The 57,671-nt window shown below is 60.8% G+C and carries 55 protein-coding genes and 1 pseudogene (2 of these 56 cut by a window edge); 48 read left to right on the top strand and 8 right to left on the bottom strand.

Translation table 11 applies throughout. The features are described from left to right. From N1937_RS01690 to fliP, 11 genes are all read left to right on the top strand, one after another. Positions 1–397, top strand: the 3' portion of a protein-coding gene (locus tag N1937_RS01690) for a hypothetical protein (RefSeq protein ID WP_017967026.1). It extends 146 nt beyond the left edge of the window; only the last 397 of its 543 coding nucleotides appear in the window; the start codon falls outside the window, past its left edge; its stop codon occupies positions 395–397. Between the two features lie 167 nt (positions 398–564). Beyond that, positions 565–957: a flagellar basal body rod protein FlgB gene (gene flgB / locus N1937_RS01695; protein ID WP_064249920.1), complete on the top strand. Its 393-nt coding sequence runs from the start codon at positions 565–567 to the stop codon at positions 955–957. A gap of 5 nt (positions 958–962) precedes the next feature. Next, complete coding sequence (gene flgC / locus N1937_RS01700) at positions 963–1,379, top strand: flagellar basal body rod protein FlgC (protein WP_017967028.1); 417 nt, start codon at positions 963–965, stop codon at positions 1,377–1,379. A gap of 3 nt (positions 1,380–1,382) precedes the next feature. After that, the gene (locus N1937_RS01705; RefSeq protein ID WP_170256283.1) at positions 1,383–1,724 is read left to right on the top strand and encodes a flagellar hook-basal body complex protein FliE; all 342 of its coding nucleotides are present in this window, start codon (positions 1,383–1,385) and stop codon (positions 1,722–1,724) included. 19 nt (positions 1,725–1,743) lie between these two features. Next, positions 1,744–2,532, top strand: coding sequence for a flagellar basal-body rod protein FlgG (gene flgG, locus N1937_RS01710; protein ID WP_064249918.1), 789 nt, complete (start codon positions 1,744–1,746; stop codon positions 2,530–2,532). A 15-nt stretch (positions 2,533–2,547) separates the two neighbouring features. Next, positions 2,548–3,030 carry a flagellar basal body P-ring formation chaperone FlgA gene (gene flgA / locus N1937_RS01715; protein WP_162117824.1) on the top strand — a complete coding sequence of 161 codons (483 nt, stop codon included), beginning with the start codon at positions 2,548–2,550 and terminating at the stop codon, positions 3,028–3,030. Beyond that, positions 3,027–4,148, top strand: a complete 1,122-nt coding sequence (locus N1937_RS01720) for a flagellar basal body P-ring protein FlgI (RefSeq protein ID WP_162117823.1) — start codon at positions 3,027–3,029, stop codon at positions 4,146–4,148. The genes flgA and N1937_RS01720 overlap by 4 nt, the downstream gene beginning before the upstream one ends. After that, positions 4,145–4,687: a MotE family protein gene (locus N1937_RS01725; protein WP_162117822.1), complete on the top strand. Its 543-nt coding sequence runs from the start codon at positions 4,145–4,147 to the stop codon at positions 4,685–4,687. The genes N1937_RS01720 and N1937_RS01725 overlap by 4 nt, the downstream gene beginning before the upstream one ends. Further along, entirely contained in the window at positions 4,684–5,400 is a 717-nt protein-coding gene (gene flgH, locus N1937_RS01730) for a flagellar basal body L-ring protein FlgH (protein ID WP_003556536.1), read from the top strand. Before N1937_RS01725 ends, flgH begins: the two co-directional genes overlap by 4 nt. A 12-nt stretch (positions 5,401–5,412) precedes the next feature. Continuing rightward, the gene (locus N1937_RS01735; RefSeq protein ID WP_017967034.1) at positions 5,413–5,919 is read left to right on the top strand and encodes a flagellar basal body-associated FliL family protein; all 507 of its coding nucleotides are present in this window, start codon (positions 5,413–5,415) and stop codon (positions 5,917–5,919) included. Next, on the top strand, positions 5,916–6,650 hold the full coding sequence (gene fliP, locus N1937_RS01740; protein WP_260057292.1) for a flagellar type III secretion system pore protein FliP: 735 nt from the start codon (positions 5,916–5,918) through the stop codon (positions 6,648–6,650). The genes N1937_RS01735 and fliP overlap by 4 nt, the downstream gene beginning before the upstream one ends. Before the next feature lie 144 nt (positions 6,651–6,794). On the opposite strand, the gene N1937_RS01745 is transcribed toward fliP, so the two are convergent. Further along, positions 6,795–8,711: an O-linked N-acetylglucosamine transferase, SPINDLY family protein gene (locus tag N1937_RS01745; RefSeq protein ID WP_260057293.1), complete on the bottom strand. Its 1,917-nt coding sequence runs from the start codon at positions 8,709–8,711 to the stop codon at positions 6,795–6,797. Positions 8,712–9,155: 444 nt separating this feature from the next. Between N1937_RS01745 and N1937_RS01750 the strand changes: the two genes are divergently transcribed. The 26 genes from N1937_RS01750 to folD all read left to right on the top strand — a co-directional run bounded on the left by N1937_RS01750 (position 9,156) and on the right by folD (position 34,813). Next, entirely contained in the window at positions 9,156–10,061 is a 906-nt protein-coding gene (locus tag N1937_RS01750; RefSeq protein WP_017967037.1) for a flagellin N-terminal helical domain-containing protein, read from the top strand. Between the two features lie 282 nt (positions 10,062–10,343). Beyond that, on the top strand, positions 10,344–11,252 hold the full coding sequence (locus tag N1937_RS01755; protein WP_064249910.1) for a flagellin N-terminal helical domain-containing protein: 909 nt from the start codon (positions 10,344–10,346) through the stop codon (positions 11,250–11,252). Positions 11,253–11,499: 247 nt separating this feature from the next. Next, a complete protein-coding gene (locus N1937_RS01760; RefSeq protein WP_017967039.1) occupies positions 11,500–12,411 on the top strand; it encodes a flagellin N-terminal helical domain-containing protein in 912 nt (303 codons plus the stop codon). A gap of 300 nt (positions 12,412–12,711) precedes the next feature. After that, positions 12,712–13,674: a flagellin N-terminal helical domain-containing protein gene (locus N1937_RS01765; RefSeq protein ID WP_162117820.1), complete on the top strand. Its 963-nt coding sequence runs from the start codon at positions 12,712–12,714 to the stop codon at positions 13,672–13,674. Between the two features lie 202 nt (positions 13,675–13,876). After that, positions 13,877–14,506, top strand: coding sequence for a hypothetical protein (locus N1937_RS01770; RefSeq protein WP_170256280.1), 630 nt, complete (start codon positions 13,877–13,879; stop codon positions 14,504–14,506). After that, positions 14,503–15,831, top strand: a complete 1,329-nt coding sequence (locus N1937_RS01775; RefSeq protein WP_222294972.1) for a MotB family protein — start codon at positions 14,503–14,505, stop codon at positions 15,829–15,831. Before N1937_RS01770 ends, N1937_RS01775 begins: the two co-directional genes overlap by 4 nt. A gap of 4 nt (positions 15,832–15,835) precedes the next feature. Then, on the top strand, positions 15,836–17,131 hold the full coding sequence (gene motC / locus N1937_RS01780; protein WP_222280809.1) for a chemotaxis protein MotC: 1,296 nt from the start codon (positions 15,836–15,838) through the stop codon (positions 17,129–17,131). Beyond that, positions 17,128–18,561, top strand: coding sequence for a flagellar hook-length control protein FliK (fliK, locus tag N1937_RS01785; RefSeq protein WP_260057294.1), 1,434 nt, complete (start codon positions 17,128–17,130; stop codon positions 18,559–18,561). The genes motC and fliK overlap by 4 nt, the downstream gene beginning before the upstream one ends. After that, positions 18,509–19,066 carry a lytic transglycosylase domain-containing protein gene (locus tag N1937_RS01790; RefSeq protein WP_260059041.1) on the top strand — a complete coding sequence of 186 codons (558 nt, stop codon included), beginning with the start codon at positions 18,509–18,511 and terminating at the stop codon, positions 19,064–19,066. The genes fliK and N1937_RS01790 overlap by 53 nt, the downstream gene beginning before the upstream one ends. A 280-nt stretch (positions 19,067–19,346) precedes the next feature. Beyond that, on the top strand, positions 19,347–20,018 hold the full coding sequence (gene rem, locus N1937_RS01795) for a transcriptional activator Rem (RefSeq protein ID WP_162117814.1): 672 nt from the start codon (positions 19,347–19,349) through the stop codon (positions 20,016–20,018). A gap of 126 nt (positions 20,019–20,144) precedes the next feature. Then, the gene (locus N1937_RS01800) at positions 20,145–21,452 is read left to right on the top strand and encodes a flagellar hook protein FlgE (protein ID WP_017967047.1); all 1,308 of its coding nucleotides are present in this window, start codon (positions 20,145–20,147) and stop codon (positions 21,450–21,452) included. Positions 21,453–21,471: 19 nt separating this feature from the next. Continuing rightward, entirely contained in the window at positions 21,472–22,959 is a 1,488-nt protein-coding gene (gene flgK, locus N1937_RS01805) for a flagellar hook-associated protein FlgK (RefSeq protein ID WP_260057295.1), read from the top strand. A gap of 3 nt (positions 22,960–22,962) precedes the next feature. Then, positions 22,963–24,009, top strand: coding sequence for a flagellar hook-associated family protein (locus N1937_RS01810; RefSeq protein WP_017967049.1), 1,047 nt, complete (start codon positions 22,963–22,965; stop codon positions 24,007–24,009). A gap of 34 nt (positions 24,010–24,043) precedes the next feature. Continuing rightward, the gene (gene flaF / locus N1937_RS01815) at positions 24,044–24,391 is read left to right on the top strand and encodes a flagellar biosynthesis regulator FlaF (protein ID WP_027666404.1); all 348 of its coding nucleotides are present in this window, start codon (positions 24,044–24,046) and stop codon (positions 24,389–24,391) included. Continuing rightward, complete coding sequence (flbT, locus tag N1937_RS01820) at positions 24,388–24,837, top strand: flagellar biosynthesis repressor FlbT (protein WP_003556571.1); 450 nt, start codon at positions 24,388–24,390, stop codon at positions 24,835–24,837. The genes flaF and flbT overlap by 4 nt, the downstream gene beginning before the upstream one ends. Then, positions 24,828–25,256 (top strand): flagellar hook assembly protein FlgD, encoded by a 429-nt coding sequence (gene flgD, locus N1937_RS01825; protein ID WP_170262892.1) that lies wholly within the window; start codon positions 24,828–24,830, stop codon positions 25,254–25,256. Before flbT ends, flgD begins: the two co-directional genes overlap by 10 nt. 99 nt (positions 25,257–25,355) lie before the next feature. After that, positions 25,356–25,622 (top strand): flagellar biosynthesis protein FliQ, encoded by a 267-nt coding sequence (fliQ, locus tag N1937_RS01830; protein WP_017967052.1) that lies wholly within the window; start codon positions 25,356–25,358, stop codon positions 25,620–25,622. Between the two features lie 234 nt (positions 25,623–25,856). After that, entirely contained in the window at positions 25,857–27,944 is a 2,088-nt protein-coding gene (gene flhA, locus N1937_RS01835; protein WP_017967053.1) for a flagellar biosynthesis protein FlhA, read from the top strand. Then, positions 27,941–28,693, top strand: coding sequence for a flagellar biosynthetic protein FliR (locus N1937_RS01840; RefSeq protein ID WP_162117811.1), 753 nt, complete (start codon positions 27,941–27,943; stop codon positions 28,691–28,693). Before flhA ends, N1937_RS01840 begins: the two co-directional genes overlap by 4 nt. 4 nt (positions 28,694–28,697) lie before the next feature. After that, positions 28,698–29,111 carry a hypothetical protein gene (locus N1937_RS01845; protein ID WP_017967055.1) on the top strand — a complete coding sequence of 138 codons (414 nt, stop codon included), beginning with the start codon at positions 28,698–28,700 and terminating at the stop codon, positions 29,109–29,111. A 32-nt stretch (positions 29,112–29,143) separates the two neighbouring features. Beyond that, complete coding sequence (locus N1937_RS01850; RefSeq protein ID WP_017967056.1) at positions 29,144–29,707, top strand: rod-binding protein; 564 nt, start codon at positions 29,144–29,146, stop codon at positions 29,705–29,707. A 124-nt stretch (positions 29,708–29,831) separates the two neighbouring features. Then, a complete protein-coding gene (locus N1937_RS01855; protein ID WP_003556590.1) occupies positions 29,832–30,197 on the top strand; it encodes a hypothetical protein in 366 nt (121 codons plus the stop codon). Further along, on the top strand, positions 30,197–30,736 hold the full coding sequence (locus N1937_RS01860; RefSeq protein WP_260057296.1) for a hypothetical protein: 540 nt from the start codon (positions 30,197–30,199) through the stop codon (positions 30,734–30,736). The genes N1937_RS01855 and N1937_RS01860 overlap by 1 nt, the downstream gene beginning before the upstream one ends. A 291-nt stretch (positions 30,737–31,027) precedes the next feature. Beyond that, a complete protein-coding gene (locus tag N1937_RS01865) occupies positions 31,028–31,867 on the top strand; it encodes a WecB/TagA/CpsF family glycosyltransferase (RefSeq protein WP_170256272.1) in 840 nt (279 codons plus the stop codon). 156 nt (positions 31,868–32,023) lie between these two features. Continuing rightward, positions 32,024–33,793, top strand: a complete 1,770-nt coding sequence (locus tag N1937_RS01870; protein WP_260057297.1) for a succinoglycan biosynthesis protein exop — start codon at positions 32,024–32,026, stop codon at positions 33,791–33,793. 120 nt (positions 33,794–33,913) lie between these two features. Next, on the top strand, positions 33,914–34,813 hold the full coding sequence (gene folD, locus N1937_RS01875; protein ID WP_260057298.1) for a bifunctional methylenetetrahydrofolate dehydrogenase/methenyltetrahydrofolate cyclohydrolase FolD: 900 nt from the start codon (positions 33,914–33,916) through the stop codon (positions 34,811–34,813). A 113-nt stretch (positions 34,814–34,926) separates the two neighbouring features. Here folD and N1937_RS01880 read toward each other — a convergent pair whose 3' ends face one another. Further along, on the bottom strand, positions 34,927–35,952 hold the full coding sequence (locus N1937_RS01880) for a LacI family DNA-binding transcriptional regulator (protein ID WP_017967062.1): 1,026 nt from the start codon (positions 35,950–35,952) through the stop codon (positions 34,927–34,929). Positions 35,953–36,245: 293 nt separating this feature from the next. Here N1937_RS01880 and N1937_RS01885 point away from each other — a divergent pair, with 293 nt between their 5' ends. From N1937_RS01885 to N1937_RS01910, 6 genes are all read left to right on the top strand, one after another. Continuing rightward, the gene (locus tag N1937_RS01885) at positions 36,246–37,607 is read left to right on the top strand and encodes an ABC transporter substrate-binding protein (RefSeq protein WP_017967063.1); all 1,362 of its coding nucleotides are present in this window, start codon (positions 36,246–36,248) and stop codon (positions 37,605–37,607) included. A gap of 186 nt (positions 37,608–37,793) precedes the next feature. Next, positions 37,794–38,807, top strand: a complete 1,014-nt coding sequence (locus N1937_RS01890) for a carbohydrate ABC transporter permease (protein WP_170262885.1) — start codon at positions 37,794–37,796, stop codon at positions 38,805–38,807. A gap of 1 nt (position 38,808) precedes the next feature. Next, entirely contained in the window at positions 38,809–39,972 is a 1,164-nt protein-coding gene (locus tag N1937_RS01895; protein WP_260057299.1) for a carbohydrate ABC transporter permease, read from the top strand. Positions 39,973–40,006: 34 nt separating this feature from the next. Further along, positions 40,007–41,659 carry a beta-galactosidase BglA gene (bglA, locus tag N1937_RS01900; RefSeq protein WP_170276753.1) on the top strand — a complete coding sequence of 551 codons (1,653 nt, stop codon included), beginning with the start codon at positions 40,007–40,009 and terminating at the stop codon, positions 41,657–41,659. 12 nt (positions 41,660–41,671) lie between these two features. Further along, on the top strand, positions 41,672–42,760 hold the full coding sequence (locus tag N1937_RS01905; protein ID WP_222386364.1) for an ABC transporter ATP-binding protein: 1,089 nt from the start codon (positions 41,672–41,674) through the stop codon (positions 42,758–42,760). Between the two features lie 176 nt (positions 42,761–42,936). After that, on the top strand, positions 42,937–43,290 hold the full coding sequence (locus N1937_RS01910; RefSeq protein ID WP_018445791.1) for a hypothetical protein: 354 nt from the start codon (positions 42,937–42,939) through the stop codon (positions 43,288–43,290). Between the two features lie 101 nt (positions 43,291–43,391). On the opposite strand, the gene edd is transcribed toward N1937_RS01910, so the two are convergent. The 5 genes from edd to N1937_RS01935 form a co-directional block, all read right to left on the bottom strand. Beyond that, a complete protein-coding gene (edd, locus tag N1937_RS01915) occupies positions 43,392–45,215 on the bottom strand; it encodes a phosphogluconate dehydratase (protein ID WP_260057300.1) in 1,824 nt (607 codons plus the stop codon). Positions 45,216–45,292: 77 nt separating this feature from the next. Further along, positions 45,293–45,991, bottom strand: a complete 699-nt coding sequence (gene pgl / locus N1937_RS01920; protein WP_260057301.1) for a 6-phosphogluconolactonase — start codon at positions 45,989–45,991, stop codon at positions 45,293–45,295. Positions 45,992–46,001: 10 nt separating this feature from the next. Next, positions 46,002–47,477, bottom strand: a complete 1,476-nt coding sequence (gene zwf, locus N1937_RS01925) for a glucose-6-phosphate dehydrogenase (RefSeq protein WP_260057302.1) — start codon at positions 47,475–47,477, stop codon at positions 46,002–46,004. Positions 47,478–47,611: 134 nt separating this feature from the next. Then, on the bottom strand, positions 47,612–48,910 hold the full coding sequence (locus tag N1937_RS01930; RefSeq protein WP_260057303.1) for an NAD(P)/FAD-dependent oxidoreductase: 1,299 nt from the start codon (positions 48,908–48,910) through the stop codon (positions 47,612–47,614). A 9-nt stretch (positions 48,911–48,919) separates the two neighbouring features. After that, positions 48,920–50,356, bottom strand: a complete 1,437-nt coding sequence (locus N1937_RS01935) for a glutamine synthetase family protein (protein ID WP_260057304.1) — start codon at positions 50,354–50,356, stop codon at positions 48,920–48,922. Between the two features lie 88 nt (positions 50,357–50,444). Between N1937_RS01935 and N1937_RS01940 the strand changes: the two genes are divergently transcribed. The 4 genes and pseudogenes from N1937_RS01940 to N1937_RS01955 all read left to right on the top strand — a co-directional run bounded on the left by N1937_RS01940 (position 50,445) and on the right by N1937_RS01955 (position 56,969). After that, a complete protein-coding gene (locus N1937_RS01940; RefSeq protein WP_260057305.1) occupies positions 50,445–51,665 on the top strand; it encodes an NAD(P)/FAD-dependent oxidoreductase in 1,221 nt (406 codons plus the stop codon). Between the two features lie 214 nt (positions 51,666–51,879). Further along, complete coding sequence (locus N1937_RS01945) at positions 51,880–52,023, top strand: hypothetical protein (RefSeq protein ID WP_018486423.1); 144 nt, start codon at positions 51,880–51,882, stop codon at positions 52,021–52,023. 311 nt (positions 52,024–52,334) lie between these two features. Beyond that, positions 52,335–54,866, top strand: coding sequence for a methyl-accepting chemotaxis protein (locus tag N1937_RS01950; RefSeq protein ID WP_260057306.1), 2,532 nt, complete (start codon positions 52,335–52,337; stop codon positions 54,864–54,866). A gap of 256 nt (positions 54,867–55,122) precedes the next feature. Continuing rightward, positions 55,123–56,969, top strand: a pseudogene (locus N1937_RS01955) (methyl-accepting chemotaxis protein). Here the strand turns inward: N1937_RS01955 and N1937_RS01960 are convergent. After that, the gene (locus tag N1937_RS01960) at positions 56,942–57,178 is read right to left on the bottom strand and encodes a hypothetical protein (protein WP_260057307.1); all 237 of its coding nucleotides are present in this window, start codon (positions 57,176–57,178) and stop codon (positions 56,942–56,944) included. The pseudogene N1937_RS01955 and the gene N1937_RS01960 overlap by 28 nt on opposite strands. 90 nt (positions 57,179–57,268) lie before the next feature. On the opposite strand from N1937_RS01960, the gene N1937_RS01965 reads away from it, so the two are divergent. Further along, on the top strand, positions 57,269–57,671 hold the 5' end (the start) of the coding sequence (locus tag N1937_RS01965) for a LysR family transcriptional regulator (protein WP_222294953.1). 467 nt of this gene lie beyond the right edge of the window; only the first 403 of its 870 coding nucleotides appear in the window; it begins with the start codon at positions 57,269–57,271; its stop codon lies beyond the right edge, outside the window.

Below are 57,671 nucleotides of genomic sequence, written 5' to 3' on the forward strand. Positions count from 1 at the left end.
GTTCGGCATCAATGTTGCCACCAGCAGCAATTCGCGCGAACTGCCGGATTGGCCGGCCCGCAATGTCTTTAGCGTCTCGCCGCTTGCCATGGTCAACAAGAACGAGGGGGACAAGAAGGCCCCGCCGATCGATCCGCTGACGACCGCAACGGTGTCCGATCTCGGCAAGGAGCGCGATGGCGGCCCCATATTGGAGGATCAGCCCTTCCCCGGGAAGTCTTCTTTTCGCCTGCTGCACGTCTCCAACGGCCGGGCGCTGATCGAGGATCCCTCCGGCATGTATGTGGTGCGCATCGGCTCGATCCTGCCCGATGAAAGCCGCCTTGCGACACTCGAGCAGCGCGATGGCAAATGGGTGATCGTCACCTCAAAGGGTGAGACCTACCAGAACAACTGAGCCTGGCCGCAAAATCCAGGCAACAGGGGCTCCGCCGCGAACCGGCCGGAGCCCCTGTTCTTTCGATGGCGGCGGCGTTCGCAGAAAAGCCTCTCGAAGCCTGAATTCCCGTAAGTCCCACGCAAGATTACCGCACTAGGTTCGGGACAGTAAAAACGGAGAGTTTCATGCAACCAATCCAACTTTTCGACTTGGCTTCGCGACAGGCGGAATGGCTGACGATCCGTCAGCAGGTTGTTGCCGGCAACATCGCGAATGCCAATACCCCGAAGTTCCACGCCAAGGACGTCACGCCCTTTGACGCGGTGCTCGACAAGTCCGACATCGCAATGGCGCGCACCAATCCGGCGCATCTCAGCGGTAACGATTTCAGCAACAGCGGCGATATCGACGTCAAGGAGGCCGCACTCGACCAGGAAATCGGCGTCCAGGAATCCGGCAATACGGTCGGTTTGGCCGAGGAGCTTTCCAAGTCGGGCGATATCAAGCGCCAGTACGATCTGAACACCTCGCTGGTCAGTTCCTTCAATCGCATGATGTTGATGACCGTCAGGAAGTAAAAGTCATGGATCCGCTTTCAGCAGCAATGAAAATCGCCGGTTCCGGGCTCGAGGCCCAGTCGACGCGGTTACGCATCGTCTCGGAAAACATCGCCAACGCCCGCTCGACCGGCGACACACCCGGCGCGGAGCCCTATCGGCGCAAGACGATCACCTTCGGCCAGCAGATGGATCGCACCAGCGGCGTCGAGACGGTCGGCGTCAAGAAGGTCGGCGTCGACGAAGGCGATTTCAGCACCGAATTCGATCCCAGCAATCCGGCTGCGGACAAGAAGGGCGTCGTCAAGCTGCCGAACGTCAACATCCTGGTCGAGATGGCCGACATGCGCGAAGCCAATCGCTCGTATGACGCCAATTTGCAGACCATCAAACAGACCCGCGATCTCATCTCCTCCACGATCGACCTCCTGAAGAGCCAATAATCAATGATCAGCAGCGTCCAGAATGTCAGCAACCTGTCGATGACCCGTGCGCTTGGCGCCGTCGACACCGAAAATTCCGCCTCCTCGTCTGCCAGCACCATGCCGGGCACTGCGGGTGCCGCCAACGGCATGAGTTTCGCCTCCGTCATGGGCAACATGGCGAGCGACGCGGTCAGCAGCCTGAAGGGTGCGGAAAGCATGTCCTTTGCCGGTATCAAGGGCACGGCGACGACGCGTGAAGTCGTCGATTCCATGCTCCAGGCCGAGCAGACGCTGCAGACCGCGATTTCCATCCGCGACAAGGTCGTCTCGGCCTTTCTCGAAGTCACCAAGATGCAGATGTAACTGATTTGAGGACGAACACATGAGAGCGCTCGCCATCGCAGCAACGGGCATGGATGCCCAGCAGACCAATCTGGAAGTCATCGCGAACAATATCGCGAACATCAATACGACGGGTTTCAAGCGCGCCCGCGCCGAATTCTCCGATCTTCTCTACCAGACCGAACGTGCCAAGGGTGTCGCCAACCGTGCCAACCAGGCCGTCGTTCCGGAAGGTGCCAATATCGGCCTCGGCGTCCAGACCTCGGCGGTCCGCAACCTGCATCTCCAGGGCGAACTGACCCAGACCGGCAACGATCTCGACGTGGCGCTGATCGGCAAGGGCTTCTTCCAGATCCAGTCAACCGACGGTACGACGCTTTACAGCCGCGCCGGCGCCTTCAACAAGAACGACCAGGGCCAGCTCGTCACCATCGATGGCTACGAGGTCCTTCCCGGCATCACTATTCCGACCGGCTCGACCGAGCTGACGATCAGCCGCTCGGGCGAAGTCTCGGCCAAGCTGCCGGGTGCGGCGGCGGCGACCGTGCTCGGGCAGCTGACGCTTGCCGACTTCGTCAACGAGGCGGGTCTCCAGCCGCTCGGCGACAATCTCTTCCAGGAGACGCCGGCCTCCGGCGAAGCCGTCATCGGCAATCCCGATGAGGAAGGTTTCGCCTACATGAAACAGGGCTATCTGGAATCCTCAAACGTCGACCCGGTGAAGGAAATCACCGAGTTGATTTCGGCCCAGCGCGCTTACGAAATGAATTCCAAGGTGATCACCACCGCTGATGAAATGGCCTCCATCGTCAGCAAGAACCTGAAGTAAGGGAAGGGCCGAAACATGATGTTTTGCCGGGCAGGACACATCTCAGGATGGGTGGCAGCAGCCACGATCGCAGTCGCGGGCATTGTCTTGCCCGCGTCGGCGGATGCCGGCATGGGTTATGCCGTCGTCCCGACCACGATCATCTACCCCGGCGACACATTGTCGGCCAGCCAGCTCCAGGAAGTCGAGGTCACCAACCCCAACCTCGCCGGCGATTATGCCAAATCCGTTTCGCAGGTCGAAGGCATGGTTTCCAAACGCACGCTGTTACCGGGCCGCACGATCTCGGTCTCGGCCCTGCGCGAGGCCTATACGGTGACCCGCGGCTCTTCGATTCGCCTGGTCTTCACGCTCGGCGCGATGACGATTTCCGCCGCTGGCACGCCGCTTGAAGACGGCGCGACCGGGCAGGTCGTCCGCGCCCGCAATATGGATTCCGGCGTCATCGTCAGCGGCACGGTGCTTGCGGACGGCACGGTCCATGTGAGGGCAAAATGAAACTGTTCTTCCGTTTCGTCACTCTTGTCGCGGTTCTCGCCATGAGTTTGGCTGATGTCGCGCCCGCCTGGGCGCTGACCTCCCGCATCAAGGACATCGCCTCCCTTCAGGCCGGCCGCGATAACCAGCTGATCGGTTATGGACTCATTGTCGGCCTCCAGGGGACCGGCGACGGCTTCCGGTCCTCGCCCTTCACTGAACAGTCGATGCGCGCGATGCTGCAGAATCTCGGCATCTCGACGCAGGGCGGCCAGTCCAACGCCAAGAACACTGCGGCCGTGATGGTCACCGCCAACCTGCCTCCTTTCGCAAGCCCCGGCAGCCGTATCGACGTGACGGTGAGCTCGCTCGGTGATGCGACGTCGCTGCGCGGCGGCACGCTGGTTATGACCTCGCTTTCCGGCGCCGACGGACAAATCTATGCCGTTGCGCAGGGTGCCGCCATCGTTTCCGGTTTTCAGGCGCAGGGCCAGGCGGCGACCGTGACCGAAGGCGTCACCACTGCCGGCCGCGTTCCGGGCGGCGCGATTATCGAGCGCGAACTGCCGTCCCGCTTCGAGGACTCTGTCAATCTCGTCCTGCAACTGCGCAACCCCGACTTCTCGACGGCGATTCGTATCGCCGACATCGTCAACGGTTATGCCTCGGCGCGCTTCGGCGGCCCGGTTGCCGAAGCCAAGGATTCGCAGGAGGTCGTGATCCAGAAGCCGCGCACGGCCGATCTCACCCGGCTGATGGCCGATATCGAAAATCTCATCGTCGAGACCGATACGCCGGCCAAGGTGGTCATCAACGAACGCACCGGAACGATCGTCATCGGCTCGGATGTCCGCGTCTCGCCGGTCGCAGTCAGCTACGGCACGCTTACGGTTCAGGTCACCGAGACGCCGCAGATCATTCAGCCCGAACCCTTCTCGCAAGGCCGGACCGCCGTCCAGCCGCAGACCGATATTTCCGCCGAGCAGACCGGCGGGCGCGTTGCCATCATCGACGGCCCCGACCTCAGGACTCTCGTCGCCGGCCTCAACAATATCGGCGTGAAACCGGATGGCATCATCGCCATTCTCCAGGGCATCAAGTCGGCGGGAGCCCTGCAGGCGGAGCTTGTGCTGCAATGATTGATATCATCAACCGTGACATGACGGTTCTGCAACTGCTGCGCCGGCTGGCGCTGCCGGCCGCGGGCCTCGTCCTTCTGTCGATCCCCGGCGCCTTCGCGCAGGAACATGCGCCGGCTGGCGACATCATCTCCCAGGACGAGGTCAAGCAGTTCTGCACCAACATTGCCGATCCCGCCCGCGACCAGCGTTACCTCTTGCAGAAGCAGGAACTGGAAAAGCTTCGCGCCGACATCGACGCCCGCATGGCGGAAATGGACAAGCGCAAGGCCGAATACCAGGATTGGCTGAAGCGGCGCGACGATTTCCTGAAGCAGGCGGAAGCCGGCCTCACCGAGATCTACAGGAAGATGAAACCGGATGCGGCCGCCCTACAGTTGCAGGACATGAAGATCGAGGTGGCCTCTGCCGTGATCATGCGGCTCGGCCCGCGGCAGTCGAGCCTCATCCTCAACGAGATGGACCCGCAAAAGGCCGCTGTCATCGCCAGCGTCATTGCCAGTGCGTCCGATCCCAACACGTCGAAGGATCCTTCATGAATATGCGTTTCCCGGCCGCGATCGCCGCCCTCGCACTCCTTGCAGGTTGCCAGTCTCCGACGGCGGTCAGCGAGATCGGCCGTGCGCCCGCCATGAGCCCGATCGGCAGCGGCCTCGCCTATGGCCAGACGCCGCAGATGGCACTTTATCCGAAGCAGCCGCGCGCCGTCGCGCAGGGCTATTCGCTGTGGAGCGATTCGCAGGCCGCACTTTTCAAGGACGCGCGCGCGCTCAACGTCGGCGACATCCTGACCGTCGACATCCAGATCAACGACAAAGGCTCCTTCGACAACGAGACCAACCGCAGCCGCAAGAATTCGAGCGGCATGAACTGGGACGTCAACGCCCAGATCTTCGGCTGGACGCCCGAGTCCAAGACCGACCTGACCTATGGGTCCGACACCAGCACCGACGGCAAAGGCAAGATCGAGCGCACCGACAAGCTCACCCTTCTGGTCGCCGCCGTCGTCACCGGCATTCTCGAAAACGGCAACCTCGTCATATCGGGCTCGCAGGAAGTCCGCCTGAACCAGGAACTGCGCATCCTGAACGTCGCCGGCATCGTTCGTCCGCAGGACGTCAATGCCGAAAATCAGATCTCCTATGACAAGATTGCCGAAGCCCGCATCTCCTACGGCGGCCGTGGCCGCCTGATGGAAGTGCAGCAGCCTCCGCGCGGCCAGCAGGCCGTCGATCTTTTCTCGCCGCTTTGAGGCTGAACGACGATGGCAGAGCCAGACGTAAGCGCAGGTCAACCGAACAAGAAATCCGGCTCGTTGATGACGATCATCGGCATCGCCGTCCTGACGCTCGTCGGCGCCGGCGGCGGCTGGGCGGTCGGCACGATCGTCGCACCCAACATCAAGGGTGCCAAGGAGGTCGAGCAGGCCAAGGGTGCCGAGGCCAAGAAGAAGGCCGAGGAAGGTCTGGCGCGGATCTCGACCGAGGCCAACAACGTCGTCCAACTCGAACCGATCACCTCGAACCTCGCCTACCCCTCGGAAAACTGGGTCCGACTCGAAGTCGCGCTGCTGTTCAACGGGCCGCCGGATGTCAAGGTTTCAGAGGATATTCATCAGGATATCCTCGCCTATATCAGAACCGTTTCCCTTCAGCAGATCGAGGGGCCGCGCGGCTTTCAATATCTCAAGGATGACATACAGGAACGTGTTGACCTTCGCTCGCAAGGGCGGGTATCGAAGGTCATGTTCAGGACATTTGTCATCGAATGATTCGTCTCATAGTTTTCCTTGCCATGATGGCGGTACCGGAACTGGCGGTGGCACAGCAGCTGCCGACTGACTTGTTGAACGTCCCGGTCGATGGCTCCGTCGCCGCCTGGATCATCCGCACATTCGGCCTGCTGACCATTCTTTCGGTCGCGCCGGGCATCCTGATCATGGTGACGAGCTTCCCGCGCTTCGTCATCGCCTTCTCGATCCTGCGCTCAGGGATGGGCCTCTCTTCGACGCCTTCCAACATGATCCTTTTGTCGCTGTCGCTGTTCATGACCTTCTACGTCATGTCGCCGACCTTCGATCAGGCCTGGCAGAACGGCGTGCAGCCGCTGCTTGCCAATCAGATCAATGAGACCGAGGCGGTCCAGCGTATCGCCGAACCCTTCCGCACCTTCATGGCGGCCAATACCCGCGACAAGGATCTGGCGCTCTTCGTCGATCTGGCGCGCGAACGCGGACAGAATATCCAGACGACCAATCCGATCGACTATCGGGTGCTGATCCCGGCCTTCATGATTTCCGAAATTCGCCGCGGCTTCGAGATCGGCTTCCTCGTCGTGCTGCCGTTCCTCGTCATCGACCTGATCGTCGCGACCATCACCATGGCGATGGGCATGATGATGCTGCCGCCGACCTCAATCTCGTTGCCTTTCAAGATTCTCTTCTTCGTGCTGATCGACGGCTGGAACCTGCTGGTCGGCAGCCTGGTGCGTTCGTTCAACTGACCGGCTGCCGCCGGTTGATATTCGCCAATGAGAAACCCGCCGGATCGCTCCGGCGGGTTCTTTAATTATGCCGCAATTCGAGATGTTAAAACGTCCTTTGAGCGTCCGAAGGATGCGCGGCGCTGTGTAGTGGTCGAAAAGCCCTCACTCGGCCGCGAACGGCGCCGTGCGCGGCGGCAGCGCCGGAATGTCCATGTGCTCGGGTGCAAGACCCTGCTTGGCACGGTCGGCCATGACTTCATAGGCCTGCTCCAGATGGTCGCAGAACCGTTCGGCATCGAAGAGCGGCGCGATATAGCGCTTCTCCTTGAGATGCGCCTTGTATTGCGCGATCCGCGCGGGGTTCTGCGCCAGTTCGACGGCAAGATCCTCATAGGCCTGCAGGTCGGCTGCAACGAGTTCGGGCAGGTCGATGGCCCTGAGCAGGCTCTCGCTGACGCGTGAGGCGAAGTTGGTGCCCTTGACGGTCAGGACCGGCAGGCCGCCCCAGAGTTGCTCCGAGGTGGTCGTGTGGCCGTTGACGGGGAAGGTGTCGATGCCGATGTCGGCCGCCTGCTGACGGTCGATGTGCTCTTCATAGGGCGCGCGCGGGCAGAAGATGATCCGCTTGGCGGAGATCCCTGCCGCCTGGAATTGCTTCAGGAGGTTCGCCTGGTTGCGCGGCGTGTTCGCCATCAGCCAGAGCACGCTGTTCGGCGCGCGCTTGAGAATGCGGCACCAGCTGTCGATCGTCTCCGGCGTGATTTTGCGGTTGCCGTTGAAGGACGCGAAGATGAAGGCGTCTTCCGGCAGGCCGAGCTGCTCGCGGGTGACAGGGCGCGGCTTCGGGCGATGCATCGGGTCGTTCGGCTGGTAGCTCTCCGGCAGCCGGCAGAATTTCTCATGGTAGAAGGGCTTGGCCACCTCGGGCAATACCGAATGGTCGCCGATGACGTAGTCGAGATCGATATTGACCGTGCTGCCGGGGAAACCGAGCCAGCCGACATGCACCGGCGCGAGCGGCAAATTGAAGGCCGACGCGCGGCTGCCCGAAGTATGACCCTTCAGGTCGACCATGATGTCGATATTATGCTCGCGTACCGCTGCGAGCATCCCCTGGTCGGAGAAGCCGTGAACGGTGACGACCCGGCCCCAGCGGCTGCGGTCGGTATTGTTATGCTTGAGGTACTCAGGGCCTGTATGGCAGAAGAGCGTCACCTCGAACCGGTCCTTGTCGTGCAGTTCGAGGATGCGCTGCAAGAGCTTCATCGTCGCGTGGCGGTCCCAGAAGTCAGATGACATGTAGCCGATCCGGATCTTGTCCGACCAGCTGTGCGGCTGGTTGCGGCGGAAGGCCACCCGTTCCGGGTTGAGGGGAGTGGTGCCGATCGTCGCATATCGATTGAAATCCTCGTTGCCGCACCAGTGCAGATGATAGAACGGGTTATCCTTGCGCAGGATCTCGACATCGCCCTTTGCGAGTGAGGCATCGATCACTGCCTGGTGTTTGCTTGCCTCTTCGAACTCATTGAATTCGCGAGCGAAAACCAGATGCAGGAAGCGGAATGCGAGATTGCCTGGAAACCGCTTGAAGAGGTTGCGCGACAGGCTCTGGTTGGTTGCGTCGTTCAGATCATCGCTCAGAAGCAGGGCTGCCAGGCGCATATGATCGGGATTGGCACTCTGCGACAGCACCGTCTTGAACGGGCGGATGATATCGCGCTGCTGCCGCTTCAGATAGATCGCGGTGATGATGAAGGCGAGTTCCGGGTCTTCCTGCGCCTTGCTAAGGTTTCGCATGGCGATCAGCAGAGCATCGTCCTCGCTGCCGGTCTCGTAGTGCAGCTTGGCCGCCTGCTTCTGGTATTCGTAGGAATTCGGTCCTTCACAGCTGCCGGCCAGGCCATAGGCTTTCGCGGCATCGGCCTTGAAACCGAGCTGCACGAGGTTCTTGGCCAGCAACGCATAGGTCTTGGCGTCCTGCTGAATATCCATCAGCTGATTGAGCGTCGCCAAGGACTGTGTGTAGCGGCCCATCTGGTAATCCTTGGATGCCGCAGAGAACGAAACTTTGCTGTTCAAAACCCAACTCCGTGAAGGAAATGTTCTGGCGTCGACCGCCGAGGCACGGACAGGCCGTCCGCCGCAAAACGGGGCGGTTCGGTCCGATGGTGCTATCCCGGCGCCTGCCACATTGGCATTCGAAGCTTGCTTGAAACCGGTGCGCTTAATGAGCCTCTGTTTTTGCGGGAAAATGCCGACTTTGCCTAGGGAAAGCGCTTGGTTTTCAAGAAAAATAGGATGCCAAGGAATATATTCAGCAAGCATTAACTATGCCCGCGAGGAGCCGGTCTGGGCCCTGTATTTTTAAGGAGTTGGCAAGCATTGGCTGCGAGATTGCCCTGGACATGACGGGTTTGGGCCAAACAAAAAAGGCGCCGAGTAGCATGAAGCTGGTCCGTCATCGCCGGTACTATAGTCCGGTATGTCCTCCTTTTTGTATCTAGTTTTCCAGGGGACAGACTTATGACAAGCATTAACACGAATACTTCCGCGATGGCCGCTCTCCAGACGCTGCGTAGCGTCAACCAGGGCCTCAACCAGACGCAGAACCACGTTTCGTCCGGCTATCGCGTTGAAAAGGCTTCCGACAACGCCGCTTACTGGTCGATCGCAACGACCATGCGTTCTGACAACAAGGCTCTCTCGGCTGTTTCCGACGCTCTCGGCGTAGGCGCTGCCAAGGTTGATACCGCTTACACCGCCATGGACAGCGCCATCGACGTCGTCGGCGACATCAAGGCCAAGCTGGTTGCCGCCACTGAAAACGGCGTCGACAAGGCCAAGGTGCAGGAAGAAATCGGCCAGCTGCAGCAGCAGCTCCTGAGCATCTCTCAGTCGGCTTCCTTCAACGGCGAAAACTGGGTTGCCGGCGCTAGCGGCACCAAGAGCGTCGTCTCCTCGTTCGTCCGCGACGGCTCCAACGCCGTTTCGATCAAGACGACCGACTACGTTCTCAACAGCGGCTCCGCGGGCAACGTTCTGTTCGGCATGAGCGGCGGCGCGGTCGAAACCTCCACGGGTATCCTCGGTACTTCGAATGGTGCGACCGGTTCTGTCTACGCAATGGACATCACCAACTTCACCTCAGGCCAGATCGCGTCGGCTCTGACCAACGTTGAATCGGCTCTGAAGGCCATGACCAGCGCCGGCGCTGCTCTCGGTTCGCTCTCCAGCCGCATCGACGCCCAGGACAACTTCGTGTCCGCTCTCAGCGACTCGATCGACTCCGGTGTCGGCCGTCTCGTTGATGCCAACATGGAAGAAGAGTCCTCCAAGCTCAGCGCCCTGCAGACCCAGCAGCAGCTGGCGATCCAGTCGCTGTCGATCGCGAACTCTTCTTCGCAGAACATCCTGTCGCTCTTCCGTTAAGACCGGTCGGCACAAGGTTTCCAAGTTTCGCGGCCGGGTCATCCCCGGCCGCGAAATGTTTTAATATAAGGTTAATGAAAAACCTTCTAAGTCTCAGATATTTTTGATTAATTTCCGATCCTGATTTAGCTTTCCTTAACCATCTTGCTGTTTTCTAGGCCCATCGAAACGGCGAGTTAACCCTAACAGAGATGGTTAACAGGCATGATGCTGATCGCTGTGGGCCGGCCGAAAATCCGGAATGTCCCTTCTTAAAATCTGCCAACAAGGGGCAAGCAAACTATGACGAGCATCAACACCAATAACGCTGCAATGGCAGCCCTCCAGACTCTTCGTGGCATCAACCAGGGTCTCCAGGAAACCCAGGCCCACGTTTCGTCCGGCTATCGCGTCGGCAAGGCTTCCGACAACGCTGCTTACTGGTCGATCGCAACGACCATGCGTTCTGATAACAAGGCTCTCTCGGCTGTTTCCGACGCTCTCGGCCTCGGCGCTGCAAAGGTCGACACCGCTTATTCCGCCATGGACAGCGCCATCGACGTCGTCGGCGACATCAAGGCCAAGCTGGTTGCCGCCACTGAAAACGGCGTCGACAAGGCCAAGGTCCAGGAAGAAATCAGCCAGCTGCAGCAGCAGCTCCTGAGCGTCGCTCAGTCGGCTTCCTTCTCCGGTGAAAACTGGGTTGCTGGCGCTGACGGCACCAAGAACGTCGTCTCCTCGTTCGTCCGCGACGGCTCCAACGCCGTTTCGGTCGTGATGACCGACTATATTCTCGACGACAGCTCCACGGGCAACGTTCTGTTCGGCATGAGCAACGGCTCGGTCGAAACCTCCACGGGTATCCTCGGTACTTCGAATGGTGCGACCGGTTCTGTCTATGCAATGGACATCACCAACTTCACCCTCGGCCAGATCCAGTCGGCTCTGACCAACGTTGAATCGGCTCTGAAGGCCATGACCAGCGCCGGCGCTCAGCTCGGCTCGATCTCCAAGCGCATCGAACTGCAGGAAAACTTCGTATCCGCTCTCAGCGACTCGATCGACTCCGGTGTCGGCCGTCTCGTCGATGCCAACATGGAAGAAGAGTCCTCCAAGCTCAGCGCCCTGCAGACCCAGCAGCAGCTGGCGGTCCAGTCGCTGTCGATCGCGAACTCCTCTTCGCAGACCATCCTCACGCTGTTCCGCGGCTAATAACCCTTGGAAATATCGGCCCGCCGGTCTCCGGCGGGCAGCCAGGAATCGAGCCGCGCTTCCATGGAGCGCGGCTTTTTTAGATTCCGTTAACTGTTGATTAACCATAATGCTGTCTTCTGCGGTCAACGAGACGGCGGGTTAACCAAATTTAAGAACCGGTTAACAGGCATGAGGCTGGTCCCCGTTCCCGGTAGCTTTCCGGAATGTCCCTTTTTTCCATCTGCCAACAAGGGGCAATCATTTTATGACCAGCATTTTGACGAACGTCGCGGCGATGGCCGCTCTTCAGACACTCCGCGGCATCAACGACAGCCTTGAGACGACGCAGAACCACGTATCGTCGGGTTACCGCGTCGAAAAGGCCGCCGATAACGCCGCCTATTGGTCGATCGCAACGACCATGCGTTCGGACAACAAGGCACTATCCGCCGTTTCCGACGCTCTCGGCCTCGGCGCCGCCAAGGTCGACACCGCTTACTCTGCCATGGACAGCGCCATCGACATCATCAGCGAAATCAAGGCGAAGATCGTTGCCGCGACCGAAAAGGGCGTCGACAAGACCAAGATTCAGGAAGAAATCAGCCAGCTGCAGCAGCAGCTCCTGAGCATCGCGCAATCGGCTTCCTTCTCCGGTGAAAATTGGGTTGCCGGCGCTGACGGCACCAAGAGCGTCGTTTCCACCTTCGTGCGCGATGGCAACGGCAATGTCTCGGTCAAGACAACGGACTACATTCTCAACTCGGGCTCCGCAGGCAACGTCCTCTTCGGCATGACCACGACTGGCACGATCGAGACGAGCTCCGGCATTCTCGGCACATCATCCGGTACAATCGGCTCGATCTACTCGATGGATATCAGCACGTTCGGCTCACCTGAGATCGCCATGGCCCTGACCTCGATCGAGGCCGGCCTCGAAGCGATGACCAAGGCTGCGTCGCAGCTCGGCTCGATTTCCACTCGCATCGAGCTGCAGGAAAACTTCGTCGGCGCGCTCAGCGACTCGATCGACTCGGGCGTCGGCCGCCTCGTCGATGCCGACATGGAAGAGGAATCGAGCAAGCTGACGGCGCTGCAAACGCAGCAGCAGCTGGCCATCCAGTCACTGTCGATCGCCAACTCCAGCGCTCAGAACATCCTCACGCTGTTCCGCAGCTAAATCAGACGCTGAAGCTGGACCGAATCTTGCGCCATCGTCTGGCAGCAATCGAAAACCCTCCTGGACCGCGCCCGAAATGGCGCGGTTTATTCTTTTATATCAAAGGTTTGGTCGGCACTTCGATCGCTGCGCCATGCTCAGTGCTGCGCTCTTGCCCAACAGGTTGTTATCGAGTTAACTTCGCCTTGAGTTGATTTGCTTTTGCGACACGCCGGTAGAAACTCTGCCGGAGGCATGACGCCACTTCAGTCGCCGCCGGCAATCCGGCCTGCCCTATCACCCCGATTCCGAGACCTGTCGATGACCGTTAAGATTACCAGCGCGGCCGCGGTGAATGCGCTTGCGGTGCTGCGCAGCATCAACAAAGAAGCCAACCAGACCCAACAGCAGGTGTCCTCGGGGTATCGTATCGAGACGGCCGCCGACGATGCGTCCTACTGGTCGGTCGCGACCGTCATGCGCTCGGACAGCACCAATCTCGGAACGATCGGAGATGCGCTCGGTCTCGGCGCTGCCAAGGTGGATGCCACCTACACGGCGATGAACTCGGCGATCGATCTCATAGGCGACATTCGCGCCAAGTTGGTTTCGGCAAGAGAGCCGGGCGCCGACAAGGACAAGATCAACGCCGAGATCGGCGAGTACAAGGAACAGCTGCAGACGGTCGTTGAATCGACGTCGTTTGCGGGTGAAAACTGGCTGTTGAACGGCGATACCGCCGCGCCGCCGAACTGGCAGGTCATCTCTGGTTTCGTGCGCGCTCCGACCGGCGAATATCAGGCCCAGACCATCGATTTCCCATCCTCGCAGACCATTCTCGTCGATAAGAACAATGCGAGCGGCGGCCTGCTGACCAAGCCGGTCGATGCCAACGCCATCAATAACAGCGGCACGACGTCGCGGAACTACTATTTGCTGAACGCCAATTCCACCACGCCGGCTATCGGTACGGAAATTGCGATTGGCAAGAGCACGACCGATGCGCAACTTACCGACATGCTTGACGTCACCGACTCGCTGCTCTCCTCGCTGACGACGACGGCCGCGTCCATCGGCGTGATGAAGACCCGCATCGACGATCAGATCGACTATACCGCCGATCTGTCCGATTCGATCGACAAGAGCGTCGGTGCGCTCGTCGATACCGACATGGACGAGGCTTCGATCCGGCAGAAGGCGATCGAAACCCAGAAGCAGATGGCCGTCGAAGCGATCTCGATCCTCAACACCGCCGCCAGCAAGGTCCTGATCCTGCTGGAGTAGGGGGTGGGCGCGATCACGGGTGGCGGCGCCATTCATCCTCGCGCAAGTTTGACTTCTTAGTTTCCGGCATGAAGGCATCGTTCGAATCCGTGCCGGCGCAGGGTCAGGCCCTTGCCCGTTTCGAAGGGAGATGCCGGCGCGCAAGGTCACTTTGGGCGGGGGCGGGCATGCTGCATGCCTCCCGAATGCTGGATGGTTTTTTATGAGCATTACGCTTTCCCGGTATTTGAAGGATTTCGGTGAACCGGAATCGTCAGCGCCGATCCTTGATATGGACGATTTCGGCGGCGACCCTTTCCCCGAAATGCCGAGCGAACCGGCGATCGACGTCGAGGCGGAGCGCCGCGAAGCCTATGCGGAGGGTTATGCCGCAGCGACCGTGGAATTGACTGAGAAATACGAACTCGAGGCGCGGATGCTGGCGGAGGTCCATGCGCGTGAACTCGAAGAGCTGAAGCTGCGTTACGAAGTCGAGGCGGCGGCGGTCATTGCATCCCGCATCCGCGATATCGCCGAAGAGGTCGCGCAGCTGGTCAGCGCCGGCGCCGCCGTTGCCATCGCGCCTGTGATGACCGAGGCGCTTGCCGCCAAGGCTGCCGAGAGCCTCGCCTCTCTGCTGCGTGACGCGATCCTCGAAGGCGCGGCTGGAGCGGTCGTCGTCAGGGGGCCGACCCGGCTTTTCGACATCTTGAAGGCCGAGCTCGGTGAACATGCCAGCGCGGTTCGCCACATTGAGACCGACGATATCGATCTTGCCGTCGAAATCGGTGATTCCGTTATCGTCACCCGTATGTCCGCCTGGGCGGCCAGCTTGAAGAAAGTTCTCGAATGAGCGAAGGCGAAAACCACCACCACGGCAAGAACGAGATCATCATCGTCAAGAGACATGGCGGCGGTGATCACGATGGCGCCCATGGCGGTGCATGGAAAATTGCCTATGCCGACTTCATGACGGCGATGATGGCGTTCTTCCTGGTCATGTGGCTGGTCAATGCCGCCAACGAGGAGACCAAGGCCTCGGTCGCGACCTATTTCAATCCGATCAAACTCTCCGACGAAAAGCCGACCGAGAAGGGCCTGAAGAAGCCCGTCGACAACGCCGAGGGCGAGGAGAAGCAGGAGAAGTCGAAACAGAAGGAAGAAGATCCAAACGACGGCAAGGCTGCGGCCGATGGTGACGACCAGACATCGACATCAGGCGACCAAACCAATTATTCCGAGGCCGATTTCTTCGAAAATCCTTATTCGGTTCTGGCCGAGATCGCCCAGGAAGTCGGCCAGCAGGCCAATGTCAGCGCCAAGGGCGACGGCGGCGCCGCCGATTCCGGCCCGGCCACCGGCGCCGATGGCGGCGAGGCCTATCGTGATCCCTTCGATCCGGATTTCTGGACGAAACAGGTTGAGGTCACGACGGCCGGCAAGACGTTGCCGCCCGGCAAGAGCGACCAGCAGGCGGTCGAGAGCGAGACAAGCGAGATCGCCAAGGTCGAGGATATGAAGCCTGTACCGCTGATCACCGATCAGAAGGCCGCCAAGCAAACCAAAGAAACTCAGGAAACCAAAGGCGCGGTCGACGCCAAGGACGGCAAGGCGCCGGCCGGCAAGTCGCCCGAGGACAAGAAGGCCGAAGCTCAGAAAGATGCCGATCACCAGAAGGATGCGGACAAGCGCGCCGCCGAGGCCGAGCAGCAGCAGAAGGAAGCCGAGCAACTGCAGGCAGAGATCGCCCAGCAGATCGGCGGCGTTGCAGGCAAGCTCGCCGAAGGCCTGAGCGTGACGGCGTCCGAGGGCGGATTGCTGGTCAGCATCTCCGACCAGACCGACGATTCCATGTTTAATATCGGTTCTGCAGTTCCGCGCCAGGAAATGGTGCTCGCCATGGAAAAGATCGGCGCGATCCTGAAGGCGAGGGGTGGTGCGGTTGCCATCCGCGGCCACACGGACGGGCGCCAGTATAAGGGCACGCAGAACGAGAACTGGCGGCTTTCGATGGATCGTGCCCAGAGCGCCTACTACATGCTTGTGCGCGGCGGGCTCGACGAGAAACGCATCTCGCAGGTCTCCGGCTTCGCCGACCGTCGGCTGAAGCTGCCGTCTGACCCGTTCAACGCGACCAACCGCCGGATCGAGATTCTGGTGCAGGCGGATCAAGGATAGTCGAATGGCGCGTCGGCAGCATCGCTACGTCGGATTTGTGGCCCTTGGCCTGGCGATGTTTTCGCCGGCCGCAGGCAATGCACAGGATCCGGATGATCTCGCGCCGTACAAGATGCTGCGGTCGCTGCAATTCGTGCAGGATTCCGTCGTCAGTGGCGATCATTCGGCCGGCGAGATGCAGCGCTTCATGCTGGGTACGATCGACGAACGGCTGCGCACCGTCGATCCTTCGACGTTCGACGACGACCGCAATGTCGACGCAGCGCTGATCTACGCGATGAGCGGCGGCAATCCCCAGACGCTCGAATATCTGATTGCCCACGACGTCAACGGCTATTTCGACAACCGCGTCACCGATGTGCTGCGCAAATATCTGAGCGGCAAGGGGCTCCTCGTCGCCAAGACGCTGGTGGAGACGGCCAGGGAATATCGCGACAAGAAGATCGGCCCCTATCTTGCGCTGATCGGCGGCAACGTGTTGATCGCGACGAAACCGGCTGACGCGCTAGATCTCTACGACCAGGCGCGTCTTGCAGCACCCGGTACGATCGTCGAGGAGGCGGCGTTGCGCCGCTCCGTGGCCATCTGCGTCGACAAGGGAATGCTTGATAAGGGAATGGCCTATTCGCAGCGTTATGTCAGACGCTTCCTGCATTCGCCCTATGCCAGCCAGTTCGCCGATCTTTTCGTCACGCTCGTCGTCGGTCACGATCACGATGTGAAACCACAGGACGTCATCGACATTCTGTCCTTCATGGACGCTCCGCGCCAGCGCGAGGTCTATTTGCGCATTGCCCGCGCAGCCGCGATATCAGGCAAGCCGGAGCTGGCGCGCATGGCGGTCGGACGTGTGCAGTCGCTGGGCGCCGGCACCGACAATGCCTTCGGTCCGCTCGCGGATTTCTATGGCGGTATGGCCGGCCTTCCGACAGAGGATATCGACCGGGCAGCGAAGAATGTCAGCGGCATCGACGGCAACGCGCTTTCGCCGCGGGATCAGGCGCTGCAGGAGGCGGCGCGCTCGGTTGCCGAGCAGATCCTGCGTGCTCCCGACCCGGCAAGCCTGACGCAAGCCTCAGATCCTAACACTGACCATCAAGAAATCACTTCTGAAAAGGCTGTGGCTATAGCTACGCAACCGGGAGCGCCAAGCGCGCTTCCCGAGCCTGTTCCAGGAGGTGTGGCATCGACTGGCCAAAGCCGGGATACCGACCCCTCATTCAACGCATTTGTGACGACCAATCGATCCAAGCTCGACGAGATCGACGGTCTTCTGGCGCAGGAAGGCAACGAACAATGATGGATATGAGCGTCTCGGGCGGAGCCCCCAGTGCGGAGTCCGCCGCGATTGCGAAATCTGCGCGACCGGCCGGAAAAGACGATGCCGCCGGCCAAAAGAACGGCTTCTCCGACGCGCTGGCCAAGGCAAGCGGCAGTGCTGCCAATGACGATGCCGACGATGCGCAGCCGGATCAGGGCGTGGTTGCCGATGGCAGCACTGAGAAAGCGGCGCGGACGATCCGCGGCCGCAACGGCGCAAAGCCGTTGATCGATCTTGGCGACGCCGCTCTGAAGGCACAGGCGGAGGTGCAGCCAGAAACGATTGCCAATGTTGAAAAGGTCGCGCCAAAACCCGCGAAGGCCGAGATCAAAATGCCGGCCGATCTCGCCTTCGGCAAGCGCGATCCGAAGGACAGTCCCGCAGACGAGGTTGCTCCGGCAGCCAAGGGCGGCAAACACACCAAGGCCGACGCGCTGGAAACCGATACGGACAACGTCAGCGACGATGATGACGGCGGTATTTCCGATGTTCTCGGCCTGCTGAAGCAGGAACGTGCCGATGGTGCGGTGACCTTGCCGACGGCGGCAGCCGCGCATCACGTCTCCGCCAAGGTCGACGAGGCTGGAACGGCCGACAAGAAACTCGATGCCAAGGCGGGCGGCCACGCGTCCGACGCCCTGGCGGCGGTCAGCAGCAACATCGGGAGCGGCACGGCGGATGACATCAAGGTTCGCGGATCGGAGGCTGCCGAAGCTGCCGATGGCAAGACATTCAGGATCAGTCGCGCCGATGGCCGCGGCGTCTCGATGGATGTCCAGATCGGCGCCGATCAGGCCGGACCGAAGGATGGGTCGAAGAAAGCCGATGTCGAAAACGTTTCGGTGCTCGAATCGCGCCGCTATATCGGCCTGATGCAGAATTCGAATTCCGCCGCCGTGACCGCTGCTCTCTCGGGCGATTCCGAATGGGCGCGCGCCATGGAGCCGAGCTCGGCGCTCTCCAACGCAGCGGAATGGACGAGCACCGGCAAGGTGGTCAATACGCTGAAGATCCAGATGAACCCACTCGACCTCGGCCTGGTGACGGCGACCATGCGCCTGTCCGGCGATGCTCTGAACGTCGATCTCAAGGTCGAAACCGGGGCGGCTTACCGTCAAATGAAGGAAGATCACGGCAAGATTCTCGAAGCTCTGCGCAGCCAGGGCTACGCGGTCGAAAACGTCACCATCAGCATGGCGCCGGTCGAGCGTCCCGACGCCGGCAACCAGGCGGGCAGCCAGGCCTCCCAGCAGCAATCGCCTCCCCAGCAGGGGCAGGGCGGCGAGGCGCGCGAGCGCCACAATCAGACGGCACAGCGGACGGACGGAGGCTTCAATGGTGCAGGCGAGACGGGTATTGACGACGCTCGTACTGGCGGCAGCAGCGGCACTGGCGGCGTTTATCTCTGAGGCATCAGCCTCCACCGGCGCCTGCGAGCGTGAGATCCAGTCGGCAGCGGCTAAATACGGCATCCCGGAAGGCATCCTCTATTCGGTCGGTCTGACGGAGACCGGCCGCAAGGGCTCGCTCTATCCTTATGCCATGAACATCGAAGGCAAAGCGATCTTTCCGCCCTCGGAGCAGGACGCGATGCGGCAGTTCGATGTCGCCCGTGGCAGTGGCGCGAAGCTCATCGACATCGGCTGCATGCAGATCAACCATTATTATCACGGCGAGAATTTCAGTTCCGCCGAGGAGATGTTCGACCCGCATCGCAATGTGGAGTATGCTGCAAAATTCCTCCGCAACCTGCATGACCGTCATGAGACATGGACGATGGCGGTAGCCAGATACCATGCCGGACCCAACAACAATCCGGCACAGAAGCAATATGTCTGCCGCGTCATCGCCAATCTGGTCGCCACGGGCTACGGTAAGTGGACTCCCAATGCGAGTAACTTTTGTCAAAATTGACTCAACCAAAGATGGAAGAGGCATATTGTGACGAAATTGTGTCACAATGTGGCAGGAATCCGGCGTGAATCTCCTGCGCAAGTCATATTTAACCGACCGTTAACTTTTCCACGAAATTTTGGTGTGCATAGTCAGGCGTACCCACTAGATATAGATCAAATCGCTACGCAGATCTTAATCAATTATTAATTTCTGCCATTAACTTTAACGAGTTGTCGCCGATTCGTGCGATTCGTACCCATAGATCATCGAAGTGCCACACTGATTCGGAGGCGGACGAATGATCGTAGTGGTTGATGAGCGTGAGCTTGTGAAAGACGGATACACATCTCTGTTCGGGCGTGAGGGTATTCCCTCCACCGGCTTTGATCCGGCGGAATTCGGCGAGTGGGTACAGACCGCCGCCGATTCCGACATAGCTGCAGTCGAGGCCTTCCTGATCGGGCAGGGCCAGCGCAACTTCGAACTGCCCCGGGCGATCCGGGATCGGTCGATGGCGCCGGTGATTGCGGTCAGCGACCAGCACTCGCTCGAAAACACCCTTGCGCTGTTCGACTGCGGCGTCGACGACGTGGTGCGCAAACCGGTGCATCCCCGCGAGATCCTCGCAAGGGCGGCTGCGATCCGGCGCAGGCTGAAGGCGATCGCCAATTACACCGAGATCGGCGGGATCCGCGTCTACTCGGATGGTCGTGACCCCGAGATCAACGGCGAAGTCTTCGCACTTCCCCGCCGCGAGCGCCGCATCCTCGAATATTTGATCGCCAATCGCGGTCGCCGGGTCACCAAGACCCAGATCTTCAACGCTATCTACGGCATCTTCGATGAAGAGGTCGAGGAGAACGTCGTCGAAAGCCACATCTCGAAACTGCGCAAGAAGCTGCGCAAGAAGCTCGGCGTCGATCCGGTCGATTCCAAGCGCTTCCTTGGCTACTGCATCGATTGGGCCTGATTTTCTCGGCCGGGCGGCGGCGCCCGGCTGAACCGCATTATCCGGCCTCGCAGCTCACATGACAGACAGCTTCACGCAAGGCCCGACAAATACTCTCGTGCATAACAGGTAAAACGAGGTTTTCAGATGAGCATTTTCGGCAGCATGAAGACGGCAGTATCGGGGATGAACGCTCAGGCCAACCGCTTGAGCACGGTCGCCGACAACATCGCCAACGTTAACACCACCGGTTACAAGTCCGTGTCGACGAGCTTCTCGTCGCTGGTTCTGCCTTCCTCGGGCGGCAATTACAATTCCGGCGGCGTTCAGTCCTCGGTCCGCCAGTCTGTCTCCGACCAGGGCGATATTTCCTACACCACCTCGGGCACCGACCTTGCGATCTCGGGCGACGGCTTCTTCATCGTTCAGGGTGCGGACGGCACGCCGGTTCTGACCCGCGCCGGCGACTTCACCAAGGACGACGAAGGCAATCTCGTCAACGCCGCCGGCTTCATGCTGATGGGCTATTCCTACGACGCCGGCTCTCCGGCCGTCGTCGTCAACGGCTTCGATGGCCTCGTTCCTGTCAACGTCAACCAGGAAGGGCTGACCGCCATCGCCTCGACATCCGGGGTCTTCAAGGGCAATCTCGATTCCGGCGCCAACATCGCCCCGGTCGCTCCTGCGACGCTGCCGAGCGCCAACGCCGCCACCACGACGGCCGACACCAAGAAGTTCTCGATGGTCGCCTACGATACGCTCGGCAACAAGGTGATGTACGACTTCTACTTCACCAAGACCTCGGTCGCGGCGACGCCGCCGCCGGCACCTCCTGCCGTTAATAGCAGCTGGCAGGTTGCGATCTTCCGCAACGCCAATGCGGCAACGGGCGGCACGACCTCCTTTCCCTACAGCGCTGGCGGCGCCGTTGGCACAACCACGCTCGATTTCGACGCCAACGGCAAAATAACCAACTCGACGGGCTCTGTTAACATCGCCGATACTGTGACGGGTCAGACCATCAAAATGGATCTCTCCGGCTTCACGCAGCTCGGCGCAGCCTTTGCCGGCACGGGTACGCCGAACGGCCAGGCGGCAAGCCCGGTCAAGGACGTCACGATTGATGGCGACGGTATCGTCTACGCCAAGTACGAAGATGGCACCAACAAGCCGCTCTACCGTATTCCGCTGGCAAACGTCGCCAGCCCCGACAAGCTGACGCTCCAGAGCGGCAACGTCTACAGCGCCAACGGTCAGTCAGGCGTTACCGTTACCGGCTTCCCGCAGACCAACGGTCTCGGCACTATCAAGTCAGGCGCCCTCGAAGGCTCGAACGTCGACCTTGCCGGCGAACTGACCGAGATGATCGAATCGCAGCGCAGCTATACCGCCAATTCCAAGGTCTTCCAGACGGGGTCCGACATTATGGACGTCCTCGTCAACCTCAAGAGATAAGCAAGGTACCGGGTAAGCCATGTCGCTCACATCCGCACTTAATACCGCGCAGAACATATTCAACAATACCGGCACTCAGAGCAGCGTGGTATCGAACAATATCTCCAATGCCGGCAACAAAGATTATGTGCGCCGGCAGGCGATGCTCACCACGTCATTGAACGGTGCCCAGGTCGTCAAGATCGACCGGGCGCAGGAAGATGCGTTGCTGCGTCAATACCTGAAGACATCCTCTCAGGACAGCGCCCAGCAGGCGTTGCTCGGCGGTCTCGAGGACCTGAAGTCGATCGTGGGTGGCAACGACTACGAAACGTCGCCATCCACCTATCTCGGTGTTTTTCAGCAGAAGCTTCAGGCCTTCCGCACGACGCCAGGCAGTACCGTCGCCGCTCAGGGCGCCATCACCGCCGCCCAGGACGTCGCCAACTCGCTGAACAATGCCTCGCAATCCGTTCAGGACGTTCGCGCCACCGCCGACAAGCAGATCGCCACCGCGGTCGATAAGCTGAACACGCTCCTCAGCGACTTCGAGAAGGCCAACAATGCGGTGAAGACCGCCACGGCCTCGGGTGCGGATGCATCCGGAGCTCTCGACGAACGTGAGAAGGCTCTCAAGCAGATTTCGCAGATTGTCGGCGTCAACACGACGACACGCGACAATAACGACATGGTGCTGAGCACGTCTGACGGGACGATCCTCTTCGAGACGGTTCCGCGCACCGTGACGTTCAAGTCTCAGGATATCTATACCGCAACCACTGTCGGTAATTCGGTATATGTCGACGGTGTGGCCCTTCCGCGCGGCAGCGGATCGACGACGACAGGGCAGGGAAGCCTTCAGTCTCTCCTCCAGGTCCGCGACGAGATCGCCCCGAACTTCCAGAAGCAGCTCGACGAAATCGCCCGCGGCCTGGTCTCGCTCTTCAAGGAGCAGAACACGGCGGCCGGCCCGACCTATGTGCCTGGTCTCTTCACCTGGAGCGGCGGCACAGTCGATACCGGCGCCACCGCGGTTGCCGGCATGGCGTCGACGATCAGCGTCAGCAGCACCGTCATCACCTCGCAAGGCGGCGATCCGATGCGCTTGCGCGATGGCGGTGTCAACGCCAACGGCGTCGTCAACAATCCTACCCATCTCAGCGGCTACACGACGGACCTCGATCGTCTCTATACCGCCTTGGGCTCCGACATCGATTTCGATCCGGCAGCGGGACCGGCGGTCGGCTTCGACGCCACGACGGGCATCGATTCGAACGTCAGCATCATGGAATTCGCCACGAATTCGCTGGGCTGGCTCGAGCAGTACCGCAGCAACGCCACGACGGCGGCGGAAAACACCTCAGCGGCGCTGTCACGCTCCGACGAAGCCTATTCGAATGAGACGGGCGTCAACCTCGACGAGGAGCTGACGCTGCTCCTCGATATCGAGCAGTCCTACAAGGCGGCGACCAAGATCCTCAACGCCGTTGACGAAATGTTGAAGTCATTGCTGGATATTGCGAGTTAAGCCATGAAGAGCTCTTTTATTTCAAGTTCGGCCATTCAGAACGCGATGCGCTTGACGATCCGTCAGGGGCAGAACCAGATGACCAAGGCAACGATGGAAGCGACGACGGGAGTCTATGCGGATATCGGTATCTCGCTCGGCGGCAACGCTGCCAGGAGCGTCGACTTCAGCCGCGAGGTCGACAGGATAGACTCGATCAAAGCAAGCAATTCGCTCGTCACTGCGCGCATGGAATCCTCGCAGCTCGGCCTTTCCAAGATGAAGGACGTCGGCGACGGCCTGGTTTCGAAGCTGACGGCGCTCCAGGGCAGCCACGACCCCGGCAGCATCACCGTCGCCATCCAGTCGGCGACCAGCGCCCTGTCCACCATGATGGACACGGCCAATACCATGGTGAACGGCGAATATCTGTTCTCCGGCATCAACACCGATGTTCAGCCACTGACCGACAAGACGACCGCGACGAGTGCCGCCATCGTTACGGCCCTGAACGCTTATGCGGCAGGACTCCCGAAGGCGGTCAAAGATCTGACCGGCGCCGAAATGAGCACCTTCATCACCACAACGGTGGAGCCGATGTTTAGCCAGGCCAACTGGACCAACGCGACGACCGGCTGGTCGCAGGCATCGAACCAGAACATGACGAGCCGCATCAGCAACTCCGAAGTGATCGAATCCTCGACCAATGCCAATTCCGAGGGCATGCGTTACTTCGCGCTCGCCTCGGTGATGACCTCGGCGCTGTTGGGCCAGGATCTCAGCAGCGATGCGATGAGCACGGTGTCCAAGCAGGCGATCAGCTATACGACGAAGGCAACCAGCGGCCTCGTGACGCAGGCAAGCCAGCTCGGCCTTTCGCAGGAGCGCGTCAAGAAGTCCAACGACGCGCTCGATGCCCAGTCGAATATCATCAAGAACAAGCTCGTCGATCTCCAGGGCGTCGATCCTTACGAAGCCTCGACCCTCGTCAAGACTTTGGAAACGCAGCTTGAAACCGCTTACACGATTGTCTCGAAGATCCAGCAGTTGAGTCTAGTAAACTACCTTTGATGAGCAAAGGCGCGCAATAAAGAAGGATGCATGAATGTATCAGTTCTCATATGCCGAAGTCATGCAGGACTCGGTGGCCGACGCTAAAGAGCGGGAATGGCAGGTTCTCGACCGGTCCATAGACCTGCTGTCGTTGGCGCGCGAAAAGGAAAAATACGGCCGGGAAGCCATTGAAGCCCTGTTTTATACCCGCCGGGTGTGGATCAGTTTCATCGAGGATCTCAAACATCCCGACAACCAGCTGGAGATCGGGCTCAGGGCCAACCTCATCTCGATCGCAATCTGGATATTGAAGGAATGCGACAGGATCAGAAAACGTCAGTCCAATAACTACCAGGGCATCATCGACGTTACCACCATCATCAGGGATGGACTTAAATGAAAAGTACACTTCGCATTTCTCTGAAAGCCGGAGAAAGAATCTTCATCAACGGCGCTGTCCTGCGCGTCGACCGCAAGGTCGCGCTGGAATTCCTGAATGATGTGACGTTCCTTCTGGAAAATCACGTCCTCCAGCCGGAGGGCGCCACAACGCCGCTGCGTCAGCTCTATTTCATTGCGCAGATGATCCTCATCAACCCTGAGGGCAAGGATCACTCGACGGCGTTGTTCCGCAAGTCGATCACCATGCTGCTCTCCTGCTTCAAGAACGAGGAGATCCTCGCCGAACTGAAGCGCATCGATGCACTCGTCTCGACGGGCCGCGCCTTCGATGCGTTGAAGGCGATCCGCGGCCTCTACGCGATCGAAGACAATATCCTCAACAACCACGAAATGCCGCCGACGATGGTCGAGCAGATTCGCAGGGAGATTGCACCATGGCGGTAGATGCAACATCAAGCGTGGCCAAAACGAGTTCGACGAACACGACGAACACGGCCCAGCAGAAGGCGACGCTGAACTACGACAATTTCCTTCAGCTGCTTATCGCGCAGATGAAGAACCAGGATCCGACCGATCCGGTCGACGCCAGCGAGCAGATGTCGCAGCTGGCGAGCTTCTCGCAGGTCGAACAGACGATCCAGACCAATACCAAACTGGACACGCTGCTCGCCAGCTCGAGCCTCACCCAGGCCAGCAGCTACGTCGGCAAATACATGGAAAGCGCCGACGGCACCGTCAAAGGCACCATCGAATCCGTCAAGGTTTATTCCGACGGAATCATTGCGACAACCACGGCTGGCGGTAATATACTCGTGCAGGCGGGAATCACTGTTGCCGACAAGGCGCCGACCAGCGATACCTGATACTAACGGCGCCGATGCGCAGTATGGCTCGGTTGATACCAATCAATGGCGGTCCGGCCACGGCGGGGCCACTTCAAGGCGATATGAGGTTGCCTTCAAATGAATGAAGCTGATGCATTGGATCTGTTCCAGGCGGCGATCTGGACCGTCCTGATTGCCGCGGGTCCCGCCGTCATCGTCGCGATGGCAGTTGGTCTCATCATTGCGTTGATCCAGGCGCTGACCCAGGTGCAGGAAGCAACGCTGACCTTCGTGCCGAAGATCGTCGCGGTGCTGATCACGGTCGGCGTCACCGCACCTTTCGCCGGCTCGCAGATCTCCATTTTCACCAATCTGGTCTTTTCGCGCATCCAGTCCGGCTTCTAGAACAGGATGATTCTAGGCCGGGTCGGCCCAAAATCTGAATCCTGTTCTACATTATATAGTTAGAGCATAACGTCGTCCGAAAACCGCTTACACTTTTCGGCATCATGCTCTAGAGCAATTCCAGCAAAAGTGCGCAGCGGTCGGGCCACCTTCGCGCAAGCTTCGCCATTTAACTCTCGATCCGAATTGGGCGGGCCGCATGTCCGCCTCCTCTCATGAAGAGACGGAATCGTCATGGCGCAACCACCTGCACTGCCCCTTCCAAAAGTCGCCCCGAGCCTGCGCGATGTCGGATTTGCCCTTGGCATCATTGGCATCATCTGCATTCTCTTCCTGCCGATCCCGCCGTTCCTGATCGATATGGGACTGGCCTTCTCGATCGCCTTTTCGGTGCTGATCCTGATGGTCTCGCTGTGGATCCAGAAACCACTCGACTTCTCGTCTTTCCCGACCATTCTGCTGATCGCGACGATGACCCGGCTGGCGCTGAACATCGCGACGACACGCGTCATCCTGTCCCACGGCAATGAAGGCCATGAAGCAGCGGGCGGCGTCATCGCCGGTTTCGCAAGCCTGGTGATGTCCGGCGACTTCGTCATCGGTCTGATCGTCTTCCTGATCCTCATCACCATCAACTTCATCGTCATCACCAAGGGCGCCACGCGTATCGCCGAAGTCGGCGCGCGTTTCACCCTCGATGCCATCCCCGGCAAGCAGATGTCGATCGACGCCGATCTCTCGGCCGGTATCATCGACGAAAAGGAAGCCCAGCGCCGGCGCAAGGAACTCGAGGAGGAAAGCTCCTTCTTCGGTGCGATGGATGGTGCGTCGAAGTTCGTGCGCGGCGATGCCGTCGCCGGCCTCATCATCACCTGCATCAACGTCTTCGGCGGCATCATCATCGGCTACTTCCGCCACGGCATGCCGATCGGCGAAGCGGCCGACGTCTTCGTCAAGCTCTCCGTCGGCGACGGCCTCGTCTCGCAGATGCCGGCCCTCATCGTTTCGCTCGCCGCCGGCCTTCTCGTCTCTCGCGGCGGCACCGTTGGCTCGACCGACCAGGCGGTCGTCAACCAGTTGAGCGGGTATCCCCGCGCGCTTTCCGTCTCGGCCGTGCTGATGTTCGTGCTGGCCCTGATGCCGGGCCTGCCGTTTGTCCCCTTCGTAATCCTCGGCGGTCTTCTCGCTTTCGGCGCCTGGTTCATCCCGCGTCAGGTCGAAGCTGAAAACAAGCTTCGCCGCGAGCAGGAAGAAAAGAAGGTCGTCCAGAGCAAGGAGCTGGAAAAGGATTCGGTCAAGTCGGTGCTGCGCACCTCGGAGATTGAGCTCGCGCTCGGCAAGATGGTCTCGACGCGCCTGCTTGGCGCCCACCAGGAGCTCGCCTTCCGTGTCGGGAAGATGCGCAAGAAGTTCGCTACGCAATACGGTTTCGTCGTGCCCGAAATCAAGGTGACCGACGATATCGCCATTGCCGAGAAGTCCTATCAGATCCGCATCCACGGCACGACGGTCGCCTCCAATCTGCTGCGCGTCGGCGAAGTTCTCGTCGTGACCGGCGCCGGCCGCCGGCCGAGCATTCCCGGCGACGAAATCCGTGAACCCGCTTTCGGTATGCCTGCCGTCTCGATCCTCGAAAACTTCGCCGACGATCTGAAACGCGAGGGCTTCCAGCCGATCGACAACGTCTCCGTCGTGCTGACCCACATGAGCGAGGTCATCCGCAACAACCTGCCGCAGCTTCTGTCCTACAAGGACGTGAAGGTGCTGATCGATCGGCTCGATCCCGAATACAAGAAGCTTGCCGACGAGATCTGCTCGTCGCACATGTCCTATTCGGGCCTGCAGGCGGTGCTCAAGCTGCTGCTTGCCGAACGCGTCTCGATCCGCAACCTGCACCTCATTCTCGAAGCGGTGGCCGAGCTTGCCCCGCATGTCAGGAAAACGGAGCAGATTGTCGAGCACGTCCGCATCCGCATGGCGCAGCAGCTCTGCGGCGACCTCGCCGACAACGGCGTGCTGCGTGTGCTGCGGCTGGGCAGCAAGTGGGATCTGGCTTTCCACCAGGCGCTGAAGCGCGACGCCAAGGGCGAGGTGATCGAATTCGACATCGATCCGCGCAGCCTGGAAGAGTTCAGCGAGCAGGCCACCAAAGTTATCCGTGAGTTCATGGATCGCGGCCTGCCATTCGCCCTTGTCACATCGCCGGAAACACGCTCCTATGTGCGCATGATCATCGAACGGCTGTTCGCCACGCTCCCGGTCCTGTCGCATGTCGAACTGGCCAAGGGCATCGAGATAAAGATTTTGGGCTCTATTTCATGATAACAGACCCGCAAGGGACCGTTCTCGCGCTGTTTCTGGTTTTCTGCCGGATCGGTGGCTGTGTGCTGGCTCTTCCGGGTTTTTCCTCGGCGCGCGTGCCCGATCAGCTGCGCGTCTTCATCGCCGGCGCGCTCTCGATCGCCGTCATGCCGTTGCTCTGGGACACCGTCTATCCGGCCGTTCACACCGGTGCCGGAACCTATATCGGCCTGATCTTCAGCGAATCGCTGATCGGCGTGATGTACGGCATGCTGGCGAGGATCTACACGATCGGCATGCAGTTCGCCGCGACGATCATCGCGATGATGGTCGGCTACACCCAGCCGGGTTCCGCCGACATCCTCGAAGACACGCCGGAGACCAGTCTTTCCGGCTTCATTACCTTTGCCGGCATCATGATTCTCTTCATCATGGATTTTCATCACATCGTCTTCCGCGCGCTGATCGATTCCTACACGACCATGCCCTTCGGCGGCCTGATGCAGATGCGCGCGACGCTGATCTCCTTTACCGACACGCTGGAGCAGACCACCTACATCATGCTGCGGCTGTCGAGCCCGTTTTTGATCTACGGCATGATCTTCAACGTCTCGATCGGTTTCATCAACAAGCTGGCGCCGCAGATCCCGGTCTACTTCATTTCCACGCCCTATCTGCTGATGGGCGGGCTCTTCCTGATCTATTTCTCGATCGCGGCGTTGATCAACCAGTTCGGCCAGTCCTTCGGCTCGATCTATATCGGGCGATGAGGCGATGATCGAAAAGAAGCGCTCCCAAAAGCTCAAGCGGCTGCTCTCAGTGCAGCGGCATATCGAAAGAATGGCCGAGAACGACCTGGCCGAAACCAGCCGTCAGCGTGTCGAGGTCAATGTGGCGATGGACGATGTCATCCTGGCGCTCGGCTCGATGGACCCCGTCCACCACGCCTTCTCGCAGAATTACGCCGACCGGTTCGGCAGGCTCACCATCAAGGACCAGCAGCTGACCGGCATGCAGCAGGTCCACGAGATGCGGCTGACACGCGAGCGCGCCAAGGGCGACCGCCTCGAAGACGGCATGAAGGAAGCTCTCGAAGCCGAGCGCCGCGAGGCAGATGACAACGCCGTCTACGATGTCATCGATCAGCAATTCGCAACGCCAGCCTCCAGCAAGCTTCAAAAACCATAGTCGTTACGATCTTAAATTCAGAGGATTGTAACGTGGCTATTTCGCCCCCCAGTGATCTGGTCCTGGACGTTGTCAAAGCTGCCGACCCCATGGAGGTTCAGGCAGCCCAGGAAAAGTTGAAGGCAAATCGTGCGGCCTTTGCCGCAACAAGCCTCGCCGAGAATGGCAAGGGCTTCTCCAATACGGTCGACGTTCTCGATCATATCGGCCAGAAGAGCGGCCTCGCAAACATCCAGAACCGCACCAAGGCCGAGGACGTTCCGGAAAGCTACCGGAAGTTCGAGGCCATGGTCCTGCAGAATTTCGTCAAGTCCATGCTGCCGAGCGAAAGCGAAGACGTATACGGCAAGGGCGCGACCGGCGATATCTGGAAGGGCATGATGGCCGAACAGCTCGGCAACACCATGGCCAAGGGAGACGGCATCGGTATCGCCAAGCAGATGTACAGCGAGCAATTGCGCCGGCAGGAAGGCAAGGTCGTCAATGCCTCCACCAACGATGATGACCGCAACACTGCGCTCAGCATGATCGACGACTTCCAGCGCAAGACCTTCGGCACGCCGACTGCCGAAGCCAAGACCGACAGAACAAGATGATTTGAGGCCCGTTGGCCTAAAATCTGAATCCTGTTCTCAATTAAATAGTTAGAGCATGACGTGGTCCGAAAACCGCGCACACTTTTCGGCATCATGCTCCAAACGACGCATAACCGGGGTTACAATGGAAATAGTTTCGAACGAATACAGGATCAAATCCGTTCTCGGACGCCTCGAAATGATCATCGACAATGAGAACACCCGGATCGGCAACGATCCGCAGTTCGATCTCAAGGTCTCCAACGCGCATAAGAGCCGCTGCCTCTACGAGCTGTCGATGCTTTTCCGCGACACCGATCCGGCCGAGCTTGCCGCTGCCCATCTCGATCAGTTGCACGGATTGAAGAAGAAACTGGTTCTGAATGCCCGTCGCGTCGAGGCGCATCTCGAAGCGGTTCGCGCCGTCGCCGACCTCCTGAAGAACGCGGTTCAGGACGCCGATGCCGACGGCACCTATTCCCAGGAACAATTCGCCGCGCGTGGAAACTGATGATCAAGCTCGTCCTCACCGGTGTCTGGGTTTGCGCCATCACCTTGGCATCGGTCTATTTCTCGGTGTACCTGGCGACGGCGCCGGCGCCCGCAGCAACGGATTCCAAGCAGAGCGCTCTTGAACTGGTGAAGGGCGAAACGATCACGGTGCCGATCATCGGCAACGGTGCGATCACCGGTTACTTCCTCGGCCGCGTTTCGTTCATGATGAACAAGGACATGCTGAAAGGCGTGACGCTGCCGCTGAGCGAGATGACGACGGACGAGCTTTTCAGCCTGCTCGTCGGCAACAAGATGGTCGATATCGCCCACATCAAGTCCTTCGATCCGAAGGCCTTCCGCGAGGAAATCAAGAAGGGCATGAACGAGCGCCTCGGCGGCGAATACGTCGCCGACGTGATGCTGGAACAGCTCGACTATCTCTCCAAGGAAGAGGTCAAGGAAAGCTCCGCCGGTCAGCCGAAGAAGGTGGGCGCACCCGTCAAGATCGTCGAGACCGCACCGGCCGCCGAAGCACCGACGCCGGCGGCCCACTAAACATCATTAGCTCATCGACGACAAACGGCGCCCGAGGGCGCCGTTTGTCGTTGGCGCATGTGGTTAATAATCCACTTATACGAGCATGGAAATTCAAGGAATTTTCCTAAGGGTTGTTTGAAGCTGTCCTGTTATATCAGGTGTCACAGCTTGGCATGCGCCGCTTATCCGAGATCGGAGCGACGCCGTCCCGGCGGGACGCGACCGGTCCTTTCGAGACCTCCGGTGCGGAAATATGGGCTTGTTTTCCGGGATGTCGGGCGCATGCAGCACCCTCGGCAGGAGGTAGGAATGAATCTGATTGCAAACTTCGCGGTGCTCGCATCGCGGCGGACGATCTTTGATCTGCCGGTCTGCGATCTCGGCTGGGACGACGCCCTCGTTTTCATCAACGAGCTGGCCTCCATTCCCGTCGGCCAGACCGTGGTTTGTTTCGTCAACGCCCACAACATGCTGACGGCACTGCGCGACGACGAATATTACCGGATCATGTCGCACAATCTGGTGCTGCCGGACGGCATCGGCCTCAATATCGCATCGCAGATCGCCCATGGTTCGCCGTTTCCCGCCAATCTGAACGGCACCGATTTCGTGCCGGCCTTCCTGACCTTCATGGAGGCGCCGCGTCGCATCGGCCTCATCGGCGGCGAGCGTTCGGTCGTCGAGGCGGCGGCGGAAAACTTCCGCAGGCACACGCCCTGGCACGAATTCGTCGTCGTTTCCGACGGTTACTTCGACAAAGTCGATCCTACTGATGTCATCGAGGAGCTCGAGCGCCAGAAGGTCGATATCCTGATCGTCGGCATGGGGACGCCGCTGCAGGAGAAATGGGTTCACGATCATATTCGCGCCGATCATGCGCGCCTGGTGTTGACGGTGGGCGCTCTCTTCGACTTCGTCTCCGGCGCCGTCCCGCGTGCGCCGAGGACGGTGCGGATGATGCGCCTGGAATGGGCCTATCGCCTGCTGCAGGAGCCGACGCGCCTCTGGCGCCGTTACGTTGTCGGCATCCCGGTCTTCCTTTTCCACGTCCTGCGCTACCGCTTCCGCCGACGCGAAAGGATCCTTAGCCATCCGGAAGAGCACGGCAGCGCGCTGCAGCCGCGGTCGGACCATAAGAAGGCGAGCTGACCTCATAGCGTCGCGCGTCTAACAAGACCCGCGACTCAGCAATTCTTGCCCGCTGCGGTTAACCATTTCTTTGCCATGAATATTTAGAGTGGCTTAATCATCTGCATCCGTGCGGATGAGCGAACCCGGCCATCATGTGCATGAGATGTGGCGCAAATGTACGATATCAGGGCCAGAAACAACTTCCAGGATCGCGCAGCCGCGGGGCCGCGCCACGATGACGATTCTTATGCGGCGCCCCCGTCGAGCCGGCCTGATATCGCGCCGCCCGAGGCCGAATTGCTGCGCGCCATCGGCCGGGTGCTCGAGGAGCAGCGCGCCAGGGCGGCGCGCACCGCACCGCTGGTCGACCGCATCGAAACCATCCTCGGCAACCGCCTCCGGGCCGCCAACGACGTCGGCCGTCCGCTTCTTCAGGAGCCGGCGGGCGATGAAGAGCTGAGTGTTGTGGCCGACGAGCCTGTGATCTCACCCGAACCGCAGGCCGCGATTCGTGAAGAACCCGCCGAGCCCCGACCGACCGCGCCGCGCCGCCGCGTCGGCGGCATTGGTCTTGCGATGATGGTGGCCGCCGCGACGATCGTCGGCGCGGGCGTGCCGGCGCTGATGCCGGCTTCGCCCGCCCTCTACCGTGCCGAGGCGACACTTGCGGTGAAGAGCGATGCTGCAAGCCGCGCTGCCTTTACCCAGGCTGCGGCCAAAGGGCTGCTGTCGGCGCGCATGGTTGCCTCGACGGTCGCCGCTCTGAAACTCGATCGTGATCCCGAATTTGCCGGCACCAGCGCCAATGCGCTCGGCGTCGCGCTCGATCTCCTCTCGGCGACCGGTGCCGCCGCCGATCCGGCTTCGCGCGCCGAGGCGACGCTGAAGCATGCGGTCGAGATACTGCCCGATGCCGCTGCCGGCACGATCCTCGTGAGGGTGACGACCGGCGCCAGCGGCAAATCCATGCGCATCGCCACAAGGCTTGCCGAAGCGGTTTCTACGGCAGACGGACCGGGCGACGTCGAAACCGATGCCGCCTTGCGCAAAACCTATGAGGAGGCGAAGGCGGAGCTTGCCGCCTTCACGGCAAAGAGTGGCGAGGGCAACGTCAAGGTGGCGATCGATCTTCGCCGCCAGATCGACCAGCTCGATGCCGATCTGAAAGCGGCCGACCAGAATATTCTTGCCGCCAAGGCGCAGACCGACCGGCTCAAGGCGGCAAAACTTACCGAAGTGCTCGACGGTTCGCTCCCCTCCGATATGCTCTCGCCGGCGCTGCAGAGCTGGCGCGACAAATATGCCGTCGCCAGGACAGCGCTTGCGCAGCTTTCGGCCGAGCTCGGCCCGCGCCATCCGCGCCTCTTGCAGCAGCAGGCCGAAACCGACGGCCTGAAGGACAATATCGGCAAGGAGCTGACCCGTCTTGCCCAGACTGCCAACCTCGCTGCCAAGGCCGCCGTTGATGCGCGCAAGGGCCTGAACGACCGCCGCAATACGCTGATCGCCCAGAGCCGGGACACCGGCGTCGATTTGTCACGCCTGACCGAGCTTAGCGAAAAGGCCAATGCCGTGCGCTCGCGCCTCGAAGAGGCGACGTCAGCAGCGGTGGAAACCGCCACCGACGGTCGTATCGTTCTCCTGAAGCCGGCATTGGCAACCGCGGTCTTGGGCACCGATGGCCTGACCGGCCGTTGGCTGGCTGGTGCCGCGGCGGGCCTTGCGATAGGCATTGCTGCGGCTTTCCTGCTGCGGCTGCGTCGGCCCGTCGCCGATCCCGCAAGGAAGAAAACGCCGGCGCCCCGGCCACAGGTTCCACTGCCGTCGATGCCCGCGCAAGACCCCGCGCCAGTCGACGAAATGGAGGTGCTGCGCTCCGAGATCTCCAGCCTGCGCGACCGGCTTCGTGTTCATGCGTTCGAAGCGCGACAGCCGCTGCGTTGAAGGAACATTTCCTTGCATTTTTGATATTGCATTGCTGCTTTCCGACAGGATAGGGCGTTAGCGAGCATTTGAAGCTCGTCAACTATCCATAGATTGACGCGAAACAGGGCGGAGAGACGCGTGACGACAGTAATCGACGGCAAGAACGTAGCTGCATCGGTCATTCAGACGGTCAAGAGTGCGACGGCAGCGCTGGAAAAAAGTACCGGCGTCACCACCGGCCTTGCTGTCGTCATCGTCGGCGACGATCCGGCAAGCCACGCCTATGTCGGCTCCAAGGGCCGCATGGCCAAGGAGTGCGGCTTCAAGTCCGTTCAGCACACGCTGCCGGCCGAAACGAAGCAGGAAGAGTTGGCAGCTCTGGTCGCCACACTCAACGCCGATCCGTCGATCCACGGCATTCTGGTGCAGTTGCCCCTGCCGAAGCCGCTCGACAGCGAGGCGATCATCCAGTCGATCCTGCCGGAAAAGGATGTCGACGGCCTGAGCGTCGTCAATGCCGGCAAGCTCGCCACCGGCGACCTGAAGACCGGACTGGTCTCCTGCACCCCGGCCGGCGCCATGGTGTTCGTCCGCCGTACCCATGGCGAGGATCTCTCCGGCCTCAACGCCGTCGTCATCGGCCGCTCCAACCTGTTCGGCAAGCCGATGGCGCAATTGCTGCTCAACGCCAATGCGACGGTGACGATCGCGCATTCCAGGACCAGGAATCTCGCCGAGGTCTGCCGCAACGCCGATATCCTGGTGGCCGCCGTCGGCCGGCCGGAGATGGTCATGGCCGATTGGGTCAAGCCCGGTGCGACGGTCATCGACGTCGGCATCAATCGGGTGGCAGCCCCCGAAAGAGGCGAGGGCAAGACCCGGCTCGTCGGCGATGTTGCCTTCGAGGAGGTCTCGGCGGTCGCCAGCACCATCACCCCGGTTCCCGGCGGCGTCGGACCAATGACCATCGCCATGCTGATGGCCAACACGGTTATCGCCGCCCACCGCACTGCAGGGCAGACGCCGCCACAGTTTTGATGAGAGCATGATGTCGAAAAGTGTGAGCGGTTTTCGGACGACATCATGCTCTAACTATATGATGTAGAGCAGGATTCAGATTTTAGTCCGATCCGGCCTAAAATCATCCTGTTCTAGGCCTGGGGAACGGGACCGGTCGAAGCCCTGACGATCAGCTCGGTCTTCCAGAGCTCCTGGTCGGGGAAGGGGCCGGCCTGCTTCACGGTGCCGATCAGCCGCTGCGCAATGCGAACGCCCGCCGCCCGCAATGAAGAGCGCGTCGTCGTCAGCGGCACGGAAAAGCTTTCCGGTTTCAGCAGCGGCAGCACGTCGTCATGGGCGATCAGCGAGATATCCTCACCGAGCCGCAATCCTGCCTGGTTGACCGCGCGGATCGCGCCGAGCGCCAGCACCGTACTGGAACAGAGGATCGCCGTTGGCCGCTCCGGCAATTGCAGAAAATGTTCCATCGCCAGCAGGCCTTGCTCGTCCGTCATCAGCGCGTGGCTCATGCAACCCTCCGCGAGCGCGAGCCCGCGCTCGGCAAGGGCTGATATGACGCCGTTCTTCCTGCGGATGGCGAAATCGAGATGCATCGGTCCGTTCATTAGCGCAAAGCGCGTATGGCCGAGCTGCAGCAAGAGCCGCGTCGCATCGTAGAAGGCGCCTTCATTGTCGATATCGAGATAGGGATAGTCCGGCTCCGAACCGAAGGAGCGGCCGTGCACGACATAGGGCATCGACAGTGATTTCAACATGGCGAGCCGCGGGTCGTGGCCGCGCATATAGGCGACGAACAGGGCATCGACATTGCCGCTGATCGCAAGGCGGCGAAGGGCCGCTACCTCGTCATCCGGGTCGGCCGGCATGATGACGAAGTGGAAATCGTGGCGGACGGCCTCTTCGCCGAGCCCGGCCAGGAATTCACCGAAATGCACGTCGGACTGGTGGCCGGGCGCCGTCGGCATGACGAGGCCGATTGAGCCTGCCTTGCCGGTCGCAAGTCGCTGCGCTGCCTTGTTCGGCCGGTAGCCCGTCTCCTTGACAGCCTGGAGCACACGCTCCCGGGTCGCCTCGTTGACCTCGGGATAGCCATTCAGCGCCCGGCTCACCGTCGTCTGCGACAGTCCCAGCAATTCCGATAGCTGTTTGAGATTCACCTGCTATGCTTCCTCCCGGCCCGCCTGTCAGCCGTCCTGAAAAGGCCTGCCGCCTCCCAGTGGCATCCAAAGCGCTTTCAATTATGTATCATCTGGCGCGCTTGACTCAAGAAAAATCGCTCCATATTTCCCGATAGGCATTGCTGCGCCGCGATATCCAGCATGTATACGGCGGGTTCTCGCGAATTGACTTGACTCCATTCCACCGACAGTGGAATGAGTTGGGTGTCAAAGCGCTTTGAAATTTCTTTTTGGAGGGAATTCGGCGCGGATTGTGATGGGAGGTTGATCACATGAAAAAGTCATTTTTGATGGGCGTTGCCGTGGCAGCGCTTTTTGCCGGTGCTGCGTCCGCGGCCGATTTGAAATTTGCCCCGGGACAGGATTCCAAGTTCAACTGGAAGAGCTATGACGAGTTCAAGGCTGCTCATGCCGATCTGAAGGGCCAGCCGCTGACGATCTTCGGGCCGTGGCGCGGCGAGGACGAGGCGTTCTTCCTGAGCGTTCTTGCCTATTTTACCGAAGCCACCGGCATCGATGCCAAATACTCCTCTTCCGAAAACTACGAACAGCAGATCGTCATTGATACGCAGGCAGGCTCGCCGCCGAACATTGCCGTTCTGCCGCAGCCGGGCCTGCTGGCCGATCTCGCCAGCAAGGGCTTCCTGACGCCGCTCGGCGATGACAACTCCAAGTGGATCAAGGACAACTACGGCGCCGGCGACAGCTGGGTCGGTTACGGCACCTACAAGGGCAAGGACGGCAAGGAAGCCTTCTACGCCTTCCCTTATAAGGCCGACGTAAAGTCGTTGGTCTGGTATGTTCCGGAGAACTTCGAGGAAGCCGGCTACAAGATCCCCACGACCATGGAAGAACTGCATGCCCTGACCGATCAGATCGTCAAGGATGGCGGCGTTCCCTGGTGCATCGGTCTCGGTTCCGGCGGCGCCACCGGCTGGCCGGCGACCGACTGGGTCGAGGACATCATGCTGCGCATGCAGCCACCGGAAGCCTACGACAAGTGGACGACCAACGAGCTGAAGTTCACCGATCCCGCCGTCGTTGCCGCGATCGACGAGTTCGGCAAGTTCGCCAAAAACGCGAAATACGTCGATGGCGGCGTCGCTGCCGTGGCCTCGACCGATTTCCGCGACAGCCCGAAGGGCCTCTTCGCGGTTCCGCCGAAGTGCTACATGCACCATCAGGCCTCGTTCATCCCGTCCTTCTTCCCCGAGGGCACGAAGCTCGGCCAGGATGCCGACTTCTTCTACATGCCGACCTTTGCTTCGCATCCCGAACTCGGCAAGCCGGTTCTCGGCGCCGGCACGCTCGTTTCGATCGCCAAGGACTCGAAGACGGCCCGCGCCTTCATCGACTTCCTGAAGACCCCGATCGCCCATGAGGTCTGGATGGCGCAGTCGAGCTTCCTGACGCCGTATAAGGGCGTCAGCACCGAGGCCTATGCCAACCCGCAGATGAAGAAGGAAGGCGAGATCCTGACGTCGGCCACCACCTTCCGCTTCGATGGTTCCGACCTGATGCCGGGCAAGATCGGCGCCGGCGCCTTCTGGACCGGCATGGTCGATTTCGTCGGCGGCAAGTCGGCCGAAGAGTCTGCAGGCGAAATCCAGAGCGCCTGGGACGGCATCAAGTAATCTTTTAAAATTATGCCGCCGGCTTGCCGGCGGCATGGCTTGCATGACTGGCCGGGCTCGCAAAGAGCCCGGCCATCGCAGGATATATTGTGATCAGGCAATCAAAGAGATTGACGATGACCGGCGCTGACCCGTCAGAATAACAACCGGTCGGAATAGCATCAGGGGAAGCAGGGGAGGGACGAAATGCTGTTGCAGATAGTGACCGCTTTGGGCGTCGTGGTCGTCGCCGTTGTCGCGTGCTCGGCCTATTTCTATTTTTCGAACAAAATTCTGGATCTCGCTCTGCCGGTGAAGGGTGGCGACATCCGCGCCGCATCGCGCAATCTCAACCGCCGTGCACTCGTCCGGCCCTGGCTGTTCATCGGCCCGGCGCTCTTCCTGCTGATCGTCTATCTCGTCTATCCCGTCGTTGCGACCTTCATCCTCTCCTTCTACGACCGTGCCGGTCTGCAGTTCGTCGGCCTTGGCAATTACAAATGGGCGCTCGGCGACCGCGAATTCCGCCAGTCGATCTTCAACAACATCCTCTGGCTTGCCGTGGTGCCGGCCGCCTGCACCTTTTTCGGCCTCGTCATCGCCGTAATGACCGACCGCATCTGGTGGGGCAATATCGCCAAGAGCATCGTCTTCATGCCGATGGCGATCTCCTTCGTCGGCGCCTCGGTCATCTGGAAATTCATCTACGAATATCGCGGCGGCAACGACGTCCAGATCGGCCTGCTGAACGCCATCGTCCAGACGTTCGGCGGCACACCTGAGGTCTGGATCTCGGTTCCCTTCTGGAACAACTTCTTCCTGATGATCATCCTGATCTGGATCCAGACCGGTTTCGCCATGGTCATCCTCTCGGCTGCCCTTCGCGGCATTCCCGAGGAGACGATAGAGGCCGCCGTCATCGACGGCGCCAATGGCTGGCAGATCTTCTGGCGCATCATGGTGCCGCAGATCTGGGGCTCCATTGCGGTCGTCTGGACGACGATCACCATCCTCGTCCTCAAGGTCTTCGATATCGTGCTGACCATGACCAACGGCCAGTGGCAGACGATGGTGCTGGCGAATTTGATGTTCAACTGGCTGTTTCGCGGCGGCGGCGATTCCGGCCGAAGCGCCGTCATTGCCATCATCATCATGCTCGCCGTCACGCCGATCATGGTCTGGAATGTGCGACGCGCCAATCGCGAACTGAAGGGCCACTGAGATGACCGCTGTTGGAAGCTATTTCAAGATCGGCCCCGCCCGTCTCTTCGTTCATGCCGCCGTTCTGCTGATCGTCATCGTCTGGCTGATCCCGACGCTCGGAATCTTCGTCAGCGCGTTGCGCGACAAGGACCAGATCGTCGTCTCCGGCTGGTGGACGGCCTTCGTCGGCTCGACCCAGACGCTCGCTGTCCGCCTCGGCACAGCCGATCAGCAGCAGCAGGAAGGTGCAGCCTTCGTCATTTCAGGCAATGTGCTCGAAGGCCAGACCGGCCGCTCGGTGAGGGCCTTCGGAAACCGGGTGCAGCAGCCCGCCGCCTTCAAGGCCGGCGAGACCGCCGATCTCGGCGACGGCGAAACTCTGCAGATCAACAGCGACGGCAGCTACCGCTATGCGAAGAACGTCGCCTTCTCGCCCGACGAACGCCCGCGGCGCATCTATGCGTCCGTCTCCGCACCGCCGGAATTCACGATGCAGAACTATAAAACGGTTCTGACCGGCGAGGGCATCGGTCAGTCCTTCATCAACTCCCTGACTGTGACGATCCCAGCGACGATCATTCCGATCCTGATCGCCGCTTTCGCAGCCTATGCGCTCAGCTGGATGGAGTTTCCCGGCCGCGGGCTGCTGATTGCCCTCGTCGTCGGCCTCATCGTCGTGCCGCTGCAGATGTCGCTGATCCCGCTGCTGCGCCTCTACAACGAGATCGGCAACCTGCTCGGCCAGCCGTCCAAGACCTATCCCGGCATCTGGATGGCCCATACCGCCTTCGGCATGCCGCTCGCCATCTACCTCCTGCGGGCCTATATCGCCGGCCTGCCGAAGGAGATCATCGAATCCGCCCGCGTCGACGGCGCCAGCGACTTCGAGATCTTCGTCCGCATCGTATTGCCTCTGTCCTTTCCGGCACTCGCCTCCTTCGCCATCTTCCAGTTCCTGTGGGTGTGGAACGACCTGCTCGTCGCCATGGTCTTTCTCGGCACCGACAAGGACCACCTCGTGCTGACCGGCAGCCTCAACGCGTTGCTTGGCTCACGCGGCGGCAATTGGGAGATTTTGACGGCGTCGGCCTTCGTCACCATCATAGTGCCGCTGCTCGTCTTCTTTGGGCTGCAGCGTTATCTGGTGCGTGGCCTGCTGGCGGGCTCGGTTAAAGGGGGCTGACCATTTCCGAACGTGACTTCAAACAGGATATTCCATGAACGTGGCTCCCCTATCGATTTCGACCCCCGACAAGGACTGGTGGCGTGGCGCGGTGATCTATCAGATCTACCCGCGCTCCTACCAGGATTCGAACGGTGACGGCATCGGCGACCTGAAGGGCATCACCGCCCGCCTGCCGCATGTGGCAAGCCTTGGCGTCGATGCCATCTGGATCTCGCCCTTCTTCACCTCGCCGATGCGCGATTTCGGTTATGACGTTTCCGACTACGAGAATGTCGATTCGATCTTCGGCACGCTGGTGGATTTCGACACGATGATATCAGAGGCCCATCGTCTCGGCATCCGAGTGATGATCGACCTCGTCATCTCCCACAGCTCGGATCAGCATCCCTGGTTCGTACAAAGCCGCTCGAGCAAGTCCAACGCCAAGGCTGACTGGTATGTCTGGGCCGACGCCAAGCCGGATGGCACGCCGCCGAACAACTGGCTGTCGATCTTCGGCGGCTCGGCATGGGCGTGGGATCCGACGCGCATGCAATATTACTTGCACAACTTCCTGACCTCGCAGCCGGACATGAACCTGCATAATCCTGAGGTGCAGGACCGTCTGCTTGATGTCGTCCGCTTCTGGCTCAACCGCGGCGTCGACGGCTTTCGCCTCGACACCATCAACTTCTATTTCCACGATACGCAATTGCGCGACAATCCGGCGCTTGCGCCTGAGCGCCGCAACGCCTCGACGGCGCCGGCGGTCAATCCCTATAATTTCCAGGAGCATATCTACGACAAGAACCGGCCGGAGAACCTTGCCTTCCTGAAGCGCTTCCGCGCCGTTCTCGAAGAATTCCCGGCAATCGCCGCCGTCGGCGAAGTCGGCGACAGCCAGCGCGGCCTTGAAATCGTCGGCGAATACACCTCCGGCAATGACAAGATGCACATGTGCTACGCCTTCGAGTTCCTGGCGCCCGATCCGCTGACGGCGGAGCGCGTCGAAGAGGTGATGCAGGATTTCGAAGCCGCCGCACCCGATGGCTGGGCCTGCTGGGCCTTCTCCAATCACGACGTCATGCGCCATGTCAGCCGCTGGGGCGGGCTGGTCGCCGATCACGATGCCTTCGCCAAGCTCTATGCCTCGTTGTTGATGACGCTGCGCGGCTCGGTCTGCCTCTATCAGGGTGAGGAGCTGGCGCTGACCGAGGCCGATCTCGCCTATCAGGATCTGCAGGATCCCTATGGCATTCAGTTCTGGCCGGAATTCAAGGGCCGCGACGGCTGCCGCACGCCGATGGTCTGGGACAGCCAGGTCGCCCAGGGCGGCTTTTCCACGGTCAAACCGTGGCTGCCGGTGCCGGTCGAGCATATCCTGCGCGCCGCCAGCGTCCAGCAGGGCGACGAGGCCTCGGTGTTGGAGCACTATCGCCGCTTCATCGCCTTCCGCAAGCTGCACCCCGCTTTTGCCAAGGGCGAGATCGAATTCGAAGAACCGCAGGGAGATAGCCTGGTCTTTACCCGTGAATACGGCAACGAGAAGCTGCTCTGCATTTTCAACATGAGCCCGGCCGAGGCCGGCGTCGCCTTGCCGGCGGGAGAATGGCAGGCATTGACGGGGCACGGCTTTACCAGCAACAACTATGGCGACAAGATCGACATTCCGGCCTGGGGGGCGTATTTCGCCCGTCTCGCCTAAGGGGAGAGAGAAATGACTGGACTGACGCTGAAGGATATCCGCAAATCCTACGGTTCCGTGGACGTTCTCCATGGTATCGACCTCGATATCAAGCAGGGCGAATTCATCGTCTTCGTCGGTCCATCCGGCTGTGGCAAGTCAACGCTTCTGCGCATGATCGCCGGTCTCGAGGCGATCACCGGCGGCGAGATGTATATCGACGGCCATCTCGTCAATGACGTGCCGCCCTCCAAGCGCGGCATCGCCATGGTCTTCCAATCCTATGCGCTCTACCCGCATATGACGGTGTTCGATAACATGGCTTTCGGCATGAAGATCGCCGGCGAAAGCCGCCAGGAGATCGACCGCCGCGTCCGGGCGGCGGCCGAGAGCCTGCAGTTGACCAACTATCTCGATCGCCTGCCAAAGGCGCTGTCCGGCGGCCAGCGCCAGCGCGTGGCGATCGGCCGCGCCATCTGCCGCGATCCAAAGGTCTTTCTGTTCGACGAGCCGCTGTCCAACCTCGATGCCGCGCTGCGCGTCGCGACCCGCATCGAGATTGCCCGCCTGAACGAACAGATGGCCGATACGACGATGATCTACGTCACCCACGATCAGGTCGAGGCGATGACGCTTGCCGACCGTATCGTCGTTCTTTCCGCCGGCAATATCGAGCAGGTCGGCGCGCCGCTGGACCTCTACGAGCGCCCGGCAAACCTCTTCGTCGCGAAATTTATCGGTTCGCCGGCCATGAACATCATTCCGGCGACGGTCGCCGGAACCGGAAGCCAGACGATGGTGACGCTGACCGGCGGCATGTCGGTGACCCTCGATGTGGCGACCGACGCGTCGGAAACCGGCAAGCAGGCAAGCTTCGGCGTCCGTCCGGAGGATCTCCGGATTGCCGATGGCGCCGACTACCTTTTCGAAGGTGAAGTGTCGATCGTCGAAGCGCTCGGCGAAGTGACGTTGCTTTATATCGAGGGCCTGGTCCCGGGCGAGCCGATCGTCGTCAAGCTGCCCGGCATCTATGATGTGAAGAAGGGACAGAGGATGCGGTTTGCCGCCGACAGGCAGAAGTTGCATCTGTTTGACGCAACCGGCCATACCTACCGGAAGTGAGGCGGCCATTTTTGGGGTGATGGTCGCAAGAATTGTGCGGGAAGGGCCGAATTCTCACTTTCTGTTAAAGATCGGCTGCTACCTTTTCCTCGTCAATTTATGAGGGGGATAAGCACGTGGCCGCTTCCAATCCGTCACAGCCAAAATCTCATTTCCTGAGCAAGGAAGAATCCTTCATGTATGACCGCGAGGCGCGGTTCAAGATGGAGGACACCATGAACGCCGCGCGCATCGAATATACGGAAAAGGGCGTCATGCACGCGGCTTCGCGCCGCTGCGACATTGTCCGTATCTCGATGAGCAGCGCGACGCTCGCGATCCTGACCCAGTTCAGCCTGCCGAAGCAGTTCTATCTGGATATTCCGGATGCCCGCATCACCAAGGTCGGCTGCCTGCTGATGAAGGTCAACGCCAACAATACGATCGACGTCCGCTTCCTGCGCCTGCTGACGCAGAAGGAGCTGAACAAAATCTTCGTCTACAGCACCCATCCGGCGCATCGCGACTACGTTCTCGATATTCGAGCCTGAAGCCGCCCGTCCGCCAGGACGCGGCACCATCACTGGATTGAAAACAAGAACCCGCGGGGGCTTCAAGCTCCCCGCGGGTTTTTTTGCCAGAAGCCACCCGCTCAGTGGTGGAAGAGCACGCTCGCACCCTGGTCCGAAGGTCCAACGGCGCGGCGGAACGGGGCGAAGAGTTCGCGGCCCATGCCGAATTCATTGTCGGAGAGATCGACAGTCACCGGCTCGCGCTCGGCCATGTCAGCTGCATCGACGAGCAGCTCGAGCGTGCCCTTGACCGCGTCCAGGCGAATGATGTCGCCCTCGCGGATGCGGGCGATCGGACCGCCGTCAACCGCTTCCGGCGTGACGTGGATCGCTGCCGGCACCTTGCCGGATGCGCCCGACATGCGCCCGTCGGTGAGGAGCGCCACGCGGAAGCCGCGATCCTGCAACACGCCGAGCGGCGGCGTCAGCTTGTGCAGTTCCGGCATGCCGTTCGCCTTCGGGCCCTGAAAGCGCACGACAGCGATGAAGTCGCGGTTGAGCTTGCCTTCCTTGAAGGCGTCCTGCAGCTCCTGCTGGCTGTGGAAGATGATCGCCGGCGCCTCGATGATGTGGCGCTCCGGCTTGACGGCGGATATCTTGATAACCGCTTTGCCGAGATTGCCGCGCAGCATCTTCAGCCCGCCATTGGCCTGGAACGGTGTCTCGATGCTGGAGAGCACTTTGGGATCGACGCTTTTTTCCGGCGACGGCTCGCGCAGGACGGCGCCGTTTTCGCCGAGACGGGCGTCGACCGTATAGGCTTGGAGGCCCTGGCCAAAGACGGTGCGCACGTCGTCATGCACCAGTCCGTGCTTCAAGAGTTCCTTGATGAGGAAACCCATGCCGCCGGCCGCCTGGAAATGGTTCACGTCGGCAAGCCCGTTCGGATAGACGCGGGCAAGCAGCGGGACGATTTCCGAAAGCTCGGCAATGTCCTGCCAGGTGAGCTGGATGCCGGCCGCCCGTGCCATCGCGACAAGGTGCAGCGTGTGGTTGGTCGAGCCGCCGGTCGCATGCAGGCCGACGACGCCGTTGACGACCGAGCGCTCGTCGATCATCTCGCCCGCCGGCGTGAATTCGTTGCCGAGCGAGGTGATCGCCAGCGCCCGCTTGGCGGCTTCGCGCGTCAGCGCTTCACGCAATGGCGTGCCAGGATTGATGAAGGACGAGCCGGGCATGTGGAAGCCCATGATCTCCATCAGCATCTGGTTGGAATTGGCGGTGCCGTAGAAGGTGCAGGTGCCGGGGCCGTGATAGGATTTCGATTCCGCCTCCAGCAGTTCGGCGCGTCCGACCTTGCCCTCGGCGAAGAGCTGGCGCACGCGCGACTTCTCGTCGTTCGGCAGCCCTGTCGTCATCGGACCGGCCGGAACGAAGATCGACGGCAGATGCCCGAAGGACAGGGCCGCGATCACCAGGCCGGGCACGATCTTGTCACAGACGCCGAGGAAGAGGGCGGCATCGAACATGTTGTGCGACAGGCCGACGCCCGCCGACATGGCGATCAGGTCGCGCGAGAACAGCGAAAGCTCCATGCCCGGCTGTCCTTGGGTGACGCCGTCGCACATCGCCGGCACGCCGCCGGCCACCTGCGCCACGCCGCCAGCCTGGGCGGCTGCCTCTCGGATGATCGCCGGATAGGTCTCGAACGGCTGGTGGGCCGAGAGCATGTCGTTATAGGCGGTGATGATGCCGAGATTGGGGATACGGTCGCCGGCGAGCGCATCCTTGTCGGCAGGGGAACAGACCGCGAAGCCATGGGCAAGATTGGCGCAGCCAAGCACGGAGCGCTGCACGCCCTGCGAGGCGGCGGCGCGCAGGCGTTCGAGGTAGCGCTCGCGGCTCGGCTTCGAGCGTTCGACGATACGATCGGTGATTACAGAAATGCGTGCGTGAGCGGACATGGAAAATCCCTGCCTTGTTCGTTGTCTCTATCTGTTTCGGCGGCTCTGGCCTGAATCTCAATCCGGATGACGGCGGATCAGGGAGCCCAATAGATCTCGACCGGGGAAGTGGCCCGGCGCAGAATGGCGCGGATCGGCATTTCTGCCTCGTCACCGCTGCCTTCCGCCTTGGCGAGAACGTCTTTTTTGCCTTCGCCCTCGATATGGAGAACCAGGAGTGCGGCATCCTCAAGACTGGAGAAGGTGAAGGTCAGGCGCGGCTCGCCGGCTCCTTCCGCTTCCATGGTGATGATGCCGCGCGGCGTCGATGCATCGAGCGCCTTGGCAAGATTGCTGCCGCCAGGAAAGAAGGAGGCGGTGTGTCCATCGCCACCCATGCCGAGGATGACGATGTCGAAGGGGATGCCGATCTCGGCGCTTTTTGCCGTCGCAAGTCTTGCAGCTTCCTCGACGGATGGTGCCGGCTGGTACAGCGGCACGAAGCGCGCCGCCTTTGCCTTGTTTTGAAGAAGATTGGCGTCGACCAGCAGATGGTTCGAGCGCGGATTGTCGGCCGGCACGAAGCGTTCGTCGACAAGCGTGATCGTCACTTTTTCCCAGGCGATGTCGCGTGTCGAAAGCGCCTGGAAGAAGGCCTTCGGTGTGGAGCCGCCGGAAACGGCGATCGATGCCGTTCCGCGGGCTGATATCGCAGCTGCAAGCGTATCGGCGACCTTGTCGGCGAGACTGCCGGCGAGGTCTGCGGCGCTGGCGAAGGAATGCAGGGTCGATGCCATCGATTTCGTCCTAGATCTCGTCATGCCAGGTGCGGCCGTCGCGCTCGATCAGCGCGATGGCCTGGCTCGGGCCCCAGGTGCCGGCCGTATAGCCCTGCACCTGCTGGCCGGTCGTTTCCCAACCCTTGAGGATCGGATCCACCCATTTCCATGCGGCTTCGACTTCGTCGCGGCGCATGAACAATGTCTGATTGGAGCGGATCACGTCCATCAGCAGGCGCTCGTAGGCGTCGGGATTGCGGACGTTGAAGGCCTGGGCAAAGCTCATGTCGAGCGAGACATTGCGCAGGCGCATGCCGCCCGGACCTGGATCCTTGATCATCAGTGACTGCTTGACGCCCTCGTCCGGCTGCAGGCGGATAATCAGCTGGTTGGCGACGATGCGCCCGGCCGCCTGGTCGAAGATCGCGTGCGGGATCGGCTTGAAGGTGATGACAATCTCGGACATGCGCCCGGTCAGGCGCTTGCCTGTGCGGATGTAGAAGGGAACGCCCGCCCAGCGCCAGTTGTTGATCTCGGCCTTGATGGCAACGAAGGTCTCGGTGTTCGAGACGCCGCCTTCCAGTTCTTCGAGGTAGCCCTTGACCGGGCCGGTGCCAGATGCGCCGGCGCGATACTGGCCGCGCACCGTCGCCTGCTCGACGTTGGAGGCATTGAGCGGCTTCAGCGCGCGCAACACCTTGAGCTTCTCGTCGCGCACGGCTTCCGACTCCATCGACGAGGGCACTTCCATCGCCGTCAGGCAAAGCAGCTGCAGGATGTGGTTCTGCACCATATCGCGCAGTGCGCCCGCCGTGTCGTAATAGCCGGCGCGGCCCTCAAGGCCGACCGATTCAGCTACGGTGATCTGCACGTGGTCGATGTAGTTGGCGTTCCAGAGCGGCTCGTAGAGCGCGTTGGCGAAGCGCAGCGCCATCAGGTTCTGCACCGTCTCCTTGCCGAGATAATGATCGATGCGGAAGATCTGCTCTTCTTTGAAGGCGCGGCCGATCGTGTCGTTGAGCTGCAGCGCCGAGGCGAGGTCGCGGCCGATCGGCTTCTCGACGACGATGCGGGTCGATTTGGTGATCAGCTTATGGTCGTGGATCTTCTGCGAAATGTCGCCGAAAATGCCGGGCGCGACCGCCAGATAGAATGAGCGCACACGCTCCTTGCCCTCGTCCAGCAGTTTCTTCAGCTGATCCCAGCCGGCATCCGTGCGGGCATCGACCGAGACGTAGTAGAGGCGGGCACAGAACTTCTCCACCTCAGCCTCGTCATATTCCCCCTTCTTCAGGTGCTCCTTCAGCGCGTCCCTGGCGAATTTGCGATATTCCTCATGGGTCAGCGGGCTGCGAGAGGCGCCGATCACGCGGGTCGGTTCCGTAAACTGGCCTTCGATCTGGCGATGATAAAGAGCGGGCAGAAGCTTGCGTTCGGCAAGGTCGCCGCTGCCGCCGAAGACGACATAATCAAAGGGCTCAACGGGAATGATTTGGCTGCTCATGAGCTTGTCTCTCAATCAGGCTGGTTGGCGGCTCTTTTAATCTAATCGATTTAAAAAAGCCAGTGTGCAGTGCAATGAATCTGTCAGGCACCGGTTTTAGAGCGAATTTCCGGAAGAGGAAATCCGCAATCGGACTAAAACTTGTCGCGAAGCGCAAACCACGACAAGGCGAGGAAAAGCAGCGGTGCGCGCATGCGGGATCCGCCGGGAAAGGCGGGAATATCGAGCGACGTGAAGAGGTCGAGATCGCCGGATTTTCCAAGCACCGTTTCCGCATAGAGCTTGCCACAGTAGTTTGACAGCATGACGCCATGGCCGGAATAACCGCCGATCGAGATGACGCCGGGCATGACCTCACGCACGAAAGGCTGGCGCGGCAGGGTGATGCCGACGCTGCCGCCCCAGGCATGGGTGATCTCGATGTCCTTGAGATCAGGATAGACCTCGGCGATCTGCCGGCGGATGTGCTGCGAAATGTCCCGCGGATTGTCCGACGTATAGGCTTCGCGTCCGCCGAACAGCAGACGGCCGTCGCCGAATTTGCGGAAGTAGCGCACGACGAAACGCGAATCGGCCACGGCCTCGCCCCCGGGCAGCACATCGGGATGCCCGTCAAGCGGCGCCGTGGCGCCGATGAAGGAGCGGATCGGCATGACATGGCTTGCCGTTACCGGCTCCAGATTGCCGATATAGCCGTTGCAGGCGATCAGCGCGCGCTCAGCGGTGATCGTTCCCCTTTCGGTTTCGATCGTCACCTTGCCGCCGCCCTGGCGGATCGCCGTCGCCTTGGTCATCTCGAAGATTTCAGCGCCGGCATTGGCAGCAACCCGCGCCAGCCCCACCAGCAGCTTCAGTGGATGAATGTGGCCGGTGCCGACATCGCGCACGCCGCAATGGAAACGCTTCGAGCCGAGCCTCTCCTGCGTTTCCTCCTCGTCCATGAAGCTGAGATGCGGATAGCCGTAGCGTAAGGCGGCGATTTCGGCATTTTCATAGTAGTCGCGCTTGTAGCTCGCCTTGTGTGCGACATTGAGCTGGCCGGGCACATAGTCGATCTCGATCTGATGCTCGCGGGCGAAATCGATGAGATGGCGTTTGGCCGCCTCGGCAAGGTCGAACAGCGCCTTCGAGCGTTCGTAGCCGATCTTCTCCTCGAGTTCTTCCGGCCACCATCGCTGGCCGGTGCCGAGTTGACCGCCATTGCGCCCGGACGCCCCGTCGCCGAAGCGGCAGGCCTCAATCAGCGCCACTGAAACACCTGCTTTGGCAAGATTATAGGCGGCCTGCAGGCCCGTATAGCCGCCGCCGACGATGGCGACGTCGCATGTTCTCGAGCCGTCGATAGCGGCATAGGTGGGCCGCTCGCCGACTGTTGCCTGATACCAGGACAGCCCGGGCGCGATCGGGCTCTGCCATGTCTCCTGCGATGTCATGATGGTCCCTCACACGTTGAGCAGAAGGAATTCCCGCTCCCAAGGGCTGATCACCTGCATGAAGGTATCGAACTCGCCGCGCTTGACGCCGGCATAAAGGCCGATGAACTGCTTGCCGAACATCTCCTCGAAGGCGGGTTCGTCCTCGAGCAGCGCCACGGCTTCCAGCAGGCCGCGCGGCAGGTCGATCGAGCCCTCATTGGCCGAATCCTCCGTCGGCGCCGTCGGCTCGATCTCGTTCGTGATTCCGAGCAGGCCGGAGGCGAGCGAGGCAGCGAGTGCGAGATAGGGGTTGGCGTCCGAGCTCGGCAGCCGGTTTTCCACACGCCGCGCCTGCGGATCGGAGACCGGGACACGGAAGGCCGTCGTCCGGTTGTCGTAACCCCAGGCATTGTTGACCGGGCAGGACATATCGGGCTGCAGGCGCCGGTAGGAGTTCACGTAGGGTGCAAGCATCGCCATCGCGCTCGGCACGAATTTCTGCATGCCGCCGATGAAATGGAAGAATTCCTTCGAGGCCGATCCGTCGGGATTGGAGAAAATGTTCTTGCCCGTCTCGATATCGACCACTGACTGGTGGATATGCATCGCCGAACCCGGCTGACCCTGCATCGGCTTGGCCATGAAGGTCGCGTAGATGTCGTGCTTCAGCGCCGCCTCGCGGATCGTCCGCTTGAACAGGAATACCTGGTCGGCAAGCTCGATCGGATTGCCGTGGCGCAGGTTGATCTCCATCTGCGCCGGTCCCTCTTCATGGATCAGCGTATCGATCTCCAGCCCCTGCTTCTCCGAAAAGTGATAGACGTCGTCGATCAACTCGTCGAACTCATTGATGCCAGCGATCGAATAGCCCTGGCCGCCGAGGATCGAGCGGCCGGACCGGCCTTTGGGCGGGTGTAGCGGATAGTCGGGATCGTCGTTCTTGGCGACCAGGTAGAATTCGATCTCGGGCGCCACGATCGGCTTCCAGCCGCGCTCGTGATAGAGGCTCATGATCCGCTTCAGCACGTTGCGCGGCGTATAGGGCACTTCGCCGCCGTCCGAATCGACGATGTCGCAGATCACTTGCGCCGTCGGGTCGGTTTCCCAGGGCACGACCGAAAGCGTCGAAAGGTCGGGCATCAGCTTCAGGTCGCTGTCGCGCGGCTCATATCGGAAGCTCTCCGTCTCGTCTGGATATTCGCCCGAAATTGTGTGCCGGTAGATCGCTGAAGGCAGTGCTAGCGAGGTGTTGGACGTGAATTTCGAGCTCGGCATCATTTTGCCGCGTGCAACGCCGGCGAGGTCCGGCGTAATGCATTCGATGTCTTCGATGCCCCTGTCCCTCAGCCACCGCGCTGCTTCCTTCCAGTTCGCAACGCCGCGCAGGGATCCGGGCTCCGGGGGAGTTTTCTTCGAGGCGGGTACGTTTCTGGCAGGCTTCAGCGTCGTCTTTTTTGGGGACATGACACACCGGTTTGCGTTGATCGTGGCGCCATCATAACCAGACTTTGCCAATTGGCGAGGGGTTGAGAACGTTGACTTTCGACCTCCGATGGAAAAAGAAGACGTGATTTTGATCGGGGAAACGGGTTTGCAGCGCAAAAGCGACGTCATCGTCATCGGCGCCGGGGCGGCGGGCATGATGGCGGCCATCCGCGCGGGAAAACGCGGCCGCTCGGTCGTGGTCCTCGACCATGCCAGGGCGCCTGGTGAGAAGATCCGCATATCCGGCGGCGGCCGCTGCAATTTCACCAATATCCATGCCGGACCAAAGAATTTCCTCTCCGCCAACCCGCATTTCTGCAAGTCGGCGCTCGCCCGTTTCACGCCCGCCGATTTCATCGCCATGGTCGACCGCCATGGCATTGCCTGGCACGAGAAGACGTTGGGCCAGCTTTTCTGCGACGATAGTGCCAAAGACATCATCCGCATGCTGCTGGCTGAGATGCGCATGGCCGGCGCAGTACTGCATCTTGGCACCGAGATATCAGGCGTTGAAAAGACCGAAGCCGGCTTCCGGGTATCGACGAGCGAAGGCCATTGTGAAGCAACGTCGCTGATCGTCGCCACCGGCGGCAAGTCGATCCCGAAGATGGGCGCCACCGGCTTTGCCTATCGCCTCGCCGAGCAGTTCGGCCTGACCGTGCTCGAAACCCGCCCCGGCCTCGTGCCGCTGACGCTCGATCCCGGCCTGCTGGAGAGCATCGCGCCGCTGGCCGGCATTGCCGCCCCAGCCGAAATCCGTCACGGCAGGACCGCCTTCCGCGAAGCGCTGCTGTTCACCCATCGGGGGCTGAGCGGACCCGCTATCCTGCAGATCTCCTCGCACTGGCGCGAAGGCGACGAGATTGTGGTTGCGATCGAACCGGATATCGACATTGCGGCGCATCTGAAGGCGGCAAAGCAGCTCAATGGCCGCCAGTCGCCGCAAACAGCCCTTGGCGACCTCCTGCCGAAGCGGCTGGCACAATTTCTCGTTGAACGCGAAAAGTTCTCCGGCAACATGGCCGACCTGCCTGACAAGGCGCTGCTGCGCCTTGCCGCCGGTGCCCAGAACTGGGCCGTCAAACCGTCCGGCTCGGAAGGTTATCGCACCGCCGAAGTGACGCTCGGCGGTATCGACACGGCAACGCTCGATTCACGCAGCATGGAGGCAAAAGCCGTGCCCGGCCTTTACTTCATCGGCGAGTGCGTCGACGTCACCGGCTGGCTCGGCGGCTATAATTTCCAGTGGGCCTGGGCTTCCGGTTTTGCCGCGGGCGAATGCGTCTAAAGCTCCTTGTTTCGATGCATGTAGTGGGCCTAAAGCCGCTGCAAATTTTTTGATATGCCTTGGAAGTATCCGGAGATACCGATTCAAGACTTCTTAATAGAGGTGCGCCATCCTGTCTCAATTGGCGGTTTGCGAAGCTGTTCCTAAATTAAGCTTTACCGGCAAGCCGTTTTGTTGGATTGTTGTTGTGTCAGAGAGAAGTGAGGTTTCGACCATGAACAGAAACACACGACGCGCCCGCGCCATCGCAATCGCAGAGGCAAAGCCGAACGCCCGGATGGTCGCCCTGCGTTATCTGATGCTCGCCGCCGGCGCCACCGCCGCCGCCCTCGCGCTGCTGCTCTCGCACTTCATCTGATCCTGTCCGCAGACCTGGAACCAACGTTGCGACATGCCAACTGTCGCACTGCGGCGTCGCGGTTCATAAATTGCAACTATTTCACTGCCTTGGCTTAACCCGCCATAACAGCTTATCCGAAAATTAATATCTAATCTGACACAATTGCTCGCGAATATTTGGGCATCTCCAAGTTGTTTGGACATGAACTGGCAATGACTGCCGCCTGGCCTCCGGGTTCCCCGATGTAAATAAGAATAGCTCGATGTGCACCCGGCTGGCGCCATGTGGCTGCCTGCGGGAGGAGTGGTGTATGAAAGGCCCGGAACGCCATGTTGATTGACAAGATTCTTTCCCGCTTCAGGATCAAGACGAAGGTTTTGATCTTCGTTCTGCCGTTCGTCGTCACCATTTCGGCGGTCGGCCTGACTGGCCTCTACGCTTCGGGACTTCTGCAGGGCCGCATGGAAATATCCAACAGCGTGCTGCAGTCGCTGAGCGGGTTCAAGGATCTCTATGGTTCGATGGACGATTTCCTGCGCGTCACCAGTCCTGAGGCGCGCGACAAGCTGATCGCGGATCTGAAGATCCAGCAAGGCGTGCTCGACCAGACGCTGAACCAGGTTGGTGACGAGGCCGCCGGCCGCGACAGCCTTGCGGAGGCCTCGCGCCGCACCAAGGAGATTTCGGGCGTCGTCGACAAGCTCTGGGCGCTGCACGAGCAGGAGCAGGCATTGCATGAGCAGATCGACGCGGCCCAGAAGAGCGTCATCAGCACCCGCTTCACCGTGTCCTACCAGGCCGAAGAATTGCAGAGCACCGTACAGAGCGACGAGAGTGCCGCCACCAGCACCCTTCGCACGGCCGACCGTTTGCTGAAGGGCGGCGATTTTCTCGGCACCGTCGCCAGCGGCTTCAGCAAGCCGCAGACACCGCAGGATAAGATCGCCTTCATCAACGAACAGATGCCGGAGATCATCAAATCGCAGCGTCTGATCGCCATCTCCGTTCCGAGCAATCAGAAGAATGTCATCGACGCGCTGGCTGCGACCATCGACGGCATCAAGGCGATCGTGCAGACACCCAATCCGACCGACGAAACCGCCACGGAGCTCGGCCGTCTCGTTTCGCGCTTCCGCCAGACCTCGACCTATACGCAGCTGACCGCCACGCAGAAAATGCGTGACGCGACCCAGGAATTCGCCGCGCTCGACGGCCGGATCGCCCAGGCCAACTCGGTCCTGCAGGATACGCGGCGTCTCGAAAATTCCGTCTATTCGCTGCAGATCGTTCTTTCCGATTTTCTCGCCGACTCCAGCAAGGAAAATCTCGTGCGCCTCCAGCAGCAGGCCGGCACGCTCAGCAAGGACATGCAGGTGCTGGTCACCAGCGCCAAGGGCATGGGCTTTGCCGAAGGCATATCAGGTGCAATCCAGCCGGCGCTCGACGTCATCTCCGGCGGCGGTTCGAAGATCGTCGACACGATCGGTGAGCGCGTCACGGCCTATGCCGCGGCCCGCCAGGAGCTCGACCAGATCTGGAAAAAGCTGACCGATTTCGCCGAACTGCAGAAGCAGACAGCCGGCACCGAGCGCACCCAGGCAAACAGCATCTCCGTCATGACCACCGGTCTCGGCATCCTGCTGTCGATCTTGGGCGGCATTGCCCTGGTGTTGACGCTGCAGCGCCCGATCAGCCATATCACCGCCGCCATGCGCCGCATCGCGGAAGGGGCGCTGGACACCAGCATCTCCGGCGAGCAGCGCCACGATGAAATCGGCGACATGGCCCGCGCGCTCGGGATCTTCAAGGAAAACGCCATCTCGAAAATCCGCATCGAGGAGCAGAGCGACGAGGAGCGCGCCGCCGCCGAACACGAGCGTCAGCGCAACGACGCCGAAAAGCGTGAGATGGATCGTCAGATCGAATACGCGGTCAACGCGCTCGCCGCCGGCCTCGAACGCATGTCGCAGGGCGATATCTCGACGACGATCGAAACGCCCTTCATCGGCCGTCTCGAACAGCTGCGCCAGGATTTCAACGGTTCGATGATGCGCCTGCAGGCGACGATGAGCCAGATCCGCGACAATGTCGAACTGATCCAGGGCAACGGCAACCAGATGGCCCAGTCGGCCGAGGACCTCTCCAAGCGCACCGAACAGCAGGCTGCATCGCTCGAAGAGACCGCGGCTGCCGTCGATGAAATCACCGTGACGGTCCGTTCGTCGGCCGAACGCGCCAAGGATGCCGACCAGATCGTCCGCCAGGCCAAGCGCAGCGCCGATGATTCCGCCGTCGTCGTCAGCAATGCGATCGACGCAATGGGTCGCATCGAGGATGCCTCGCGCCAGATCGAGCAGATCATCGGCGTCATCGACGAGATCGCCTTCCAGACCAACTTGCTGGCGCTCAACGCCGGGATCGAGGCGGCGCGCGCCGGTGAAGCCGGCAAGGGCTTCGCGGTGGTCGCGATGGAAGTCCGTGAACTGGCCCAACGCTCCGCAGCAGCAGCTCAGGAGATCAAGGGGCTGATCAACAAGTCGACCAACGAGGTCAATTCAGGTTCGCAATTCGTGCAGGAGACCGGCACGGTGCTCGCCAAGATCAGCGCCCAGATCGTCACGATCAGCCAGCATGTCGAGATGATCGCTCGCGCCAGCCACGACCAGTCCAACGCGCTGCAGAGCGTCAACGCGACGGTCAACCAGATGGACCAGATGACTCAGCAGAACGCCGCCATGGTGGAGGAGACCACCGCCGCCAGCCGCGAACTGGCCGACGAGGCCGGTTCGCTGCGCCGGCTCATCCAGCAGTTCAAGATCGACGGCGAGGCGGCCGCCGCGCCGGTCTACCGCGCCGCCTGATCGTCGATCAATCCGTCTTCATGCGAACGGCCCCGGAGTTTCCGGGGCCGTTTCCATTTATTCTGCAAAATAGCGCCTCGATTAAGAGGGTTTGAACGATGGAGAATAGGTCGAATGACGCAGCCTATTACGCTGGGATCATCGGAAAACGCTCGCAAACGAGGCGATGAATATCTCCGACAGCCAAGATTTACGGAGAATCTTCTTTAATGCTTTTAATCTAATTTAACCTTGGTCTATCTCCCCGGGGGTTTCGATGCTACGCCTTTTCTCTACGTCGATCGTACGCCAGATCGTGCGATCACGCTGTTTCTGCTGGCGATCAGCACGGCCGCCATCGTCGGCGTGACCTACTACAATCTGAGCCGTCAGGTCATGGACGGGGCCGTCTCCGACGCCCGGGATGCCACTCGCGCCATGGCCGTCCTCTACGGTGCTGCCGATCAGGCTGCAAAGATCGAATTGAAGGACAATCAGCTTTCGGCTGTCACGGAAGACGCCATTCCGGCCCTTGCCGACCATTCTCTGGTCGATCGCACTGCGCAATCGATCGCCGGCGTTGCGACCATCTTCCAGAAGCAGGGCAGCGACTACGTTCGCATCTCCACAAACGTCAAGAAGGAAAACGGCGACCGCGCCGTCGGCACCAAGCTGGTCGCCGATCATCCGGCCCAGCCGGTTCTCGCCAGGGGCCAGGCTTACTACGGTCCGGCGGAGCTTTTCGGCCGCAAGTTCATGACTGGTTATTTCCCCATCAAGAATGCGTCGAACGCCAATGTCGGCATTCTCTTCATCGGCATTCCGATGGAGCTCTATTACCAGCGCATGAATGAGCTGCAGATGCTGGTTCTCGGCGTTGGCTTCATCGTCATGCTCATCGTCGGCGTTCTCGCCTTCTATGCGATCCGCCTGTCGGTGAAGCCTTTGCAGGCGCTGACTGCGAGCGTTCACTCGATTTCCTCCGGCGATCTCGAAGGAGCGATTCCCTGTATCGAAAAGAAGAACGAGTTCGGCGATATCGGCCGGGCCTTGGCGCTTTTCCGCGACAGTGCCCGCGCCAGGCGCGATCTGGAAACCCAGGCTGGCGAACAGCGCGCCTTGAGCGATGCCGAACGCGCCAGGAACGATGCCGACAAGCGTTCGCTCGACGGCCAGATCGACTTTGCCGTCAACCAGCTTGCCGCCGGCCTCGGGCGCCTGTCGCAGGGCGACGTCTCGCAAACGATCGGCACGCCCTTCGTCGGCCGGCTTGAGCAGCTGCGCGTCGATTTCAACGCTTCTCTCTTGCGCCTCCAGGATACGCTGTCCGGTATCCGCGACAGTGCCTCGACCATCCAGCGCAACAGCGGCGCCGTCTCCGCCTCTGCCGGCGAGCTTTCGAAACGCACCGAGGCGCAGGCGGCGAACCTCGAGGAGACCGCGGCCGCGGTGGAGGAGATCACCGTGACGGTTCGTTCCTCCGCCGAGCGTGCTCGTGAAGCCAACAATGTCGTGGCTGCGACCAAGAAAACGGCCGACAGTTCCGGCGCCGTCGTTGGCGATGCCATCGCCGCCATGGAACGCATCGAGCAGGCCTCGCAGCGCATCGAGCAGATCATCGAGGTGATCGACGACATCGCCTTCCAGACCAATCTTCTGGCGCTGAATGCCGGCATCGAGGCGGCGCGTGCCGGCGAGGCGGGCAAGGGCTTTGCCGTCGTCGCCCAGGAAGTCCGCGAACTCGCCCAGCGTTCGGCCGATGCGGCGCGCGAGATCAAGTCGCTGATCGAGACATCGAGCCGGGAGGTGACGGCAGGTTCCGAACTGGTCCAGAAGACCGGCAGCGTCCTTGCCTCGATCAGCCAGGAGATCATCGCGATCAGTGGCCATGTCGAGACCATCGCCACCGCCAGCCGTGATCAGTCGGCCGCGCTCCAGGAGGTCAACGGTTCCGTGAACGCCATGGACCAGATGACCCAGAAGAACGCATCGATGGTTGCCGAGACGACGCAGGCAAGCCGTCTGCTTGCCGGCGAGGCCGATACGCTGATGGCGCTGATCGAGCGGTTCCGCATCGTCGCAGAATCGGCACCGGCTCATCTCGGAGCAAGAAGAGTCGCCTGAACTGCGCAGCCGCAGCGGCTGCGGGATTGCGCAGTGGCCCTGCGGCGCCTTCCGAGGTTGAGGTCGAGCGACGTCAGGCAGGCGGCAAAGCCAATAAGGCTATTGTTTCCGAACTCGGCATAAAATCGGTCCTCTTCCGCCTTGCCACCGCTTCGTTGGGGATAGTGCCGATAGCCGATGGTGACTGCGATGGTGAGCATGTCGATCATGACAATGTCCTTTCCTATGTCAGACATCACCTGATTTAGGCATCGAATTTCTCTTTATAAACGGGAAAAATCCCGCTATGTTTTTCATCCATGAAAAACGCGAGTTGGGATTCCTATCAGCTTTTCCTGCAGGTCGCCCGGCTCGGCGGTTTGACGGGGGCAAGCACCGCAAGCGGGCTCAGCCCGGCGACCGTCGGCCGGCGCATGCTCGATCTCGAGCAGGAGATCGGCCGTGCCTTGTTTTCGCGAAGCCAGACCGGATACCGTCTGACCCAGGATGGCCAGGCGCTGCTCGATCACCTGCAGGAGATGGAGGCCGCCGCCCGCAAGGTGGCGGCGTGGCGGCAATCCGGCGAGGGCGGCACCACCGTCAGGGTCGCCGCCGGCACCTGGCTCGCCTGGCTGCTGACCGAGAATTTCGCCGCAATCCGCATGCCGGGCGATGCCTTCGCCATTTCGCTGACCATCGGCGAGGCGCGGGCAAGCCTTGCCT

Origin of the sequence: Rhizobium sp. WSM4643 (genome assembly GCF_025152745.1) — a bacterium.
Classification (GTDB): Bacteria; Pseudomonadota; Alphaproteobacteria; order Rhizobiales; family Rhizobiaceae; genus Rhizobium; species Rhizobium leguminosarum_I.

Excerpts from the sequence above, each read along its gene's own strand:
- flgB (WP_064249920.1), top strand. The coding sequence starts at position 565 with ATGCAACCAATCCAACTTTTCGACTTGGCTTCGCGACAGGCGGAATGG.
- flgC (WP_017967028.1), top strand. The coding sequence starts at position 963 with ATGGATCCGCTTTCAGCAGCAATGAAAATCGCCGGTTCCGGGCTCGAG.
- N1937_RS01705 (WP_170256283.1), top strand. The coding sequence starts at position 1,383 with ATGATCAGCAGCGTCCAGAATGTCAGCAACCTGTCGATGACCCGTGCG.
- flgG (WP_064249918.1), top strand. The coding sequence starts at position 1,744 with ATGAGAGCGCTCGCCATCGCAGCAACGGGCATGGATGCCCAGCAGACC.
- flgA (WP_162117824.1), top strand. The coding sequence starts at position 2,548 with ATGATGTTTTGCCGGGCAGGACACATCTCAGGATGGGTGGCAGCAGCC.
- N1937_RS01720 (WP_162117823.1), top strand. The coding sequence starts at position 3,027 with ATGAAACTGTTCTTCCGTTTCGTCACTCTTGTCGCGGTTCTCGCCATG.
- N1937_RS01725 (WP_162117822.1), top strand. The coding sequence starts at position 4,145 with ATGATTGATATCATCAACCGTGACATGACGGTTCTGCAACTGCTGCGC.
- flgH (WP_003556536.1), top strand. The coding sequence starts at position 4,684 with ATGAATATGCGTTTCCCGGCCGCGATCGCCGCCCTCGCACTCCTTGCA.
- N1937_RS01735 (WP_017967034.1), top strand. The coding sequence starts at position 5,413 with ATGGCAGAGCCAGACGTAAGCGCAGGTCAACCGAACAAGAAATCCGGC.
- fliP (WP_260057292.1), top strand. The coding sequence starts at position 5,916 with ATGATTCGTCTCATAGTTTTCCTTGCCATGATGGCGGTACCGGAACTG.
- N1937_RS01750 (WP_017967037.1), top strand. The coding sequence starts at position 9,156 with ATGACAAGCATTAACACGAATACTTCCGCGATGGCCGCTCTCCAGACG.
- N1937_RS01755 (WP_064249910.1), top strand. The coding sequence starts at position 10,344 with ATGACGAGCATCAACACCAATAACGCTGCAATGGCAGCCCTCCAGACT.
- N1937_RS01760 (WP_017967039.1), top strand. The coding sequence starts at position 11,500 with ATGACCAGCATTTTGACGAACGTCGCGGCGATGGCCGCTCTTCAGACA.
- N1937_RS01765 (WP_162117820.1), top strand. The coding sequence starts at position 12,712 with ATGACCGTTAAGATTACCAGCGCGGCCGCGGTGAATGCGCTTGCGGTG.
- N1937_RS01770 (WP_170256280.1), top strand. The coding sequence starts at position 13,877 with ATGAGCATTACGCTTTCCCGGTATTTGAAGGATTTCGGTGAACCGGAA.
- N1937_RS01775 (WP_222294972.1), top strand. The coding sequence starts at position 14,503 with ATGAGCGAAGGCGAAAACCACCACCACGGCAAGAACGAGATCATCATC.
- motC (WP_222280809.1), top strand. The coding sequence starts at position 15,836 with ATGGCGCGTCGGCAGCATCGCTACGTCGGATTTGTGGCCCTTGGCCTG.
- fliK (WP_260057294.1), top strand. The coding sequence starts at position 17,128 with ATGATGGATATGAGCGTCTCGGGCGGAGCCCCCAGTGCGGAGTCCGCC.
- rem (WP_162117814.1), top strand. The coding sequence starts at position 19,347 with ATGATCGTAGTGGTTGATGAGCGTGAGCTTGTGAAAGACGGATACACA.
- N1937_RS01800 (WP_017967047.1), top strand. The coding sequence starts at position 20,145 with ATGAGCATTTTCGGCAGCATGAAGACGGCAGTATCGGGGATGAACGCT.
- flgK (WP_260057295.1), top strand. The coding sequence starts at position 21,472 with ATGTCGCTCACATCCGCACTTAATACCGCGCAGAACATATTCAACAAT.
- N1937_RS01810 (WP_017967049.1), top strand. The coding sequence starts at position 22,963 with ATGAAGAGCTCTTTTATTTCAAGTTCGGCCATTCAGAACGCGATGCGC.
- flaF (WP_027666404.1), top strand. The coding sequence starts at position 24,044 with ATGTATCAGTTCTCATATGCCGAAGTCATGCAGGACTCGGTGGCCGAC.
- flbT (WP_003556571.1), top strand. The coding sequence starts at position 24,388 with ATGAAAAGTACACTTCGCATTTCTCTGAAAGCCGGAGAAAGAATCTTC.
- flgD (WP_170262892.1), top strand. The coding sequence starts at position 24,828 with ATGGCGGTAGATGCAACATCAAGCGTGGCCAAAACGAGTTCGACGAAC.
- fliQ (WP_017967052.1), top strand. The coding sequence starts at position 25,356 with ATGAATGAAGCTGATGCATTGGATCTGTTCCAGGCGGCGATCTGGACC.
- flhA (WP_017967053.1), top strand. The coding sequence starts at position 25,857 with ATGGCGCAACCACCTGCACTGCCCCTTCCAAAAGTCGCCCCGAGCCTG.
- N1937_RS01840 (WP_162117811.1), top strand. The coding sequence starts at position 27,941 with ATGATAACAGACCCGCAAGGGACCGTTCTCGCGCTGTTTCTGGTTTTC.
- N1937_RS01845 (WP_017967055.1), top strand. The coding sequence starts at position 28,698 with ATGATCGAAAAGAAGCGCTCCCAAAAGCTCAAGCGGCTGCTCTCAGTG.
- N1937_RS01855 (WP_003556590.1), top strand. The coding sequence starts at position 29,832 with ATGGAAATAGTTTCGAACGAATACAGGATCAAATCCGTTCTCGGACGC.
- N1937_RS01860 (WP_260057296.1), top strand. The coding sequence starts at position 30,197 with ATGATCAAGCTCGTCCTCACCGGTGTCTGGGTTTGCGCCATCACCTTG.
- N1937_RS01865 (WP_170256272.1), top strand. The coding sequence starts at position 31,028 with ATGAATCTGATTGCAAACTTCGCGGTGCTCGCATCGCGGCGGACGATC.
- N1937_RS01870 (WP_260057297.1), top strand. The coding sequence starts at position 32,024 with ATGTACGATATCAGGGCCAGAAACAACTTCCAGGATCGCGCAGCCGCG.
- N1937_RS01885 (WP_017967063.1), top strand. The coding sequence starts at position 36,246 with ATGAAAAAGTCATTTTTGATGGGCGTTGCCGTGGCAGCGCTTTTTGCC.
- N1937_RS01890 (WP_170262885.1), top strand. The coding sequence starts at position 37,794 with ATGCTGTTGCAGATAGTGACCGCTTTGGGCGTCGTGGTCGTCGCCGTT.
- N1937_RS01895 (WP_260057299.1), top strand. The coding sequence starts at position 38,809 with ATGACCGCTGTTGGAAGCTATTTCAAGATCGGCCCCGCCCGTCTCTTC.
- bglA (WP_170276753.1), top strand. The coding sequence starts at position 40,007 with ATGAACGTGGCTCCCCTATCGATTTCGACCCCCGACAAGGACTGGTGG.
- N1937_RS01905 (WP_222386364.1), top strand. The coding sequence starts at position 41,672 with ATGACTGGACTGACGCTGAAGGATATCCGCAAATCCTACGGTTCCGTG.
- N1937_RS01910 (WP_018445791.1), top strand. The coding sequence starts at position 42,937 with ATGTATGACCGCGAGGCGCGGTTCAAGATGGAGGACACCATGAACGCC.
- edd (WP_260057300.1), bottom strand. The coding sequence starts at position 45,215 with ATGTCCGCTCACGCACGCATTTCTGTAATCACCGATCGTATCGTCGAA.
- pgl (WP_260057301.1), bottom strand. The coding sequence starts at position 45,991 with ATGGCATCGACCCTGCATTCCTTCGCCAGCGCCGCAGACCTCGCCGGC.
- zwf (WP_260057302.1), bottom strand. The coding sequence starts at position 47,477 with ATGAGCAGCCAAATCATTCCCGTTGAGCCCTTTGATTATGTCGTCTTC.
- N1937_RS01930 (WP_260057303.1), bottom strand. The coding sequence starts at position 48,910 with ATGACATCGCAGGAGACATGGCAGAGCCCGATCGCGCCCGGGCTGTCC.
- N1937_RS01935 (WP_260057304.1), bottom strand. The coding sequence starts at position 50,356 with ATGTCCCCAAAAAAGACGACGCTGAAGCCTGCCAGAAACGTACCCGCC.
- N1937_RS01940 (WP_260057305.1), top strand. The coding sequence starts at position 50,445 with ATGGAAAAAGAAGACGTGATTTTGATCGGGGAAACGGGTTTGCAGCGC.
- N1937_RS01945 (WP_018486423.1), top strand. The coding sequence starts at position 51,880 with ATGAACAGAAACACACGACGCGCCCGCGCCATCGCAATCGCAGAGGCA.
- N1937_RS01950 (WP_260057306.1), top strand. The coding sequence starts at position 52,335 with ATGTTGATTGACAAGATTCTTTCCCGCTTCAGGATCAAGACGAAGGTT.
- N1937_RS01960 (WP_260057307.1), bottom strand. The coding sequence starts at position 57,178 with ATGATCGACATGCTCACCATCGCAGTCACCATCGGCTATCGGCACTAT.